Annotated in this window: 54 protein-coding genes (2 of these 54 only partly in view); 33 read left to right on the forward strand and 21 right to left on the reverse strand. The window is 61.9% G+C overall.

Annotated elements, in window-relative coordinates; all coding sequences use genetic code 11:
• On the forward strand, nt 1–2,112 hold the 3' portion of the coding sequence (gene ileS / locus HMPREF2807_RS09935; RefSeq protein WP_070512466.1) for an isoleucine--tRNA ligase. 1,086 nt of this gene lie to the left of the window's left edge; only the last 2,112 of its 3,198 coding nucleotides appear in the window; the start codon falls outside the window, past its left edge; it ends in the stop codon at nt 2,110–2,112.
• A gap of 112 nt (nt 2,113–2,224) precedes the next feature.
• Here the strand turns inward: ileS and HMPREF2807_RS09940 are convergent, their stop codons facing one another.
• From HMPREF2807_RS09940 to HMPREF2807_RS09965, 6 genes are all read right to left on the reverse strand, one after another.
• A complete protein-coding gene (locus HMPREF2807_RS09940; RefSeq protein WP_232745221.1) occupies nt 2,225–3,409 on the reverse strand; it encodes an MFS transporter in 1,185 nt (394 codons plus the stop codon).
• 170 nt (nt 3,410–3,579) lie between these two features.
• Nucleotides 3,580–4,221: a GntR family transcriptional regulator gene (locus HMPREF2807_RS09945; protein WP_070512472.1), complete on the reverse strand. Its 642-nt coding sequence runs from the start codon at nt 4,219–4,221 to the stop codon at nt 3,580–3,582.
• A gap of 127 nt (nt 4,222–4,348) precedes the next feature.
• Nucleotides 4,349–4,954, reverse strand: a complete 606-nt coding sequence (locus HMPREF2807_RS09950) for a metallophosphoesterase family protein (protein ID WP_083303797.1) — start codon at nt 4,952–4,954, stop codon at nt 4,349–4,351.
• Nucleotides 4,947–6,608 carry an ABC transporter permease gene (locus HMPREF2807_RS09955; protein ID WP_070512477.1) on the reverse strand — a complete coding sequence of 554 codons (1,662 nt, stop codon included), beginning with the start codon at nt 6,606–6,608 and terminating at the stop codon, nt 4,947–4,949. Before HMPREF2807_RS09955 ends, HMPREF2807_RS09950 begins: the two co-directional genes overlap by 8 nt.
• A gap of 34 nt (nt 6,609–6,642) precedes the next feature.
• Nucleotides 6,643–7,719, reverse strand: coding sequence for an ABC transporter substrate-binding protein (locus HMPREF2807_RS09960; RefSeq protein WP_070512480.1), 1,077 nt, complete (start codon nt 7,717–7,719; stop codon nt 6,643–6,645).
• A 31-nt stretch (nt 7,720–7,750) separates the two neighbouring features.
• On the reverse strand, nt 7,751–8,743 hold the full coding sequence (locus tag HMPREF2807_RS09965) for an ABC transporter ATP-binding protein (RefSeq protein ID WP_070512703.1): 993 nt from the start codon (nt 8,741–8,743) through the stop codon (nt 7,751–7,753).
• A gap of 111 nt (nt 8,744–8,854) precedes the next feature.
• On the opposite strand from HMPREF2807_RS09965, the gene HMPREF2807_RS09970 reads away from it, so the two are divergent.
• Nucleotides 8,855–10,327 (forward strand): DNA polymerase IV, encoded by a 1,473-nt coding sequence (locus HMPREF2807_RS09970; protein WP_070512707.1) that lies wholly within the window; start codon nt 8,855–8,857, stop codon nt 10,325–10,327.
• Here the strand turns inward: HMPREF2807_RS09970 and HMPREF2807_RS09975 are convergent.
• Nucleotides 10,324–11,259 (reverse strand): asparaginase, encoded by a 936-nt coding sequence (locus HMPREF2807_RS09975; protein WP_070512484.1) that lies wholly within the window; start codon nt 11,257–11,259, stop codon nt 10,324–10,326. The genes HMPREF2807_RS09970 and HMPREF2807_RS09975 overlap by 4 nt on opposite strands.
• Before the next feature lie 106 nt (nt 11,260–11,365).
• Between HMPREF2807_RS09975 and HMPREF2807_RS09980 the strand changes: the two genes are divergently transcribed.
• Nucleotides 11,366–11,968, forward strand: coding sequence for a WKL family lipoprotein (locus HMPREF2807_RS09980; protein WP_070512487.1), 603 nt, complete (start codon nt 11,366–11,368; stop codon nt 11,966–11,968).
• 128 nt (nt 11,969–12,096) lie between these two features.
• On the opposite strand, the gene HMPREF2807_RS09985 is transcribed toward HMPREF2807_RS09980, so the two are convergent.
• The gene (locus HMPREF2807_RS09985) at nt 12,097–13,044 is read right to left on the reverse strand and encodes a DUF6263 family protein (RefSeq protein ID WP_070512489.1); all 948 of its coding nucleotides are present in this window, start codon (nt 13,042–13,044) and stop codon (nt 12,097–12,099) included.
• 32 nt (nt 13,045–13,076) lie between these two features.
• On the opposite strand from HMPREF2807_RS09985, the gene lspA reads away from it, so the two are divergent.
• From lspA to HMPREF2807_RS10005, 4 genes are read left to right on the forward strand one after another with little or no spacing between them, the layout of a single operon-like run.
• Complete coding sequence (lspA, locus tag HMPREF2807_RS09990) at nt 13,077–13,592, forward strand: signal peptidase II (RefSeq protein WP_070512491.1); 516 nt, start codon at nt 13,077–13,079, stop codon at nt 13,590–13,592.
• Nucleotides 13,592–14,515 (forward strand): RluA family pseudouridine synthase, encoded by a 924-nt coding sequence (locus tag HMPREF2807_RS09995; protein WP_070512496.1) that lies wholly within the window; start codon nt 13,592–13,594, stop codon nt 14,513–14,515. The genes lspA and HMPREF2807_RS09995 overlap by 1 nt, the downstream gene beginning before the upstream one ends.
• Nucleotides 14,512–15,111 (forward strand): hypothetical protein, encoded by a 600-nt coding sequence (locus tag HMPREF2807_RS10000; protein ID WP_070512499.1) that lies wholly within the window; start codon nt 14,512–14,514, stop codon nt 15,109–15,111. The genes HMPREF2807_RS09995 and HMPREF2807_RS10000 overlap by 4 nt, the downstream gene beginning before the upstream one ends.
• 18 nt (nt 15,112–15,129) lie before the next feature.
• Nucleotides 15,130–15,399 carry a type II secretion system protein gene (locus tag HMPREF2807_RS10005; RefSeq protein WP_070512502.1) on the forward strand — a complete coding sequence of 90 codons (270 nt, stop codon included), beginning with the start codon at nt 15,130–15,132 and terminating at the stop codon, nt 15,397–15,399.
• Here HMPREF2807_RS10005 and rarD read toward each other — a convergent pair.
• Entirely contained in the window at nt 15,396–16,298 is a 903-nt protein-coding gene (gene rarD / locus HMPREF2807_RS10010) for an EamA family transporter RarD (RefSeq protein WP_049155295.1), read from the reverse strand. The two genes, HMPREF2807_RS10005 and rarD, sit on opposite strands and share 4 nt — an antisense overlap.
• A gap of 65 nt (nt 16,299–16,363) precedes the next feature.
• Here rarD and dnaE point away from each other — a divergent pair, with 65 nt between their 5' ends.
• Together dnaE and HMPREF2807_RS10020 are read left to right on the forward strand one after the other, a co-directional pair.
• Complete coding sequence (dnaE, locus tag HMPREF2807_RS10015) at nt 16,364–19,939, forward strand: DNA polymerase III subunit alpha (protein ID WP_070512710.1); 3,576 nt, start codon at nt 16,364–16,366, stop codon at nt 19,937–19,939.
• A 111-nt stretch (nt 19,940–20,050) separates the two neighbouring features.
• Nucleotides 20,051–21,247, forward strand: coding sequence for a cobalamin-independent methionine synthase II family protein (locus tag HMPREF2807_RS10020; protein ID WP_070512506.1), 1,197 nt, complete (start codon nt 20,051–20,053; stop codon nt 21,245–21,247).
• Between the two features lie 114 nt (nt 21,248–21,361).
• Here HMPREF2807_RS10020 and HMPREF2807_RS10025 read toward each other — a convergent pair whose 3' ends face one another.
• A complete protein-coding gene (locus tag HMPREF2807_RS10025; protein WP_070512509.1) occupies nt 21,362–21,976 on the reverse strand; it encodes a hypothetical protein in 615 nt (204 codons plus the stop codon).
• 110 nt (nt 21,977–22,086) lie between these two features.
• Nucleotides 22,087–24,048, reverse strand: coding sequence for a choice-of-anchor I family protein (locus HMPREF2807_RS10030; RefSeq protein WP_070512513.1), 1,962 nt, complete (start codon nt 24,046–24,048; stop codon nt 22,087–22,089).
• A gap of 176 nt (nt 24,049–24,224) precedes the next feature.
• On the opposite strand from HMPREF2807_RS10030, the gene ilvA reads away from it, so the two are divergent.
• From ilvA to HMPREF2807_RS10050, 4 genes are read left to right on the forward strand one after another with little or no spacing between them, the layout of a single operon-like run.
• Nucleotides 24,225–25,508 (forward strand): threonine ammonia-lyase IlvA, encoded by a 1,284-nt coding sequence (gene ilvA / locus HMPREF2807_RS10035; RefSeq protein ID WP_070512516.1) that lies wholly within the window; start codon nt 24,225–24,227, stop codon nt 25,506–25,508.
• Nucleotides 25,508–26,155 carry a YigZ family protein gene (locus tag HMPREF2807_RS10040; protein WP_046647993.1) on the forward strand — a complete coding sequence of 216 codons (648 nt, stop codon included), beginning with the start codon at nt 25,508–25,510 and terminating at the stop codon, nt 26,153–26,155. The genes ilvA and HMPREF2807_RS10040 overlap by 1 nt, the downstream gene beginning before the upstream one ends.
• Nucleotides 26,156–26,180: 25 nt before the next feature.
• On the forward strand, nt 26,181–26,417 hold the full coding sequence (locus HMPREF2807_RS10045; protein WP_046647994.1) for a hypothetical protein: 237 nt from the start codon (nt 26,181–26,183) through the stop codon (nt 26,415–26,417).
• 6 nt (nt 26,418–26,423) lie between these two features.
• Nucleotides 26,424–26,810, forward strand: a complete 387-nt coding sequence (locus HMPREF2807_RS10050) for an RNA-binding S4 domain-containing protein (RefSeq protein ID WP_010190494.1) — start codon at nt 26,424–26,426, stop codon at nt 26,808–26,810.
• Here the strand turns inward: HMPREF2807_RS10050 and HMPREF2807_RS10055 are convergent.
• From HMPREF2807_RS10055 to HMPREF2807_RS10075, 5 genes are all read right to left on the reverse strand, one after another.
• Nucleotides 26,807–27,811: a GTP pyrophosphokinase gene (locus HMPREF2807_RS10055; RefSeq protein ID WP_070512519.1), complete on the reverse strand. Its 1,005-nt coding sequence runs from the start codon at nt 27,809–27,811 to the stop codon at nt 26,807–26,809. The two genes, HMPREF2807_RS10050 and HMPREF2807_RS10055, sit on opposite strands and share 4 nt — an antisense overlap.
• A 51-nt stretch (nt 27,812–27,862) precedes the next feature.
• Nucleotides 27,863–28,471 (reverse strand): hypothetical protein, encoded by a 609-nt coding sequence (locus HMPREF2807_RS10060; RefSeq protein ID WP_070512523.1) that lies wholly within the window; start codon nt 28,469–28,471, stop codon nt 27,863–27,865.
• 145 nt (nt 28,472–28,616) lie between these two features.
• Nucleotides 28,617–30,002: a 3'-5' exonuclease gene (locus HMPREF2807_RS10065; RefSeq protein ID WP_070512527.1), complete on the reverse strand. Its 1,386-nt coding sequence runs from the start codon at nt 30,000–30,002 to the stop codon at nt 28,617–28,619.
• 49 nt (nt 30,003–30,051) lie between these two features.
• On the reverse strand, nt 30,052–32,262 hold the full coding sequence (gene glgX, locus HMPREF2807_RS10070; RefSeq protein WP_070512529.1) for a glycogen debranching protein GlgX: 2,211 nt from the start codon (nt 32,260–32,262) through the stop codon (nt 30,052–30,054).
• 38 nt (nt 32,263–32,300) lie between these two features.
• Entirely contained in the window at nt 32,301–32,849 is a 549-nt protein-coding gene (locus HMPREF2807_RS10075) for a TetR family transcriptional regulator (protein WP_049155313.1), read from the reverse strand.
• 176 nt (nt 32,850–33,025) lie between these two features.
• On the opposite strand from HMPREF2807_RS10075, the gene HMPREF2807_RS10080 reads away from it, so the two are divergent.
• Together HMPREF2807_RS10080 and HMPREF2807_RS10085 are read left to right on the forward strand one after the other, a co-directional pair.
• Complete coding sequence (locus HMPREF2807_RS10080; protein ID WP_049155315.1) at nt 33,026–33,781, forward strand: hypothetical protein; 756 nt, start codon at nt 33,026–33,028, stop codon at nt 33,779–33,781.
• Nucleotides 33,782–33,789: 8 nt separating this feature from the next.
• Nucleotides 33,790–34,332, forward strand: a complete 543-nt coding sequence (locus HMPREF2807_RS10085; RefSeq protein ID WP_232751663.1) for a hypothetical protein — start codon at nt 33,790–33,792, stop codon at nt 34,330–34,332.
• Here the strand turns inward: HMPREF2807_RS10085 and HMPREF2807_RS10090 are convergent.
• The gene (locus tag HMPREF2807_RS10090) at nt 34,329–35,252 is read right to left on the reverse strand and encodes a YbjN domain-containing protein (RefSeq protein ID WP_070512533.1); all 924 of its coding nucleotides are present in this window, start codon (nt 35,250–35,252) and stop codon (nt 34,329–34,331) included. The genes HMPREF2807_RS10085 and HMPREF2807_RS10090 overlap by 4 nt on opposite strands.
• A 166-nt stretch (nt 35,253–35,418) precedes the next feature.
• Between HMPREF2807_RS10090 and hisD the strand changes: the two genes are divergently transcribed.
• The 14 genes from hisD (at nt 35,419) to pyk (ending at nt 47,893) form a co-directional block, all read left to right on the forward strand.
• Nucleotides 35,419–36,768, forward strand: a complete 1,350-nt coding sequence (gene hisD, locus HMPREF2807_RS10095; protein WP_070512537.1) for a histidinol dehydrogenase — start codon at nt 35,419–35,421, stop codon at nt 36,766–36,768.
• Between the two features lie 3 nt (nt 36,769–36,771).
• Nucleotides 36,772–37,875 carry a histidinol-phosphate transaminase gene (locus HMPREF2807_RS10100; protein WP_049155319.1) on the forward strand — a complete coding sequence of 368 codons (1,104 nt, stop codon included), beginning with the start codon at nt 36,772–36,774 and terminating at the stop codon, nt 37,873–37,875.
• 43 nt (nt 37,876–37,918) lie between these two features.
• Nucleotides 37,919–38,551 (forward strand): imidazoleglycerol-phosphate dehydratase HisB, encoded by a 633-nt coding sequence (gene hisB, locus HMPREF2807_RS10105; protein WP_049155321.1) that lies wholly within the window; start codon nt 37,919–37,921, stop codon nt 38,549–38,551.
• 6 nt (nt 38,552–38,557) lie between these two features.
• A complete protein-coding gene (locus tag HMPREF2807_RS10110) occupies nt 38,558–38,740 on the forward strand; it encodes a hypothetical protein (protein WP_049155322.1) in 183 nt (60 codons plus the stop codon).
• A gap of 50 nt (nt 38,741–38,790) precedes the next feature.
• Nucleotides 38,791–40,011: an MFS transporter gene (locus tag HMPREF2807_RS10115; RefSeq protein ID WP_049155324.1), complete on the forward strand. Its 1,221-nt coding sequence runs from the start codon at nt 38,791–38,793 to the stop codon at nt 40,009–40,011.
• Nucleotides 40,008–40,643 (forward strand): imidazole glycerol phosphate synthase subunit HisH, encoded by a 636-nt coding sequence (gene hisH / locus HMPREF2807_RS10120; protein WP_070512539.1) that lies wholly within the window; start codon nt 40,008–40,010, stop codon nt 40,641–40,643. Before HMPREF2807_RS10115 ends, hisH begins: the two co-directional genes overlap by 4 nt.
• A 30-nt stretch (nt 40,644–40,673) precedes the next feature.
• Nucleotides 40,674–41,456 (forward strand): bifunctional 1-(5-phosphoribosyl)-5-((5-phosphoribosylamino)methylideneamino)imidazole-4-carboxamide isomerase/phosphoribosylanthranilate isomerase PriA, encoded by a 783-nt coding sequence (gene priA / locus HMPREF2807_RS10125; protein WP_049155328.1) that lies wholly within the window; start codon nt 40,674–40,676, stop codon nt 41,454–41,456.
• 4 nt (nt 41,457–41,460) lie between these two features.
• On the forward strand, nt 41,461–42,264 hold the full coding sequence (locus HMPREF2807_RS10130) for an inositol monophosphatase family protein (RefSeq protein ID WP_070512542.1): 804 nt from the start codon (nt 41,461–41,463) through the stop codon (nt 42,262–42,264).
• 161 nt (nt 42,265–42,425) lie between these two features.
• Entirely contained in the window at nt 42,426–43,190 is a 765-nt protein-coding gene (hisF, locus tag HMPREF2807_RS10135; RefSeq protein WP_070512547.1) for an imidazole glycerol phosphate synthase subunit HisF, read from the forward strand.
• Nucleotides 43,187–43,585 carry a phosphoribosyl-AMP cyclohydrolase gene (gene hisI, locus HMPREF2807_RS10140; RefSeq protein WP_070512551.1) on the forward strand — a complete coding sequence of 133 codons (399 nt, stop codon included), beginning with the start codon at nt 43,187–43,189 and terminating at the stop codon, nt 43,583–43,585. Before hisF ends, hisI begins: the two co-directional genes overlap by 4 nt.
• Nucleotides 43,578–44,207 (forward strand): TIGR02234 family membrane protein, encoded by a 630-nt coding sequence (locus HMPREF2807_RS10145; protein ID WP_070512554.1) that lies wholly within the window; start codon nt 43,578–43,580, stop codon nt 44,205–44,207. Before hisI ends, HMPREF2807_RS10145 begins: the two co-directional genes overlap by 8 nt.
• A gap of 174 nt (nt 44,208–44,381) precedes the next feature.
• Complete coding sequence (locus tag HMPREF2807_RS10150; protein WP_070512557.1) at nt 44,382–45,209, forward strand: indole-3-glycerol phosphate synthase TrpC; 828 nt, start codon at nt 44,382–44,384, stop codon at nt 45,207–45,209.
• A gap of 41 nt (nt 45,210–45,250) precedes the next feature.
• On the forward strand, nt 45,251–46,171 hold the full coding sequence (lgt, locus tag HMPREF2807_RS10155; protein WP_070512560.1) for a prolipoprotein diacylglyceryl transferase: 921 nt from the start codon (nt 45,251–45,253) through the stop codon (nt 46,169–46,171).
• Between the two features lie 300 nt (nt 46,172–46,471).
• Complete coding sequence (gene pyk / locus HMPREF2807_RS10160; protein ID WP_070512713.1) at nt 46,472–47,893, forward strand: pyruvate kinase; 1,422 nt, start codon at nt 46,472–46,474, stop codon at nt 47,891–47,893.
• Between the two features lie 154 nt (nt 47,894–48,047).
• Here the strand turns inward: pyk and HMPREF2807_RS10165 are convergent, their stop codons facing one another.
• Both HMPREF2807_RS10165 and HMPREF2807_RS10170 read right to left on the reverse strand, forming a co-directional pair.
• Nucleotides 48,048–50,438: a glycogen/starch/alpha-glucan phosphorylase gene (locus HMPREF2807_RS10165; protein WP_070512562.1), complete on the reverse strand. Its 2,391-nt coding sequence runs from the start codon at nt 50,436–50,438 to the stop codon at nt 48,048–48,050.
• A 99-nt stretch (nt 50,439–50,537) separates the two neighbouring features.
• Nucleotides 50,538–51,746, reverse strand: a complete 1,209-nt coding sequence (locus HMPREF2807_RS10170) for an amidohydrolase (protein ID WP_070512564.1) — start codon at nt 51,744–51,746, stop codon at nt 50,538–50,540.
• 36 nt (nt 51,747–51,782) lie between these two features.
• Between HMPREF2807_RS10170 and HMPREF2807_RS10175 the strand changes: the two genes are divergently transcribed.
• Nucleotides 51,783–52,181, forward strand: coding sequence for a hypothetical protein (locus HMPREF2807_RS10175; RefSeq protein ID WP_046648013.1), 399 nt, complete (start codon nt 51,783–51,785; stop codon nt 52,179–52,181).
• 14 nt (nt 52,182–52,195) lie between these two features.
• Here the strand turns inward: HMPREF2807_RS10175 and HMPREF2807_RS10180 are convergent, their stop codons facing one another.
• The gene (locus tag HMPREF2807_RS10180; RefSeq protein ID WP_046648133.1) at nt 52,196–53,314 is read right to left on the reverse strand and encodes a glycerate kinase; all 1,119 of its coding nucleotides are present in this window, start codon (nt 53,312–53,314) and stop codon (nt 52,196–52,198) included.
• A gap of 171 nt (nt 53,315–53,485) precedes the next feature.
• Here HMPREF2807_RS10180 and gdhA point away from each other — a divergent pair, with 171 nt between their 5' ends.
• Both gdhA and HMPREF2807_RS10190 read left to right on the forward strand, forming a co-directional pair.
• Nucleotides 53,486–54,832 (forward strand): NADP-specific glutamate dehydrogenase, encoded by a 1,347-nt coding sequence (gene gdhA / locus HMPREF2807_RS10185; protein WP_070512568.1) that lies wholly within the window; start codon nt 53,486–53,488, stop codon nt 54,830–54,832.
• Between the two features lie 115 nt (nt 54,833–54,947).
• Nucleotides 54,948–55,694 carry a DivIVA domain-containing protein gene (locus tag HMPREF2807_RS10190; protein WP_046648014.1) on the forward strand — a complete coding sequence of 249 codons (747 nt, stop codon included), beginning with the start codon at nt 54,948–54,950 and terminating at the stop codon, nt 55,692–55,694.
• Here HMPREF2807_RS10190 and HMPREF2807_RS10195 read toward each other — a convergent pair.
• Entirely contained in the window at nt 55,633–56,274 is a 642-nt protein-coding gene (locus HMPREF2807_RS10195) for a hypothetical protein (RefSeq protein ID WP_230308876.1), read from the reverse strand. The genes HMPREF2807_RS10190 and HMPREF2807_RS10195 overlap by 62 nt on opposite strands.
• A gap of 133 nt (nt 56,275–56,407) precedes the next feature.
• Between HMPREF2807_RS10195 and HMPREF2807_RS10200 the strand changes: the two genes are divergently transcribed.
• A protein-coding gene (locus HMPREF2807_RS10200; RefSeq protein ID WP_046648015.1) for a YceD family protein crosses the window boundary here: on the forward strand, nt 56,408–56,473 show its beginning. It continues 474 nt past the right edge of the window; 66 of the gene's 540 nt are visible here — the first part of the coding sequence; it begins with the start codon at nt 56,408–56,410; its stop codon lies beyond the right edge, outside the window.

Raw genomic sequence — 56,473 nt, forward strand, 5'->3', positions numbered from 1 at the left:
GACGATATGCTCACCTGCCAGAAGTACGGTGTGGGCCTGGTCATTCCGGTGGATGAGGATGGCAAGTTCACCTCGCAGGTGCCACCTTACGAGGGCCAGCTGGTCTTCGACGCTAACAAGGGCATCATCAAGGACCTGAAGGAAGCTGGCCGCGTGGTGCGCCACGTGACCATCGAGCACTCCTACCCGCACTCCTGGCGCTCCGGCGAACCGCTCATCTACATGGCGCTGCCTGCATGGTTCGTCAAGGTGACCGAGTTCCGCGACCGCATGGTGGAGCTCAACCACAACGAGATCGAGTGGCTGCCGGAGCACATCCGTGACGGCCAGTTCGGCAAGTGGCTGGAGGGCGCTCGCGATTGGAACATCTCTCGTACCCGCTACTGGGGCGCTCCGATCCCGGCGTGGATCTCCGATGACCCGGAGTACCCGCGCGTGGATGTCTACGGCTCCCTGGATGAGCTGGAGCGTGACTTTGGCGTGCGCCCGACCAGCCTGCACCGCCCGCACATCGATGAACTGACTCGCCCGAACCCGGATGATCCGACGGGCAAGTCCACGATGCGCCGCGTGCCGGACGTGTTGGACTGCTGGTTTGAGTCCGGCTCGATGCCGTTTGCGCAGAAGCATTACCCGTTTGAGAACAAGGAGTGGTTTGAGACCCACTCGCCGTCTGATTTCATCGTGGAGTACTCCGGTCAGACCCGCGGCTGGTTCTACGTCATGCATGCGCTGTCCACCGCGCTCTTTGACCGCCCGGCCTACAAGAAGGTTGTGGCCCACGGCATCGTTCTGGGCAATGACGGACTGAAGATGTCCAAGTCCAAGGGCAATTACCCGAACGTCAACGAGGTCTTCGACCGCGATGGCTCGGATGCGATGCGCTGGTTCCTCATGTCCTCGCCGATCTTGCGCGGTGGCAACCTCATCGTCACCGAACAGGGCATCCGTGAGGGCGTGCGCCAGGCCATCCTGCCGATCTGGAATGCCTACACCTTCCTGCAGCTCTACGCTTCCCAGGACGCGACGTTCGATGTCAGCTCCACCAACGTTCTGGACCGCTACATCTTGGCCAAGACGCATGACTTGGTAAAGAACACGAATGATGCGCTGGCGAATACCGATATTGCTACGGCAACCGAGGAGGTCCGCCTCTTCGCGGACGCGCTGACCAACTGGTACGTGCGCCGCTCCCGTGACCGTTTCTGGGAGGGCGAGGAAGCCCATCCGGAGGCCTTCAACACGCTCTACACGGTCCTGGAGACGGTCTCCCGCGTGGTCGCGCCGCTGCTGCCGCACGTGGCTGAGGTCATCTACCGTGGCCTGACCGGTGAGCGCTCCGTGCATTTGGCTTCCTACCCGAAGGCCGAGGATTACCCGGCTGACGATGCCCTCGTGGCCGCCATGGATGCCACCCGCGCGGTGGCCTCCGCGGCGTCCTCGGTGCGTAAGTCCAACAAGCTGCGCAACCGCCTGCCGCTGCCGAAGCTGACGGTGGCGATGAAGGATTCGGCGCGCCTGGCGGATTTCAAGGACATCATCCGGGATGAGGTCAACGTTAAGGACGTTGAGCTTACCGACGATGTCGACGCGGTGGGCACCTTCGAGGTCGTGTGCAACGCCAAGGTAGCCGGTCCGCGCTTGGGCAAGGATGTTCAGCGAGCTATCAAGAACCTCAAGGCGGGCAACTACGTGCGCGAGGGCGAGGACGTTGTGGTCGACGGCGATATCCGCCTATCCCCGGACGAGTACACCGAGCGCCTCAAGGCGGCGAATGCGAAGTCGACGGCTCGCGTGGAAGGGCTCGATGGCCTTGTCGCCGTGGATACCGAGGTGACAGAGGAGCTCGAGGCAGAGGGCTGGGCTGCGGACGTCATCCGCGGTTTGCAGGATGCGCGTAAGGCCGAGGATTTCGTGGTGACTGACCGCATCACCGTGGTTCTCTCCGTTCCCGCGGAGAAGGAAGAGTGGGCTCATCACCACCGCGAACACATCGCGGCGGAGGTGCTTGCTGTCGACTTCACTGTGACGACCCAGGCTCTCGAGCCAAGCGATGGACAGAACATCCATGATGTCCTCAAGGGCGTGACGGCTACCGTGGCCAAGGCCTAAATCCGCAGCGAAAAGCTCCGCTTCCCTCGAGTGGGGAGGCGGAGCTTTGAGCATCTGTGCACTGGTGGCGCAGGGGCGGCCCGGAGGGGGCCGCGATGACGGGGTGTGTGCGCTAGCGGCGGGTTCCGGGCAGGTGTGCGCGCCACGCAAGGATGACGTTGATGAGGCACACCAGCGCCAAGAAGCTGCCGATGCTGAACAACGCCGTGAAGCCGATATAGGGCGCAAGCGCGCTAAAGGCCATCGGGATGAAGAAGCCAGTGTAAGAAATGGAGTAGTACACGGCGGTCAAGCCGGCGAGCTCTCGCTCGCCCGCGATGCGCTGGACCTCGGACAATCCAGCGACCAGCGCCAAACCGTATCCCGCGCCCATTGTGGCGGCGGCTGCGATGCCGAGCGGCAGGGACAGCGAGTGAGCAGCAAACGCCCCGAGGATTGCGCCGACGGTGATGACGAACATCGACAGGGCCGAGGCTCGCGCGGACTTGTGGGTATCAACCAGGCGGCCCAGCATCTGGACGGCCACGCCGCAGCCCAGGGTGATGACGGTCATCAGGCCGGAGAAAGCGATGGGGGCGTTTCCAGCGGATTCGGATAGCAGCTGTGGAAGGAGCGCATAGGCCGCTCCCGCGCAGCCAAAGACCCAGGGGGCCACGGGCACGACGACACGCAGGAAACGCTTGTGCGCAGCGGCGGGGATGTGGAGCATCTCCAGCATGTCACGCACCCTGAGCTCCAGGATGGTGGTCTTGACATCGCCTCGGCTGGGCTGGCGGGTCTCAGGCGTATGCAGGATCCACGCGGCAGTCAACAGCGTGAGCAGCATGTGGAGGATATAGGCCGTGTGAGTCGGCCATGGCCCCCACTGGGCCAGCACCGAAGCGATACCCGCGCCGACGAGGAAGCCGGCGGTCAAACACAACGAAGCCTTACGAGCGCCGGACGCTGGGTCGCCGCCGGCGCTCGTGATGAGCTCCGTAATCCACGTTGAACCCACCGCCATGACTAGGCCTAATGCCATACCGCACAAGACGCGTCCCAACGCGATGATGAGTGGTTCGTTGGGGGCGATGGACAGCAAGAAAGAGCCTGCCAAGGACAGTGGTGCTGCGGGGAGCAACAGTGGGCGGCGGCCAAGCAGATCGGACAGCGGGCCGCCGATGAGCAGTGCGGGGATGATGCCAACCACGTAGGCGGCTAAGAGCCCGTTGACCGTCACCTGGGAAAAATTCGAGGTCTCGCGGTACATCACCAGCAGCGGGGTGAATTCATTTCCGCCCCAAGCAACCGCGATCATGGCACCGGCGACGGGGAACCACGCGCGCTTAGGCAGCGGCGCTTCGGCGGAGCGGCTGGGCGAGCCTGGGGAGGCAGCGCTTTCAGTGCTTTCGGTGGTGTCGGCGTCTGTGGGGGCGTCGGGTTGGGGAGTAGGCGCCTCGACAAGCGGGTTCGAATGCGCAGAGACAGTCACAGTTGCTTCCTTGAGGAGTTGAGGTGGGAATGGAGTTCGGTCAGGTAGGTGTCGATGTCGCCGGTGCGGAGGGCGTCGGCAAGCAAGGCGTGCTGGGCCACGAAGCCGCGTGCCTTCTCGACGCTGCGGCCGATGGCAGTTGCGGTAAATCGCTGTTGGCGCTCGCGCAAGGTGTGGCCGAGGTGGGCGAGGAGGCGGTTGCCGCCGTTGTCCATGATGGTTTGGTGGAACTTCGCATCCAGTTGGGTATAGGAGCCCAGATCGCCAGCGTCGAGGGCGGCCTTTTGCTCATCGATGGTGGCGACGAGGACATCGGCGATGAGACCGCGCTCCTCTGCGGACAGTCCGCAAATATGGCGGGCAGAGTTCTCATCCACGAGGAGGCGCGCCTCGTAGACCTCACGGATTTCGCGGGGGCTAATCGGTACGACCAGCGCACCGCGCTTGGGATAGAGCTTCAAGAAGCCCTCCACCTCCAAACGGAGGAAAGCCTCGCGCACCGGGGTTCTACTCATTCCCAGCTCGGCGGCAAGGGCGGCTTCGGAGAGCATCTCCGAGTCATCGATGTCGTCATCGATGATGCGGCGCTTGAGGTGATCGTAGGCCCGTTCCGCGGCGGGTACCTTGTCTTTTTGCATGTATACATGATGCATGCATGCGGTGCTCTCGGTCTAGCGCAAACGCCAATTCGTGAGACATTGATCACGCGGTGGGCAAGTGAGAGCTAGTTCTCTGAGCGGCGCGTGTGGTCAGGTAGGAGATGTGTTAGAGGCGAGTGAGGGAGGAAGTGGGGACGTCGTAAAGCACTGCCTCTCCCATACCGACCCAACCGATAAAGGGATTGTCCTGAAGCACTTGTGGAGTGTGGACGTGGCCAAGAATCCATGCGTCGAAGCCACAGGCCTGTAGCTGTTCGGGTGTCGTGGGCAAGCATATGCCTTTAGAGAATTCACCGGTCACTGATGAGTGCAGTAATCCCAGATGCGGCTCGTTGCTCTGGCGCGTTGGAAAGGTGAGTGTGCGGGGATCGGGATCGGCAGCTACCGCGGCGGTGACAACGGTAGCGCCGGCGCAGTGAAAGGAGTGAACGTCGGCGGAATGAACCGTTACAGGCGAAGAGAGACTGAGTTCGTGGTGGACGTCGTGATTCCCGGAGATGAAATGGACGTCGCTGAAAAGCTCGCATGCGCGAGCCATGACTTTCTGTGCTTGGGGTACGTAGGTGGCTGCGTCGGCTTTGCGGTCAATGATGTCACCGAGGCAGATACATGCATCCGCAGTCGTGACCTCCAGTACGTTTAGCACCCACTCCATGCCTGGCGCGTCGGGGCGGCCAAGGTGAAGGTCCGCGAAAATGAGGATACTAGCCACGCGCCCTCCTTCCTTGCCACCAAGTGATTAGGACTAGCACGACAGTGGAGGTTCCTACACCGATGAGCGTCATAGCCATGGCTTCAGCGCGGTGGCCCTGGTCAAATTGGTTCATGATCCACGGCGCAAGGAGATTGAGCTGGCTCGGGCGGATCAGGGAGGACATGACGAGCTCGCGGAAGCCCACAAAGAACGCCAGCAGCCAACCGGCAAAGATACCCGGGGCAAGCAGCGGCAAGGTGATGCTGCGCAACGTGTGGGAGGCGGAGGCACCGGACACGGCGGCTGCCTCGTAGACCGAAGGGGAAACCGCGCCAGCGGAGGTCTTGATGTTCTGCACCGCCATCGGCAGGAAGAGAACAGTAAAAGCCATGACGAGGATGATCATGGAGCCATAAGGTGTCCATGGCAGCCAGGGAGCGTTCCATAGGAGAATGAAGCCAATGGCGAGAACGATTCCGGGGACGGTATCCGGTGCTACAGCAAGGAAGTCGACAACACGGGCGCTGATCTGCCTGGTTCGCTGGGTGAGCAAGGTGACCGCGATGCCGAGGATGACCGCCGTTGTGGCGCCAATTGCACCGAGGGCGATGGAACGCAGCAAAGCTTCTTGAGCGGAAGGCATCTGCAGGACGATGGCGAAATAGTCGAAGGTGAGGTTTTGAGGCGTTGGGGGCGCGGATCGCAGAATGGTCATGGCTGCCAGGGTGATGGAAATATACGGGATGAGCACCGAGCAGGCGATGATGAGGAAAGCAACTAAGCTGCCAAGGACCTTGCCTGCGGTGCCGATGCGGAGCGAGACTTGGCGGGATACTCGTCCACCACCGGTAAGGTCGCGCCGCGAGACCCATTGCTGGAATGCCCATGCGCCCACACCAAGTGCAAACAACACCGATGAGGAGGCTGCTGCATCGGAGAAACTCAACGGGTCGATGGTGACGTCTTGGTAGATGGAGGAGACGAGGACCGTGAAACCGATGGCGTTTCCCAAGGTAACTGGGGTGCCGAACTCGCCGGCAGCCTTGATGAAAATGATCAGTGCGCCCAGTGAATAGGGGCCCACGACGGTGGGGAGGATGATGCGACTAATCTGTTGCCACCGGCTGGCGCCTGCGACTTGAGCCATTTCCAGAGAGGATGCAGGAATTGAGGTCAGACAGTTGCGCAGGATGAGATAGAGGAAGGGGAAGAGCTCGCACGCCATGATGAAAGCCATGCCAGGAACCGAGTAAATGGCGTCATGCGCGAGCTTGCCGACGGTATGCCCGAAGAGCAATTCGGAGACTCCACCGCGGCGGGTGAAATCCATCCACGCCATTGCTGCGGCAAAAGGCGGGGTCATGAAAGGAATCATGATGGCGATTTCTATCCAGTTCGCCTTAGAAAAAGACGTCCACGCGCGCAGGAAAGCTAGCGGGGCGGCGAACAGAGTAGAAAAGACCACCACGAGGAGGGAGAGGACGACCGTATTGAGTAGCACCTCTCCCATGCCCGGCTCCACAATCTTGTGGAGAGAAGAAGGCTCATCGCGGTACCCCACCACAGCGCTGATGAGCACCGATGCCAACGGCGCAGCGACAAGCACGAGCAGCACGAAGAGTACTGCATAAATGCCGAGAGTGCGCTGAGGGCTGCGGGTGGTGGTGCTCATAAGGTGGGGTTGCTCCGTGGTGAGATAGTAGAGGCTACTTCAGGTAGCGCTCAGCGAACTTTTCCTTGATGTCCTTGGAGGAGGAGGCGATGCCATCGAGATCCTCGTTGAGGGTTTCAATCTCCTCCAGCTTCGGGCCGTTCTTCGGGGTGAGCTCGGTGTTGGCCGGGATCATGTTCTTGGAAGCAGAAATCTCCTGTGCTTCATCGGAGAACATGAAGTCGACAAAAGCTTCGGCAGCGTCCTTGTTGTCGGTGGTCTTGAGGATCATGACCGGTCGCGGGGTGACGGTAGTGCCGGAGGAGGGGATAACAACCTCAAGCGGCTCTCCCTTGGCCTGAGCGGAGTATGCGGAGTAGTCCACACCACCCATGACGATGCCTCGAGAACCGGAGGTGACCTGGTCCAGGGCCGGACCGTTAGCGCCCTGGACAATCATGCCGTTGTCGAAGAGTTTGTCAAAGAGCTCCCAGGTCTTGTCCTCGCCCCACTGATCCACCATGGCGGCAATGAGGTCAGCGGCGGTGCCGGACTCGCGCGGATCCGGCATAATGACCTGATCCTTGTATTTTTCGTCAGCGAGGTCCTCCCAGTCCTGAGGAGCGGAGTCCACCACGTTGGTGTTGGTCACCAGTGCCAAGGCGGAGCCATCGCGGCCGGTGAATGTGCCGTTCTTGGATACCCAGCTGGAAGTGATCTTGTCAGCACCTTCCGGGGTGTACTCCGCCAGAGCGCCGGCCTTGTCCTGCTTGGAAGCAGCGGACCAAGAAGCCAAGTAGACCACGTCTGCCTGCGGGTTAGCCTCTTCCGCCTTGAGCTTGGCGGTGATCTTGCCGGTGGTGTCGGCGAAGACGTTGACCTTGACATCGGTCTTTTCCTCGAAGGCTTCGACGAGGGCGTCGGTAAGGCCCTGCGGGTTCGCGGAGTAGTAGTCCAGCTCGCCGGACAGTCCCTCCGGGGCTTCCCAGGCCTCGGCGCTGGTTTCAGCACCGGTGTTGTCGGCGGAGGATGCGTCGGTGGAGTCAGCGGAATCAACAGAACCGCAGCCAGTCAGAGCCAGGGCAGAAGCAGCGGCGGCAGCGAGGGCGAGAGAAAGTTTCTTATACAGCATGGAGAATCCTTAAAGTAGAAAACGGATGTGACTAGTACGCAAGACGTACCGTCGAACCACGATCGACTCGAGAGCGGCTGTAAGCCACCCAAGGCTCGTCAGCGCCTTCGACATCGCAGTGCAGCTCGTAGCGTCCGCCGATGTACTGAGCGGTGCGGACGATTCCGTCCACGTGGTGCGGGAAAGACCCGATGTCTTCCTCCGCGTCAAGGACGGTGAGGTTTTCCGGGCGGACGTCGGGAAGCCCAGCGCGGCGGTTCATAGTACCCACGAAGCCACCGACGAAGGGGGTGGCAGGGGAGTCGTAGAGGGTGACAGGATCGGCGAACTGTTCGATGACGCCGTCCTTCATGACGACGACGCGGTCCGACATGGACAGAGCCTCGGATTGATCGTGGGTGACGTAGATGACCGTGAGTCCTAAGTCGTGGACCAAGGCAGTGAGCTCGGCACGTATCTGAACACGCAGGGCAGCATCGAGCGCAGAGAGTGGCTCATCCATTAGGAGCAACTGCGGGTTGGACACAAGCGCGCGGGCGATGGCTACGCGCTGCTGCTGGCCACCGGAGAGTTGATTAGGGCGAGCTTGTGCCTTCGGGGTAACTCCGACCATGTCCATGCACGCGCGCACACGTTCTGTGCGTTCCACAGAAGACAACTTGTTACCCGCGGTGGTGAGGGGAAACTCGATGTTCTTCTCCACAGTCATGTGCGGCCACAGCGCCAGATCTTGAAACACCATGGACAGGTTGCGCTTATTAACGGGAACGTTCGTGTGTGGGCCGAACACTTCTTTATCGGAGAAGGTGATGGTGCCAGCATCGGGGGTTTCGAGGCCTGCGATGCAGCGCAGAAGCGTGGACTTACCGCAACCGGAGGGGCCGAGAATGGAGATGAACTCGCCGGTGTTAATGGCGAGGTCAGTGGCATGGAGACCAGTGTTGTCCGCGAACTCGCGCTTAATGCCGGTAACGACCACGTGGGCCTGGGAGGCAGGTGGTTGGGGCGAGAGTTGAGAAGTCACGGCGGAAAAGGTTAGGGCGATAAAGTAAGCGGATGGGGGCGTTGAAGTTACGAAGGTGGTAAAGAAACATGAATAATGGGTGACGGACATGCGGTGTTTAAACTGGAGCACATGCAGCGCTGGGTTCTTCACATCGACATGGACGCGTTCTTTGCGTCGGTGGAGCAGCTCACCCGCCCTACCTTGCGCGGCCGGCCTGTGTTGGTGGGTGGAACGAGCGGACGCGGCGTCGTCGCCGGTGCCTCTTATGAAGCCCGCGCATATGGAGCTCATTCCGCAATGCCCATGTTCCGCGCGCAGCAGCTCGTGGGCTATAAAGCCGTGGTGGTGCAGCCGCGCCGGGCGGTGTATGTGGCGGCCTCGCGCCGGGTATTTGGAATTATTGCGCAGCATGCGGGGGTCATCGAACAGCTCTCCATCGACGAGGCCTTCATGGAACCGGCCGCACTCGCCGGAGCCACGCCCGCCGAAGTCCGTGAGTGGTCGGAGAATCTGCGCCGAGTGATTCGAGCTGAGACGGGCCTTCCCAGCTCCATCGGCGCCGGTGCAGGCAAGCAAAGCGCGAAGATTGCGTCAGGGGAGGCCAAACCGGACGGGACTTTCATCGTGCCCCAGGAGCGCTTCGATGAGCTCATCCACCCGCTGCCGGTGGGCAAGCTCTGGGGAGCGGGCCCAGTCACCCAGCAGAAGCTAGCAGCCATTGGCGTGGAGACTATCGGACAGCTGGCGGCGATGAGCCGCAAGGAAGTCGAGATCTCACTGGGCAACGTGGTGGGCGTGCAGCTGTGGAAGCTCGCCCAAGGGATTGATGAGCGTCCGGTCGCCCCGCGCGCGATTGCTAAACAAATCTCCACCGAGTTCACCTACCCCACGGACCTGCGCACGGCGGCGGAGGTGGATGCGGCACTAATCCGCGCGGCGCAGGGCGCGCATTCCCGCCTGCTCAAGGACGGCCGCGGCGCGCGCACGGTGACGGTGAAGTTGCGGATGGCGGATTTCCACATCGAATCCCGCTCGGCCACGCTGCCCTATGCCACGGATGACCTGAAGGTCCTCGAGGCTAAGGCCTTGAGCTTGGCGCGCTACCCGGAGGAGCTCGGGCCCATCAGGCTGGTCGGGGTGAGCTACTCGGGTTTGGAGGAGGCCCGCCAAGACGTGCTATTTCCTGAGCTCGACCGCGAGGTCGTGCGTCCAGCTCCGGATACGGATTACGAGACTGGCGTCAGCGACCACCTGCCCGGCGCGCCGGAAACGGAGACGGAGCCCAGAGCAGAGTCGGAAACGCTGGGAGAAGCGGGATCGGATTCGATGCGCCGCTGGCACGCTACGCAGGACGTCCACCACCCCGAGTTTGGACACGGCTGGATTCAAGGCGCCGGCCATGGGGTGGTCAGCGTGCGCTTTGAAACTCGCGCTACGGGCCCGGGGTTTGTGCGCTCTTTTGCGGCTGAGGATGAAGATCTCCACCCGGCCGATCCATTGGACTCACTGGCCTGGGAGGGGGCGCTGCCAGGCGACGCCACCGAGGCCGATGGGCCCGAGATTGACACCGCTGGGGAGGAACCGCCACGCGAGGATAGCTAGCCCGCGGTATAAGCAGTGGCGGAGGGGGCAGTGCTAAACATCTCTGCCACCGGTGTGTCGGTAGCGAGTGCCGCGGCGAGCATAATGCGGGCTTGGCCGGCTCGGAATCCACCGGAGGCTACCGCACCCATCTCGCCCAAGGTGGCACCGCCACCTGCGCCGCCATAGGCCAGCTTGGTAGTTCCGTAGGGCGTGCGGGTGCTAATCACCACGGGCACGCCCGCTTGCAGCGCGCGGGCAACCCCAGCTCCCATCTCTTCACCCATGTTCCCCGAGCCCATGGCTTCGATGACGAGGCCATGGGTGTGGTTGAGGGAGGCGTCGACAAGCGCGGCGCCGGCACCCGGGTAGGCGGCGATGATCTCAACGGGGTGTTGCGCCATGGGGGAGAGCGGCAACGGCGCCAGAGCGGAGTCACCCACCGGTAGCTCCTCAAAGCCGTTGAGCTGCGAAGTATGCCACTTGCGCGCGCCGCGTCCGGGAATGGTCTTGCCGCCGAATTGCACCCACACGCCGGCCTTTCCGGAACACAGGAGCTCATAGGAATCGCGCAGGTTGCGCGGGCCATCACCAGCCGGGTGGTCGAAGGCGCGCTGCGCGCCAGTGAGCACGATGGGCCCCTCACCGAGGTCGAAGAGGGATAACGCCAGCGCGGTTTCCTCCATGGAATCGGTGCCGTGCGTGATGAGGACGCCATCAATCTCTGGGCGCGCAAGGTGCTGGCGCGCACACAGCAGTAGCTCATCGAGGTCTGCCAAAGTAATCGAGCTGGAATCCAGCGCGCGGAATTCCACCACCTCAATGTCGTGTGTTCCGACTTCAGCGTCGAGGAATTGGGCTAGCTGTTGCCCACTGACGGTGGGGACCAGGGATCCGTCACGGACCGTCGTGCAGGCGATGGTGCCACCGGTGGCGATGAGTGCAAAAGTCATGCCAGCAGGCTACTACAGGCGCGCACCTGCGCGGGAACCCCAGGGCGGCGGTCGTGGACGCTAAAGTAAAAGGGATAAACCACGATCCCCTACGTGAGGAGTATTTGTGAAATCCTTCAAGCTGAGCGCCGCCGTTGTGGCCCTGGGCGCCGCGACTGCCCTGGCTGCCTGCTCGTCTTCCGAGGATGCAGACACCGAGAACAGCACCGCCGCTAAGCCTTCGGGCGAAACCTCCGCATCGCAGGTGGCCTCCACCGAGATGCCTACCGTGGAGCAGCTCAATGAGATCCTGACCAAGGCCGCAGACCCGAACCTTCCGCAGGAAGAGAAGGTCCAGCTGGTCCAGGGCAGCGAGACGGCGCCGGAGCTTTTCGACGTCATGTCGCAGTCCCAGGCCGAATCCGGTGCCACCTTCGAGGTCGTGGCCCCGGTCATCCCTGGCCTCGTGCCGGATTCCGCGCTCGCTACCGTCCACATCAATACCCCTGATGGCCAGCAGCAGACCGCTGACCAGGTGGAGTTCATCAACGAGGGTGGTACATGGAAGCTGTCTAAGACTTGGGCTTGTGTCTTGGTCACCAACATCGTCCCTCCGGAAGAGGTTCCGGAGATGTGTGCGGACTCCGTGCCGGAAGGCGCTGGCGCCGAGGAAGGCGCTGAGGCGCCTGCCGACGCCCCCGCAGAAGGTGCTGAGGCTCCCGCCCAGTAAACCCGGGTTTTCATAACTTAAGCGCCCGCCACTCGCTGGATCTCATGCCAGCCAGGTGGTGGGCGCTGCCTTGTGCGGAGGCTGTCTGGCGGTGCTCGCGCGCAGGAGAAGGTGTGGCGCGAAGCAGGCTACTCGGTGGTGAACTCCATCTCGGTGGCGCTGGTCTGCACCACGCGAAGATCAGAGCCTTCCGCACCATAAGAAATCGCGGTGGTCACGGAGACATCGCCGGCGGTGGGAAGCGGCTTGGTCAGATCAACGGTAACGGAGCCCTCCGAGGTCGATGTGTGGTCCGTAACCTTCAGCTCCTTGCCACGTAGCTCTTCGGGGGCGTCGGCGCCGTCGAAGGACAGTGCGCCCAGGGAAGGCCGCTGCTCAATCTTCACGCTGAGCTCAGCGATATCCCCGTCCAGCTTGTCCAAGGTATAGGTCGTGGTTTGCAACAGCGTGGATTCGCCAGTGACGCGCGATTCCACCACCCACGTCGCACCCGGGCCGATTTCCTCATCAGGGAAGACGATGGGCAGTGAGGTCAGGCTGGTGATGGCGCGCTCGACGGTGCTGCGGGCCTGATCGGTCGCCGCCTGCGGGGCGGCCAGGCGCAGCGAGTTCATCTGGCCCGTATCCGTGCCGCGCCATCCAAACTGGAAGCCCTCGGCGGAGGAGACATCCGCGCCGTCAGCCTCCGGCTTTCCGACGGTGACGAACGCGTTGCGGCTGGCTGGAAGTTGGCCTTCGACATTCTCGGTGGCAGCCTCCACCGAGGCCTGGAGCGGAAGAGTGACCTTGTCCTGAGCTTCCGGTGAAGGGGCGGCGCTGCCGTCCTTGCGTAGCTGCTGGTCGAAGCCCGTGGCGACCTCATAGGTGAGTTCCTGCGTGGCATCGAGGTCCTTAAAAGCCAGGACCTGACCGGCGCCGTCACCTGGTTCTAGGAGGGTCACGCGCGGGGCATCGAGGGCCAGCCCCACTGGCTCCTCGACGGGCTTGGCCGGCTGGGAATAGGAACAGCCGGCGAGCGCGCCGGCGACTCCCAGGACGGTGGCGGACAGGACTGCTAGGGCTCTCACACGAAACACGCATTCCAAATTACCGGATGAGCCTGTTTAGAATGGAACGGGTGAAAGCAAGGAGTTATATCGGAGTGATGGTCGCGGTGGTGCTCGGTGTGGCTGCCGTCGACCAAGCCGTGAAGGCGCTGATGCTGTCCATCCTCACTGAAGGTGAAGCCCTACCGGTCTTTGGTGATTGGTTCCGCTTCTACCTTCTGTTTAACCCCGGCGCTGCCTTCTCTATGGGCGGGGAGGGCTCGACGTGGCTGTTTACCACGATCCAATTGGTCTTCATCATTGGTGTGGCCATCGCCGCCCCGCGCATTCACGATAAGTGGCAGGCGATAGGCCTGGCCATGATCGCCGGAGGTGCCCTGGGCAACTTCATCGACCGCCTCGTGCGTGAGCCGGGGTTTTGGTTTGGGCACGTGGTGGATTACATCTCCGTGGGCAGCTTCGCTGTTTTCAATATTGCAGATGCGGCCATTACCTGTGGCGTCGTGGTCTTTATCAGCGCGATGTTCTGGGCAGAGATGAAAGAAAAGCCACAAGAGCAGGAAGCGGGGGAAGCTTGATGCGCGAAAGTCGTAGGTTGCCGGTGCCCGAGGGCCTCGATGGCATGCGCGCGGATGCCGCCCTGGCCAAGCTCTTGGGTATTTCGCGGGCCCGGGTGGCCCAGTTGTGCGCGGCGGGAGACGTGGAAATCGATGGTGCCGCCGTGGGCAAGTCCGAGCGCTTAAGTGCTGGCGGCTGGATCGATGTCATGATGCCAGCGCCGGAGGAACCGCTCATCCCCAAAGAAGAGCTGGTGGAGGGCATGGATGTTCTCTACGCGGACGAGGACATCATCTGCGTGTGCAAGCCCGTGGGTGTGGCTGCGCACCCCACGTTGGGTTGGGATGGGCCCACCGTCATCGGCGGGCTGCGGGCAGCAGGCTATGCGCTTGCCGACGCCGGCCCGACCGAACGCAAGGGTATTGTCCACCGTCTCGACGTGGGGACCTCGGGCGTCATGGTGGTGGCCGCCAGCGAGCGCGCCTACTCCCAACTCAAGAACGCCTTCCGCGAGCGCACCGTGCAGAAGACCTATCACGCCGTGGTCCAAGGCCTGCCGGATCCCATCGTGGGGACCATTGATGCGCCCATTGGCCGCCATCCTTCGGCGGGCTGGAAATTTGGGGTCGTCGATGATGGCAAACCGGCGGTGACACATTACAAGCTGCTGGAGGCCTTCCGCGAGGCCAGCCTCCTCGAAGTCCATTTGGAGACCGGCCGCACCCACCAGATCCGTGTCCACATGTCCGCCACCGGGCATCCCTGCGTAGGCGATCCGATGTATGGCTGTGACCCGAACCTGGCCAAGCGTGTGGGGCTTAACCGCCAGTGGCTGCACGCGGTCGAACTCGGCTTTACCCACCCGGGAACCGGCAAGTGGTTCGAGTGCACTGCACCCTACCCGGACGATCTCAAGCACGCCGTGGAGGTTTTGCGCGGATGAGCCCGCAGCGAAGCACCAGCCAACGCATTTACCGGCGCCGCCGTGCCGCGGCGCTGGTGCTGTTGGCCGTGCTCGCCTTGGCCGTGGTGGTCGCCTTCGGGCTTTTCGGAACGCAGCCCAGCACGGCGGTGCAGGGAGACCAGCTTGGCCCTGATGGCTCGGAGAGCGCGGCCGATTATCGGGAGCGCGCGGAGACCTCATTAGCGCACGCAACCGATCCGGCCTACGCGCTGGTGGGCTTTCGCGAGCCGCTGAGTCCGCAGGACGTGAGCGACGCCCTGCAGCCCGTCGAGCGCATGGATGCCATCGTGATCGGGCTGGCCGCGCCCATCGCGGTCCCCGAGCCTGTCGCCGGCGCCACGCGCGCCGACGTTATCGATACCGTCTTGGCCCGCGTGGCCGACCATGCCCGTGACATGGCGGAGGATGCACCAGCGAAGGTCGATGCCGTCGTGGTCTATTCCGGGGGGAGTCAACTGCGCGCCCTCGCTAACGATCCGCGGGTCGATACCGTGGAGGTCGCGCCCGCTGACGCCGCGTGGGGCTCCTTCGGCGTGCGCCCGCCCGCCAACGTCGGACAGAATGAGAACCGCTAGAACAGCCGAGGAGAAGACATGCGCCTGTTTCCCAACACATCCGAGTGGCCGCCGAACTACCGCTTTGCCTACCTCTTGATGTGGGCGGGCGCGTTCATCGCCTCTGGGGCCGCCATCGCGCAAGGAATCTGGGGAGCGGACAAGCTCACCTTCGGCATTCTCATCGTGGTGGCCATCTACTGCATCGCCATGGCCATCCTCATGCCGCGGTGGGCGCTTAATGCACGCGAGGAATCCGCCCGGCGCGCCGAGGCTAAGCAGGCGCGCGAGGAGCTGAAGCGCCGTTAGCCCTCTGCGGTGGGTGACGCGTCGGCGGGGTGGAGGCGGGCGCGGCGTCGAGAAGCGCGGCCCATGCGCACCAAGTCTGCAAGGTAGATGATCACCGCAACCCAGATGATGGCAAAGCCAATCCAGCGTTCGGTGGACATGTGCTCCTGGGTCACGAACAGCGCCCACAGCATCTGCATGATGGGGGTCATGTACTGCAGCATGCCGAGCGTAGACAGGCGCAGGTGCTTAGCGCCCTGGGCGAAACACAACAGCGGCAGAGCGGTGACGAGGCCGGAGGTAATCAGCAGTGCGATGTGCCCGGGGCCTTCGGTAGTGAAGGTGGATTCTCCCTGTGCCTGGAGGTAGCCCAGGTAGACCAGCGCGAAGGGGAGCATGACCAAGGTTTCCGCGGCCACTGAGCCCATCGAGGAGACCGTGATGCGTTTCTTCAGCAGGCCATAGATTCCGAAGCTGAAGGCCAAGGCCAGCGAATAATAGGGGGCCTGGCCCGTCATAAAGGTCAGCCACAACACCGCGATGAAGGCGATGCTGACCGACGCCACCTGCGCCTTCGTCAGCTTCTCCTTGAGGAAGATAATGCCGAGGGCCACGGAGACGAGCGGGTTAATGAAATAGCCCAGTGCGGCATCGGCCACGTGATCGCTGTTGATGGCGATGACATAGGTACCCCAGTTGATGGTGATGGCCACGCCGCAGGCGAACATCCACCCCCAGGTGCGCAAGCTGAATGCGCGGAGCTCGCGCCAGCCACCAGTCACCAGCAGCATTGCGGTGACGAGAACCGCAGTCCACACGATGCGGTGGGCCAAGATCTCAAACGGGCTGGCGGGGCGCAGCAGCGGGAAGAACGCTGGGAAGAAGCCCCACATGAGATAGGCGGCAATAGTGTAGAACATTTAAGAAAATGTACCTTAACGAGGACCTACGGGCGAAGTTTGACGGCCCCGCTAAGATGAGCCGCATGGCCAAAAACTCCTCCTTCGTCCATCTGCACAACCACACCGAATTCTCCATGCTGGATGGCATGGCCAAGGTGGACATGTTGGCGGATGAGGTTCTCCGCCAAGGCATGCCGGCAGTCGGTATGACCGACCACGGCAACATGTATGGATCCAATGCCTTCTATCAAAGGATGACCAGCGCCGGCATTAAACCAATCATCGGCATCGAGGCCTACCTGGCTCCTGAGTCACGTTTCAACAAGAAGCGCGTGCTGTGGGGAACCCCGGACCAGAAGCGCGATGACGTCTCTGCCTCCGGTGCTTACCTGCACCAGACCATGTTGGCGGAGAATGAAACCGGCCTGCGCAACCTGTTCAAGCTTTCCTCCTTGGCTTCTTACGAGGGCCAGTTGGGCAAGTGGCCGCGCATGGACGCGGAGCTTATTGCCGAGCACGCCGAAGGCATCATCGCGACCACCGGTTGCCCCTCGGGTGATGTGCAGACCCGCCTGCGCTTAGGCCAGTTCAACGAGGCTCTCGAGGCTGCCGCGATGTGGCAGGACATCTACGGCAAGGACAACTTCTTCCTGGAGCTTATGGACCATGGGCTGGACATCGAGAAGCGCACGCGCGACGGCCTGCTGGAGATCGGCCGCAAGCTGGACTTGCCGCCGTTGGTGACCAATGACTGCCACTACGTGCTGGAGTCCCAAGCCCCGGCGCACGAGGCCATGTTGTGCGTGCAGACCGGTAAGACGTTCATGGACCCGGATCGCTTCAAGTTCGACGGCACCGGCTACTACATCAAGTCCGCCGCGCAGATGCGTGAGCTGTGGGATCACATGGTGCCGGAGGCCTGCGATAACACCCTGTGGATTGCGGAGCGCGTGCAGGACTACGGTGCGATTTGGGAGGAGCACACCCACGATCGCATGCCGATTGCCGACGTCCCCGAGGGCCACACCCCAACCTCCTGGCTGACCCACGAGGTCATGGAGGGACTGAAGGATCGCTTCAACGGTGGGGATGTGCCGCAGGAGTACATCGACCGCGCTGAGTACGAGATCAGCGTCATCGACATGAAGGGCTACCCCTCTTACTTCCTCATCGTGGCCGAGCTCATCAAGCACGCGCGGTCCATCGGAATTCGCGTCGGTCCGGGTCGTGGTTCGGCGGCCGGTGCACTCGTGGCCTACGCGCTGACCATTACCAACATTGACCCCATCGAGCACGGACTGCTCTTCGAGCGATTCTTGAACCCGGAGCGTCCGTCTGCACCGGATATCGATATCGACTTCGATGATCGCCGCCGCGGCGAGATGATTACCTACGCCGCCGATAGGTGGGGCGAGGACAAGGTTGCCCAGGTGATCACCTTCGGCACCGTGAAGACCAAGCAGGCAATTAAGGACTCCGCCAAGGTGCACTTTGGCCAGCCGGGCTTCCAGATGGCGGACCGCATTAATGGTGCGCTGCCGCCTGCCATCATGGCCAAGGACATCCCGCTCGCCGGCATCATGGACCCAGAGCACGAGCGCTATTCGGAGGCGACCGAGGTCCGGCAGATGATTGAGACCGACCCGGACGTGAAGAAGATTTATGAGACCGCACGCGGCCTCGAGGGTGTGGTCCGCCAGGCCGGCGTGCACGCCTGTGCGGTGATTATGGCCTCGGTCCGCCTCATGGACCACATCCCGATGTGGAAGCGCCCCGCCGACGGCGCCTACATCACCGGCTGGGACTACCCGGCCTGTGAGGCCATCGGCCTGCTGAAGATGGACTTCTTGGGTCTGCGCAACCTCACCGTGATCGGTGACTGCCTGGAAAACATCAAGAAAAACCGCGGCGAGGAAGTCCACCTAGAGGACCTCCACGCCGACGACCCGAATGCCTCGAAGGTCTATGACCTGCTCTCGCGCGGCGATACTCTGGGCGTGTTCCAGCTCGACTCGGGCGGCATGCAGGAGCTGCTCAAGCGTATGAAGCCGACGGGCTTTAAGGATATTGTGGCGTCGCTGGCGCTCTACCGTCCGGGCCCGATGGGTGTGAACGCCCACTGGGATTACGCGGACCGCAAGAACGGCCGCAAGGAGATTACCCCGATCCACCCCGAGCTGGAGGAGCCGCTTAAGGAGATCCTCGATGAGACCTACGGTCTTATCGTGTACCAGGAGCAGATCATGCGTATCTCGCAGAAGGTGGCGAACTACACCGCCGGCGAGGCAGATGGCTTCCGTAAGGCCATGGGTAAGAAGAAGCCGGAAGTCCTGGCCCAGCAGTATGACAAATTCTGGGGCGGCATGAAGGACAATGGCTACTCCAAGGAAGCCATGGACGCTCTGTGGGGCACCATTGAGCCCTTCGCCTCCTACGCGTTTAACAAGTCCCACGCCGCCGGTTACGGGTTGGTGTCCTTCTGGACGGCTTACCTGAAGGCCTATTACGCGCCGGAGTACATGGCCGCGCTGCTGACCTCGGTGGGTGACAAGAAGGATAAGTCCGCTATCTACCTGGCCGACTGTCGCCACCTGGGCATCCGCGTGCTCTCCCCGGACGTCAATGAGTCCCAAGAAACCTTCCAGGCCGTGGGCGAGGATATCCGCTTCGGCATGGGCGCTATCCGCAACGTCGGTGGGGAAGTGGTGGATTCCATCGTGAAGACCCGCCGGGAGAAAGGCGCTTTCACGTCCTTCTCCGATTACCTGGAGAAGATCGAGCTGGCTGCCTGTTCGAAGCGCGTGACCGAATCCCTCATCAAGGCCGGCGCCTTCGATTCCCTGGAACACCCGCGCAAGGGCCTCATGCTCATCCACGAGGATGCCGTGGATTCGGTGCAGACTACCAAAAAAGCAGCCGACAAGGGCCAATTTGACCTCTTCGCTGGCTTTGGCGGTGGTGATGAACAGGGCGACTCTGTCTCCGCCTTCGCCATCGATATCCCAGATGAGAACTGGGATCGAAAGCACGAGCTGGCCTTGGAGAGGGAGATGCTCGGCCTGTACGTGTCCGGCCACCCGCTCGATGGCTTCGAGGAAGCCCTCAACGCGCAGACCGACACCCCGATTACCAAGATCCTCAACGGTGAAGTCGGCAACGGGCAGGAGCTGGTGATCGGCGGCATTATCTCGGGCGTCGACAGGCGCTTTTCCAAGCGCGATGGCTCGCCCTGGGCCATCGTCAGCATCGAGGACCATAACGGCGCCCAGGTGGATATCCTCGTGTTCAACCAGGTGTACTCGCTGGTGGCCCCGCAGATTGCGGAAGACAATATCATCCTGGCCAAGGTTCAGGTGAAGATTCGCGATGAGCGCATGTCCTTGTTCTGCTCCGATATCCGCGTTCCCGATTTGGGGCCGGGCAACGGTGCTGGCCTGCCGCTGCGACTGACCATGCGCACGGATCAGTGCACGATGGACAACATTGCGCGGCTCAAGCAGGTCTTGGTCAACAACAAGGGTGAGTCCGACGTGTACCTCACGCTTGTCGACGGCGAAGAGTCCACCATGATGGTCCTCGGCGAACATCTGCGTGTGGAGCGCTCCAGCAACCTCATGGGTGATCTCAAGGCGACGATGGGCGCCGGCATCCTTGGGTGAGCCCACGTGTTGGGGCCGCGTGCTGAATAAAAGTACAGAATGAAGCGGGCCGTGCTTCGTACGTGGGTTACGCTAGACAGCACAGTCTAGTTGAAAGGGAATGTACCTCCTATGGTCAATAAGATCCGCACCACCCACGTCGGCTCACTGCCACGCACCAAGGAGCTGCTGGAGGCTAACCTCGAGCGTTCTGCCGGCACCATCTCCGATGAGAAGTTCCACGAGATTCTTCAGCGCTCGGTCGCTGACGTGGTCAAGCGCCAGGTTGATCTCGGCATCGACATCATCAACGAGGGCGAGTACGGCCACATCACCTCCGGCGCTGTGGACTATGGCGCTTGGTGGAACTACTCCTTTACCCGCCTGGGTGGTTTGACCATGACGGACAAGGACCGCTGGGAAATCGGTGACAAGATCCGCTCCGAGCCGGGCAAGATTCGCCTTTCCTCGATGAAGGATCGCCGCGACCGCGCACTGTTCGCCGAGGCTTACAACGATCCGGATTCGGGTATCTTTACCGGCCGCAAGAAGGTAGCTAACCCGGAGTTCACCGGCCCGGTTACCTACATCGGCCAGGAGCAGGTCGAAGCAGACGTAAAGCTGCTTGCCGACGCCCTCCCCGAGGGCACCGAAGGCTTCGTCGCCGCCCTGTCTCCGGGTGCTGCGGCGCGTCTGCCCAACAAGTACTACGAGGATGAAACCGACCTTGTTCGCGCCTGCGGTGAGGCGCTCAAGGTGGAGTACAAGGCCATCACTGATGCCGGCCTGACCGTGCAGTTCGACGCCCCGGATCTGGCCGAAGCTTGGGATTCGGTGGTTCCGGAGCCGACCGTAGAGGACTTCCAGGCATTCCTGCGCGGGCGCATCGACATCCTCAATGAGTCCATCAAGGACATCCCGCGCGAGCAGACCCGTCTGCACATCTGCTGGGGTTCCTGGCACGGCCCGCACGTGACGGATATTCCGTTCGCGGACATCATTGAAGAGATCCTGCAGGCCAAGGTCGGCGGCTTCTCCTTCGAGGGCGCCTCGCCGCGCCACGCGCACGAGTGGCGTGTGTGGCAGGACCACAAGCTGCCGGAGGGCACCGTCATCTACCCGGGCGTGATTTCGCACTCCACGAACGCCGTGGAGCACCCGCGCCTGGTGGCGGATCGCATCATCCGCTTCGCAGAACTGGTAGGCCCCGAAAACGTCATCGCCTCGACGGATTGCGGCCTCGGCGGGCGCCTGCACCACCAGATCGCGTGGGCAAAGTTGGAGTCCCTCGTCGAAGGCGCACAGATCGCTACGGAGGAACTGTTCTAACCCGTCGCCCGGGCTGGGGCGCGCAAATGCTCTAGTGCGCGGTCCCGTCCGAGGGCGAAATAAATAGGCGCGAACCAAGTGTGGTTCGCGCCTTCGAGATCGTGCGGTAGGGAATTATTCCTCAGCCGCGTCAGCCTCTTCCTTCTTCTTGGTGTTATCCCAGTAGAAGCCGTGGCTCTTGAGGAAGGCACGCAGGTCGTTGAGGACAGCCGGGTTGGACTGCGCGACCGCGGCCAGCAGGTTGATGCCGACGGAGAGTAACGCAGCCGCGCCACCGATCCACGCAAAGACCTCCTCGGCCGTGTCATTGGGGCGTGCAGACTGTACCCAGTCCGGCATCTCGTCCCATTCCTTCTCCAGCTCAGCGTCCTTTTCTTCCTGGACGCAGTCCGGCACTTCCGGCATACCGGAGGAACCATAACCGTTAAGGATGCCGAGTCCGAGCTCCTTCGGCCCCATGAAGGACGAGCCCGCAGTGTCATCGGCCACCGCGTTTTCGTGCTCCTCGCGCGCCTTGCGCACCGCCTCCGCGCACTCCTCGGAGAGGCCGGAGGTATTGGTGTGACCGATGTTCATCGAGCTTCCGCCAGTGGAGCTCTGACCGTTCTGTCCGCTCTGGCTCTGCGCGGCGGGCTGAGCGCTACCAGAAGCGTCGTCGGCTGCAGCCAGCGGAGTTACCAGGGCCATGGTCGTGGTGCACACAGCGATCAGGGAGGTTGAAAGGCGCATAATCAGAGGGTTCTCCTTGGGAAGGGATGCGAGGGGATGAGAAAAAAAGGGGGGTGGCTTGGTGCAAGCCCACTTCAATGTAGCAGCCCTCCCCGTGAGCGCGGTAGGGGTTAGAGGAACTTCTCCAGCTGCTCGCGCAGCGGTGCTGGGGCCAGGCTGAGAACCGTTTCACGGATACCCGGGGCACGCAGCAGACCTACGGCAGCGGCTAGGGCGGCGACGACACCGATGACAGAACCAGCGATGATGGCCGCGGTGGATGGGCGGGAGCTCTGGCCGTCCTTGTTCTGGTCGTCCTGGTCCTGCGAGTCATCGCCAGGGTTCTCATCCGGATTCTCGTCCGGCTTCTCCTCGTCGTCCTTGTCGCCAGCGAGGAGATCCTTCACGGAGTAGACGGTCGTGGTTCCGGATACCTCGTTGCCGACGATGAGCAGGTACTCGCCGTTGGGGGAGTCCGCCTTGTCGACGAAGGCAAAGCCCTCCGGGCCTAGGTCGCCGGCAGCAGCGGACTCGTCGGTGGAGAAGTCGCGGTTGTTGACGTAGGTAACGAAGGAAGAGTTAGCAGGGTCGGTGACATCGTAGACGAAGACGCCGCCGACGCGCTCCGCGCCGATGAAGGCGTATGTGCGATCTCCCACGGTGCCGATAGTGAGAGCCTCGGGCTCGGGGCCCTTGTTGTCGGAGCGGTCATCAAACTCGGCGCTCTCATTATCGGCGTTGTGGTGGAACACGCCCGGCTCGTTGAGCTCGGCGGTGATCTTTTCGAACTCGGCACCGGAGTCGAAGACAACGTTGCCCTCCGCGTCGTAGATGCTGAAGGAGCGGGAGCCGTAAGCATAAAGCTCGTCGAAGCAGCCCTTCTCTTCGTTCCAGCCAGAGGCGTTGCTCAGCTTCAGGTTGCCGGCTTCCTTCTTGTCGGCGAGCTTGTCCAGGTCGACGTCGCCAAGCGCGCCCTCGCACACCTTGCCATCCTCGACCACGTCCTTGAGCTCCACCTCATCGGTGTAAACGCCGGAACCGCCGTCCTTCTCCTCCACGCCCCATTCGCGGGCGTCGCCCTCGTTCGCGGTGGCGAAGTAGGTGTGGCCGCCAGCGGTGAAGGCACCGATGGAATCGGGCATGGACAGACCCTTAACCGGGATGGTGCGCAGCTCCGCCTTGTCATCCTTGTTCGAGGGGTCCAGCGGGACTGTCGAGTGATCCGCAATGTGTGCGGGCAGAATCTTTTCCACGGTGGCGGACTCGATGTCAATGACACCGATGGCGTTGGCCTCCTGCAGCGTTACAAAGGCCTTGCCGTCCTGGGAGGTGATGTACTCCGGCTCGAAGTCGATTGAGGGCTTGGAATCGTGGCCGGAGGGGCCGAAGACGCGCACGCCCTCCGGCAAAGGCTGACCGTCGAAGGCAGAGAAGTCGGCGATACGGGCGTCCGCTTGGGTTGGAGCCTCAACACCCTCCGGCAGCTTAATGACGGAGACGGAACCTTCCGGGTCCGTGACGTAATCGGTGCCCTCGGCGTTGAGCTCGTTCGAGGGCTCGCCCTCATTGGCGAGGAGAGCGTAGCCACCATCGGCGGTGATGTGGACGTTATCCGGCAACGCGCCCACCATCACGCGCCCTAATTCGGCGGTCGCCAGGTCCTCGGCCGCGGCGTTGAAGAACAGTGCTTCGCCCTCCTCGGTCTTGTCCGCTTGCTGGACGGCGGCCACAGCCAGGCCATCGGGGCGCACGGCCACGGAGTTGATTTCCTTGCCCTCGCCAGCAGAAATGGAACCGATGAGCGTGAGCTTGGTCGGATCCGAAGCATCGAGGACATCAATCTGGCCCGCATGCGCGTTGACGGTGAGAATGCGCTTGGAGGCCGGGTGGAAGGCCACGATCTCTGCGGCGGACTCTTCGTAGACCCCAGACTCATAGGTGCCAATCGGGGTGACCTTGAGGTTAGCGTCCGCAGCAGAGTGCTCGATGACGTTATCCACAATCGCGGCCGAGGAAGTCGGCACAGCCAGGCTAAGACACGTGGCGGTCGCAGCGCACAGGGTGAGGGAGCGGCGGGAGATAGAACGAGACATGCAGAAAGACTCCTTGTTGCGAGACGAAAAGATTCCGCACCACCGTACGTTTGCCCCTAGTGCTTTTGGGGAACAGTAAGTTGCGGCCAAGCGAGATCTGGGTAAACGTTCGGTGAACCGGTCGATTGCTAGGTAATGTGCGACGCGTGGAGGGCGGGGCGCTAAAATAAGCCACCATGACAACCATCCCGCAAGACTTCGAGCCTATCCACGCCTCTGATATCCAACTGGCCCAATCGCGAATTAGCTCGGAGATTGCCCCGACTCCGCTGCAGTACTGCCCGCGCCTGTCCCAAGAGACAGGTTATGAGGTGTACCTGAAGCGCGAAGATCTGCAGGATGTGCGCTCCTACAAGATCCGCGGGGCTATTTACGGCATGTCAAACCTCAGCGAAGAGCAGCGCACGCAGGGGATAGTTACCGCCTCGGCGGGAAATCACGCCCAGGGCGTCGCCTACGCCTGCCGCACCATGGGAATCCACGGCAAGATCTACGTGCCGGAACCGACCCCGAAGCAAAAACGCGACCGCATCCTGGTTCACGGTGGTGATTTCGTGGAGTTGGTGGTCACCGGCGCCAACTTCGACGAGGCGGCTGCGGCCGCGCACGCGGATGCCGCCGAGCGCGGCGCCTTCTTCATCGAGCCTTTCGACTCGCGCGATACCGTCACCGGTCAGGGAACTGTGGCCGCGGAAATCGTGTCCCAGCTGTCCTCAATGGGCAAGTCCTTGGATACCGTGGTGGTCCCCGTGGGCGGCGGCGGACTCATTTCCGGCATCACCTCTTACCTCGCCGATATGGCCCCGCGCACCGCGGTGGTGGGCATTGAGCCGGCCGGGGCGGCGTCGCTGAGCGCTGCGTTTGCGGCCGGTGAGCCGGTGACCCTGGAGACCGTCGATCCTTTCGTCGACGGTGCTGCCGTCAAGCGCATCGGTGAGCTGCCTTTCAAGATTTTGGAAGCCAACCAGGGCCGCCTGCACCATGACATCGTCTCGGAAGGCGCCGTGTGCACGGAGCAGCTCGCGCTCTACCAAAACGAGGGCATCATCGCCGAACCCGCCGGCGCGCTGAGCGTGACCGGCCTGCGCACGCTCAACCTACAGCCGGGCTCAACGGTGGTCTGCGTGATTTCCGGCGGCAATAATGACGTGCTTCGCTATGCCGAAATCATGGAGCGCTCCCTGGTGCACCGCGGACTCAAGCACTACTTCCTGGTGAACTTCCCGCAGGAGCCCGGCCAGTTGCGCCACTTCCTCCAGGATGTTCTTGGCCCAGAAGATGACATCACGCTGTTCGAGTACCTCAAGCGCAACAACCGTGAGACCGGCGCCGCGCTGGTAGGTATCGAGCTGGGGAGTGCCGCAGGCATTGACGGACTACTCGAGCGCATGGAGGCGTCGAAGCTCAATTGCCAGCAGCTTCAGCCCGGCACGCCTGAGTACGACTTCCTCGTCGCATAATGCTGGAGAGCTATCAGCGCCCCGCCGCCGGTGAGATTGTCGAGCACGAGATTGAGATCAAGCGCTCGCGGTTTATCACCCTCATCGGTCGCGCCACGACGGAAGAGGAAGCACGCACGCTTATCGACGGCGCCCGCGACCGCTTCCCTGACGCCCGCCACCACTGCTCGGCCTACATCTACCACGTTGACGGCTCGAATCCAGTGGAGCGCTCCTCCGATGATGGCGAGCCCTCCGGCACGGCGGGCAAGCCGATGCTCGATGTTCTGAAGGGCTCCGGACTGCTCGATATCTGCGCGGTCGTGGTGCGCTACTTCGGCGGTATCAAGCTGGGCGCGGGCGGGCTCGTGCACGCCTATGGAGGTGCCGTCAGCGAGACGATGGAGCAGGTTGAGCCCGTCACGCGTGCCTTGCGCGAGCTCTATACCGTCGAGGTTTCGCACGCGGAGGCCGGGCGGCTGGAGGCGGAGTTGCGCAACCGTGGCGTGGACATGGTGGATACCGCCTACGGCCAGGCGGTGACCTTCACCGTGTCTGTGGAGCCCGGCGGCAAGGAGGAACTCGCGGCGACGCTCGCGGCGCTGACCCAGGGCGAGGCAGAACCGAAGGAAGCTGGAACTGCCTGGGTCGAGCTTTCAGGCCGCTAGCTTCTGTCCATGTAGAATAAGCCCCATGACTATGCAGCGACGCCCCAACAACCCCATCGAGCAACGCAAGCAAGCCGTGCGCACCCACGCCCGCAATGGAGCTATCTGCGTCGTGGGCGGCGTCGCCGGCGGTGTCCTCTTGGGCTGGGCGCTCACCGCTTTCTGGACTTGGATGGCGATTGGCCTCGTCGTCGCCGTGGTCGGCGGCGTCTACAACTGGGTCAAGATCCAGAAGATCGTGAACGAGAACCACAACTTTTAAGAACCTATGGTGAATCAGCCCGACGGGCGGCCCGTGCGCATCGATGCCTGGGTCTGGTCCGTGCGCATGTTCAAGACGCGCTCGGAAGCCGCCACTGCCGTGCGCGCTGGGCACGTCAAACTCAACGGCAACGCCACCAAGCCCGCGCAGCAGGTTGTGCCCGGCGACCGCGTGCGCGTGTGGCGCAACCATCACGAGCATGACCTTGAGGTGCTTGCTACCGTGTCCAAGCGCGTCGGCGCCCCGATTGCGCGCACCTGTTACATCGACCATGCCCCGCCGCCACCGCCGAAGGAGTTCATGCCCTCCGTCCCGGTCCGCCCGCGCGGTGCCGGCCGCCCCACGAAGAAGGAGCGCCGGCAGATGGAGAAGTTCCGCGGCGGATTCCGCTAATTATTCCGGAAGTTCTTTAAGGCCTTCAGGCGCGCGTTCAAGCGGCGCTTGCGGTCCCTGCGGTCGCCGGCATCGGCGGTGGCCTCGATGTGCTGGGCGCCGAATTTGTTGAGCAGCAGGTCGTCGATAAGCCTGACCTGGCCCGGGCGGAAGCGGTAGCGCATGGCGTCGTGAACGTGGGCGATGTCGTCATCATCGAGTAGCTGCCTGAGCTGGCTCAAGTGTGTGATGCCGTTGTTTTCTAAAAGCTCCGCCAGGAAGCGGTAGTGCTCCGAGCGTGAACGCGGAAAGCGGTTACCCAGAATGATGGCGAGGACGCCGGGGAGGGTCTCTGCCGTGATTTCCACGTCATCGTCCGTCTCAGAGCTGGGAGCCTTGAGCGCGGCGATTTCATCGAATTGCTGATCCGCCAGCTCAATGAGGCCTGCGGCGAGCGTAAAGAGCCGATCGACCTGTGGGGAGGGAGGATTCGGACCCTGTTTGTAGCGGATATCGTGTTCGAACTCGGCCCACGCGTGCTGGAGTACGGTGCGAATCTGAATCTCGAAGGTCCAGCCGATATAAGGCTCAAGTTCCTCCAGCGTGGCGGCGCTATCCTCCGATACCGTCAGTACCAAGTGATGGGAGCCATAACCAAAGCCACCGGAAATTCGCGTCTCCGCTGCCTTATCCACTGAGCGAAGCACGGTAAAGGTCTCTCCTAAAACCTCCAGGGCCTCTGGGATAATCGTGGAGTGGAAGACAGTAATCCGCACGCCTAAGACATCGTGAATATCCTCCCACGGGCTCGGATACATGAGCTCGCCGTTCTCCCGACGCTTCTTCGCCTTGGCCTTGAGCGACGGCCATTGTTTTACGCGGGTGGCCACGCGGTCGAAGATAATTCCGGCGTCGTTCAACAAGTCCTCGATGGCGTCGCGGAAGTCTTGCGCCGCGGTGGGGTGCGCGCGTACCCAGGAGTGGTACTGGTTGCCCAGGCGGGACATGGATGATTCAGGCATTGTGAAGAACGTGACTCCTTTCGGCCACGGCAAGAATGACGTGAGGCGTATCTACACCTCGAGAGGGAAGCCGTTAGCCAATACTAGTGGTTGCAGGCTCAGAGGGGGACGATGGCGCGGGCGCAACTCGGCCGCGCGGCAGGCCAGTTCCGTCGCTCGCTGTGGGGAAACGTTCAGCAGCGCGTAGAGGGTGTGCGCATCAGGAACGAGGTAGGTAATACTCGTGGCTTGGCTCAAGCGTTTCAGATGATTATCCAGGATAACGAAGGCCTGCGGATGCGCCAACCACGACGATACGGTGCAGCGATGCACGCGCACCTCGAGGCTGCCTTCAGCGCCGCTGAGACTCTGCTCCGCTGGCCGGGTAAAGAAACGCAGTCCCTGCTGTGTTAACGCGCGGCGTTGAAGATTGAGCGCTGCGGTATCCCACGCTTGGCGCGTAGTCAGGCCCAGATCGTCCAACGCACGCTGGCTCACGCGCTTGGTTTCGGCACCCGTGCCGTGCACCATGGACATCGATAGGGTCCGCGAGAGCTGGATGCGCGCGGGCGAGTCGCCGAAGCCATCATCGCACAGCTTAATTCCGTTGAGCTCTTCGCTCGGGCAGAGCGAAGGGAGTAGGTGATCGACGTGAAGCGAGGTGGGCAGCGCGATGGTCATGTGTTCGTCTCCGTGAAAGGTAGGCTAGTGCGGATTCCTTGCCTTTATTGGACTGTGTCTTGCGCCCACAGGTTCCCACCGGAGAAGAGAAATTTCACCGCGCGCTAGAGCCTGGATGCCCTAGCGCCCTAGCGCCTTTTACTGCCTAGAACGGTGGGGCTTCGTCGAGCTGCAGTTCCTCTAAAAGCTTGTCGGACTGCCAGATGGCGATGTCCTGGCCGTTGCTTTGCAGCTCTTCGGCACGCTTTTCCTTCGACGTCTTGGTGGCCCACTGGCCCACGACGAGGATGGTGGTCTTCTTCGTGACGTTTTTGCCTACCTGGCCGCCGCGCTCAGCGATCTTGGACCACAACAAGCCCTTGTCGAAAGGCTCAAAGTCACCGGTGAGGGTGACATTCTGGCCAAACAACGTGCCTTCCGGGTCGGCATCGGGGTTCGGATCCGGGATGGTGTCCGGGGTGGACACGGACTGCCACGGGGCCGGCCCGCGGCGCTCCTGCGAGGAGGAGCGCTTCTTCTGAGCACCTGAGGTAGCACCCGCCATGCGGGTGTTGTCGCGGAAATCTGTTCCCGCGCCTAGGTCTGCTGCGGAAAGCGGCGCGGTGTTGGCGCGGAGGACAGGGATAACCGCCTCCTTGCTTAAGGTTCCCAGTGCAAACTCGCGGGTAGAGAACAATTCCTCGATGGAACCGGAGTGGCCAAAACGTTGAGCCAAGGCGCTGACAATTTCCCCAGCGGCGCGGGCATCCGCCGTGGCCTCGTGGTGCTGAAAATCTTCGGCGCCAATGTAGGAGGCAACGGTGGGAAGCTTATGGTTGGCCACGTCGATAACGCCGGCGCGGGAGGCGTCGCGAGCCAGCGCTAGCGAACATGCTAGGCGCACTTCTGGGACTGGAGCCGCCGCCTTCTGGAGGCCACTGCGCAAAGCGGTGGAATCGAATTGCGCGTTGTGGGCGACCAACGTGTCGGAACCGAGGAACTCGAAGAGCTCGGCAGCGGCGTCCGCGAAGGGGGAAGCGCCGGCGACGTCGTCTGCTGTGATGCCGTGGATACTGATGTTGACATCGTCGAAGTGCTCCAGACCCGGCGGGGGAGTACAAAGCCACGTGCGGGACTCAGTTTCTTCACCATCGCGGAAGCGGACCGCGCCGATTTGGCAGACCGAACCCCAGTTGTCGTTAGCGGTTTCCACATCGACAGCGGTGAAATTCAGTCCGTCGACTCGGCTGCTGGTCGCCGGCGCTTCGCCGCGGAGGGCGGCCTTGACCGCCTGAGCGAAGGCCTCCGCGTCCTGGCCTGGGGCGAAGCGGATGACCGTGTCCCCAGCATTCCCCGCAGCATCGACCGTGCCGCGCACCACGACCTGCCCGAAGCCCGTGGCCGTTGGCGCCGTGCACTCCACGCTCGTGGCATCGGCCATCGAGAGAGCCTCGTGGGCCGGTGCGCCGAGGGACGCAGCAAGCTGGGAGCGGCGGAACGTGAGGGCATCGGCGGTGACATCAATGACAGCGCCATGGGCGGTATAGGACACAGATTCCTTTCAGGACAGGGGAGCAGAGCGTAGGTGGTAAAGGAGCAGTCTAGTTCTCGTCTGCTCCGGCGGACTCATCGCTGTCATCGAAAACCGGCGGCTCGGTCTGGCGGAGGATGAGCGACGTGCGCGGTTGCACCACGATGGATCCCTCAGCCGCGATGAGCTTTTCTTCATCTGGGTAGCCACCGGAGTCAGACGTATCCACGATGAGGCGCCAGCTAGCACCCAAGTCCTTCTTCGGCAGAGTGAACTCGATCTCCTCGTGGTGAGCGTTGAAGATCATGATGAAGGAATCATCCGTGATGCGCTCACCCCGGGCAGTCGTCTCCGTAATCGCGTTGCCGTTGAGGTAGACCATAAGCGCCTTACCGAACTCAAAGTCCCAGTCTTCAGGGGTCATCAGCTTGCCGGAGGGAACCAGCCACGCAATATCTCGGTCTTTCACCTCAGAACCGAAGGGGCCGCCGGCCAAGAAACGCTGGCGACGGAACACCGGGTGGTTCTTGCGGATATTAATCAGGCGCTTGGTAAAGCCGTGCATGGCGATGTTCTTCTCTTGCTCCAACATCGACCAATCGATCCACGAAATCTCGTTGTCTTGGCAGTACACATTGTTGTTGCCACCCTGGGTGCGGCCCAGCTCATCGCCGTGGCATAGCATCGGGGTGCCCTGGGACAGCAGAAGGGTGGTGAGGAAGTTACGCACCTGGCGGCGGCGAAGCTTCTTAATCTCTTCGTCGTCAGTGGGGCCCTCCACACCGTGGTTCCAGGAGCGGTTGTGGGATTCACCGTCGCGGTTGTCTTCTCCGTTTTCGGCATTGTGTTTTTCGTTGTAGGAGACCAAATCACGCAGCGTGAAGCCATCGTGCGCGGTGATGAAATTGATGGACGCGGTGGGGCGGCGGCCGTTGTTGGCGTAGAGGTCGGAAGATCCGGTCAGGCGCGAGGCAAACTCGCCCATCGTCGACGGCTCGCCGCGCCAAAAGTCACGGACGGTGTCGCGGTACTTGCCGTTCCACTCGCTCCAAATGGGCGGGAAGTTACCAACCTGGTAGCCGTTATGGCCCACGTCCCAGGGCTCGGCGATGAGCTTGACCTTGGAAACCACCGGATCTTGCTGGACTAGATCGAAGAAGGTAGCCAGCTTGTCGACGTCATCAAGCTCGCGCGCCAAGGTGGAAGCCAGGTCGAAGCGGAAGCCGTCGACGCGCATTTCCGTTACCCAGTAGCGCAGCGAATCCATGATCAACTGGAGGGAGTGCGGGTGGCGGACATTAAGAGAGTTACCGGTGCCGGTGTAGTCCATGTAGTGCTCGGGGTTGTCATCAACCAACCGGTAATAGGCGTGGTTATCAATGCCGCGGAAAGCAATGGTCGGACCCATGTGGTTGCCCTCGGCGGTGTGGTTGTAGACAACGTCGAGGATGATTTCGATGCCGGCCTCGTGGTAGGCGCGAACCATGGCCTTGAACTCGGCGACCACCTCGCCGGGCTTCTTGGCGTAGGCATAGTCCGCATGGGGCGCGAAGAAGCCGAAGGTGTTATAGCCCCAGTAGTTGCGCAGCCCCAGCTGGCGCAGGCGATCATCCTGCAGGAACTGGTGGACTGGCAGCAGCTCGACGGCTGTCACACCCAGGTCCTTGAAGTAGTTGATGATGGCCGGGTGTGCCATGCCGGCATAGGTTCCGCGCAGCTCCTCCGGAACATCCGGGTGCGTCATCGTCATGCCCTTGACGTGGGCTTCGTAGATGATGGTCTCGTTATCTGGCGTGTGGGGGCGGTTGTCGCCGTGCCACTCGAAGAAGGGATTAATCACCACCGACAGCATTGTGTGGCCTAGGGAATCATCGTCGTTGCGTCCGGTGCCGGGCTCGTCCGCGAAGATATCGTAGGAGTACAGAGAGGCATCGCCATCAAAATCACCGTCGAAGGCGCGAGCATAAGGATCGACAAGAAGCTTTGAAGGATCGCAGCGCAGGCCATGTTCTGGTTCATAAGGGCCATGGATGCGGTAGCCATAGCGCTGCCCCGGGCTGACGTTGGGAAGGTAGGCATGCCAGACGTGGGCGGTGATCTCGGTCAGTTCAATGCGTTCTTCGTTGCCGTTGTGATCGATGAGGCAGAGCTCGACCTTCTCGGCGATCTCGGAAAAGATAGCAAAATTAGTACCGGCCCCATCGAAGGTGGAGCCGAGTGGGGAGGGGGAACCAGGCCACACCTGGCGAGATGGCGTTATATCAGCACGGGTCTCAGTCATGAGGCTTAGTTTAGTCAATTCCGCTGCATGCGATCGGTTCACAGCGTGCGTAAACCCGCGACCATGAGTTCTGCGGCGCGCACCAAGGTGTCAACGCCTGACACAGCATTCGACGCTGAGGGAGCTGCGCTTGGTGACGCCCCACTGAGCTGTTCTCGGGATTGCTCCATGAAGGTCGCTCCCAGGACGTAATGGATGAGAGCGCGGGCGGCGACGCCACTATCCTCCGGTGATGCCCCGGGGGCTTCCCGCTTCAACGCGGAGGTGAAAAGCTCCTCCAAGTCAGAACTTGCTGAGGATTCGGGGAAAGCGGCACCTGCTATGGCGACTTCGGCGCCGTCGCGCCAGCGTGTGAGTTCCCCATGAAGGGAGCTGACCAGCTCCGTTGTGGTCTCTCCTGTAACGGGGGAGAGGATCTCGGAGGTCATTGCGGCGATGAGCGATTGCTTATTGGCCACATGCCAGTACAGCGCGCCGGGAGCAACGCCGAGGTTGGTGGCAACACGGCGCATGGTGACATCGGCGAGCCCGTAGCGTGTCAAGAGCTCGAGGGCGGTGGAAACGATAGCGTCGCGAGAAAGGTGCACAACAACCCACTCTACGCGGCGCGGAAAAACACCAAGCGTGGCTCACAGGAAGCTTCAAGGTGAAGTGTAGGGTTTATACAATCATGCCTTGTTAGGGTTATGTGAAGTGTCCAAGAGCAACTGCCACGCCCAGCGTGGTTTTACTATCGCTCTCTATAGATATTAGGAGTTATCCCTTGTCTTTTCTGACACCTGCCAAGAAGTCCCTCGTCGCTGTTGCGCTCGTCGCGCCGCTCTCCTTGGCTGCTTGCGGTTCCGATGATGAGAACGCTACCGATACCGCTTCCTCCGCGGTGAAGACCACCACCACGACGGAGTCCAAGGACAAGACCTCCGAGGGGCAGTCGAAGGAGAAGGATTCTGAAAAGAAGGAGGGAGACGAAAAGAAGGAAGGCGAAGAGAATAAGGACGGCGAGAACGCCGATCCGAAGCCGGAAGGGGAGAACCCCGAGGGCGGCGAAAACCAGGCCATGGCTAACCCCTTCGAGAACGGTGTGGATCCGTTCCAGAGCATGCCGAAGGTTGAGCCGGTCCAGGGTGAGGCTGCAAGCCAGGAAGACATTGACGGCATCAATGGTCTGGTCCGTGGCATGTACGAGCAGCAGACCATGCGTTCCTTCGTGAAGTACCTCCCGGAGCACACCTGCGCTGAAGTGCGCAACGACCCGAACTCCGGCCTTGACCAGGTGGACTACAACCAGGTTCCGGATGTTCCGATGGACCAGCTCAAGGACATGATGGCGGCAGCTGGCCAGGACACCTCGCAGATGGAAGGCTTTGACTGGTCCAAGACCGGTGTTGAGTCCATCAACGATGTCGTGGTCAACGGTGACGATGCATCCGCAACCGTGAACGTCAACACCAGCAAGGGCATGGACAGCTCCACCATGCGCTTCAAGCGTGAGAACGGCAACTGGACCTTCTGCGGCTAGAACATATCGTGCCTGCACTGCGTGCACCTAGCTTTCGCATACCCCGCGCCATCGGATTTGGTGCGGGGTTGCTCGCGTTAGCGCTCCTCGGGTTTTCTGTGGCCGGCGCCGCGTGGGGGCTGTGGCGTCCTGCCCTGAAGGGGCACCGGGTTGATGATGGCGGCTACGCCCTGCGCAACGTCGCTAACGTTCAGTTTGATTCCTACATTACTTTTGTACTCATTACCGGTGCCCTGGGTATGGCGTTGGGGCTTATTGCCTATCGGCGCGGCGAGCGCTACCGCGGCGTCGGGGTATTGCTGTGGGTAGCCCTGGCTTCCTTGGCTGGCGCGGCGTCGTTCTACGTCTTTGGTGGAGCTACCGCAACGAGTATCCCGGACGATCCCGGGGAAATTGTGGAGTTCGTGCCGAAATTCTCGCCCGGCATCGCCTGGCTCGTGGGGCCGTTCATGGCCATGTTTACGTACTGGTCCGCAGTATTTGTCAATCCTCCTCGTGCCGTGGACGACGAAGAAGCGGAGGCAATGGTGGCTGAGGCAGAGGCTCCTTAGGGCCAAGCGACGGGGGAGGAGCCCACAGCATCGCGTGAAATGTCATCGATGCCGTGGAGGACGTGTTTGATGCCGCGGCCTAGGGCGGTGATCAGTTGGGCGTCGGAAAGCCCAGCGCCCGTCATGACGGCGTAGTCAATGCGCACCTGCAAGCCATCGACGTTGGAGTGGCAGAAGGCAGAAGCCGAGTGGTTGGTGCGGTTCCAGTCATTGCAGATGAGGAAAATTTTGGAGAATTCGCTGCCTGGGAGGTTGGGATCCCAATGGCCTTTAATGATGAGGCTCGGCCCAGAGTCGATGGCGAAGGCAAAGAGGACATCGTTAATCCACGCGTAGACGGCCTCTTCCGCATCTGCTTGGAAACGCGTAATACCGAGGGCGGGTAACAGCTCCCCGAGACGAGCGGTGTCGACTGTGCCGACGGGGCCGTCGAGCTCTATCTGTTCTTCCGGAGCCGCCGGGCGGGGAAGCGTCAGAACGGGGAAATAATCCGCTAATTCCTCAAGGCAGGCCGACGCGTTGTGCAGCGCAGGAACGACAGAGGCGGAGAGCTGGGCCGCCGTGGGTTTCTGGTGCACGACGAGGAAGGAATGGCCCCACACCTCGACCTCGGTCGGGGAGGAATAATTGAGCACGAGCTGCGGCGAAAGACAATCGTGGTTCCAGTCGTTGACGAACTCGCTGAGTGCGGGGATATCGCCGAAGCCCAAGACACCGTGGTGGGTGGTGCAGAAGCGCAAAATAGGCTCGCCCTCGGTATCCATAAAGGCACGGGTCTCCCCGAGCGGCGGATGGGGGAAGAGGAGTTCGTGCGCGCTGACCCGGATGCAGTGGAGGCTTTCGCGGTGCGCGAGGTGCTCCACACGGGCAAGCAGATCCGAGGTGGAGTGGCTGTCATTACCTTCGGCGCCGTTGCTCATCTCGCCGCCTCCCTTCGCCGAGTCGGGGTGCCGGAACGTGTTAGTAGTGACACATTCTATAACCTGCACCTGCCAGCTCGCTGGCTTTTTGGCACGGGTATAGTAATGGGAAGGTATAGAAACCGCTGCATATTATGCGGCTGTATATTATGAAAAGGGCTTGAGCATGCTACGAACCATTGACCTGCGCGGAGAGACTCTCACCACCTCCCGCCTGCGCCGAGTATTGCCGCGAGGCGGAACCGATGTTTCCTCAGTCATGGACATTGTTATCCCCATGGTGAACAAGGTGCGAGAAGGTGGTGTTGCGGCGGCCCTCGACTTTGGTGAGAAATTCGATGGCATCCGCCCCGCCACGGTGCGGGTCCCGCATGAGGAGCTCGAGAAGGCGGCCCAAGAACTGGCCCCTCAGGTCCGGGCAGCTATCGAAGAATCTATCGCCCGCGTGCGCGCCGTTCACGCGGACCAGAAGCCGGCCCCACACACGACAACGCTGGCGCCAGGTGCAACGGTTACCGAGGTTTTTCAACCCATTGAGCGGGTAGGACTGTATGTGCCAGGAGGCAAGGCGGTGTACCCATCCTCCGTCATTATGAATGCCGTCCCGGCCCAAGAAGCAGGCGCTGAAGCGATGGTCGTGGCTTCTCCGCCGCAGAAGGAATTCGGCGGCCTGCCGCACCCGACGGTGCTGGCTACGTGCCACATGCTCGGCGTGGACGATGTCTGGGCAGTCGGTGGTGGACAAGCCATCGCCTTGCTGGCCTACGGCGACGATGAACCCGCCACGGGGGAGGATGCTCTTGAGCCCGTGGACATCATCACCGGCCCCGGCAATGTCTTTGTTGCTGCTGCCAAGCGCGCGGTACACGGCGTGGTGGGTATCGATGCGGAAGCCGGCCCCACCGAGATCGTTATCCTGGCCGACGAGACCGCCAACCCGGTCTACGTGGCCTATGACCTCATTTCTCAGGCGGAGCATGATCCGATGGCTGCCTCCGTGCTCATCACCGACTCGGAGGAGCTTGCTGCCGCCGTGAATGCGGAAGTAGCTCAGCGCTACACCGCCACCGCGAACGCCGAGCGCGCAGCTGAGGCTTTGCGCGGCGAACAGTCCGGCATCGTGTTGGTCGATGACCTCGAAGCGGGCATTGCTGTCGCGGACGCCTATGCCGCTGAGCACTTGGAGGTTCACACGAAGAATGCCCGGGCAGTAGCGGAGCGTATCCGCCACGCCGGTGCCATTTTCGTGGGTGATTATTCGCCGGTGCCGCTCGGTGATTACTCCGCTGGCTCCAACCACGTCTTGCCCACCTCGGGAACCGCGCGGTTTAGCGCTGGGCTGTCGACGCACACCTTCCTGCGCCCGGTCAACCTCATCGAGTATGACCGCGCAGCACTCGGGGAGGTGGCGGAGAATGTGATTGCCTTTGCCACCGCGGAGGCACTGCCTGCCCACGGTGAAGCAATTGCTGCACGATTCGCCGATGCCCCAGATACCCAGAAAGTAGAGGCTTAAGTAATGGCTGAGTTGAAGGATCTTCCCCTGCGCGAAGAATTGCGCGGCTCCAGTGCCTATGGAGCCCCGCAGCTGACGGTGACCAACCAGCTCAACACCAACGAGAACCCCTACCCGCCGTCGGAGGCGCTGGTCAAGGACATCGTGGCGGCCGTCGAAAAGCACGCCCGAGAGCTCAACCGCTATCCAGAGCGCGACGCCGTCGAACTGCGCACAGCGCTGGCGGGGTATGTCAGTGAGCAGACCGGCGTGAATGTCAGCGTGGACAACGTGTGGGCGGCCAATGGTTCCAACGAGGTGCTGCAGCAGCTGCTCCAAGCCTTCGGAGGGCCGGGGCGCAGCGCGCTGGGATTTACCCCGAGCTATTCCATGCACCCCATCCTGTGCGCGGGCACCCAAACCGAATTCATCTCCTGCCCGCGGAACGAGGATTTCCGCATTGCGGAAAAGGAGGCGCTGGAGGCCGTCGCCAAGCACCGCCCCGACGTTGTCTTTATTACCACCCCGAACAATCCCACCGGTGACGTCACCCCGATCGACCTAGTGGAGAAGATCGTGCAGGCCGCGCCGGGCATCGTCATCGTGGACGAGGCCTACATGGAGTTCTCGCCTTCACCTTCTGCCACCACGCTGCTGGCGAAATATCCGACCAAGCTCGTGGTCTCACGCACGATGTCCAAGGCCTTCGATTTCGCCGGCGGACGCTTGGGCTACTTCGTGGCCGATCCGGCTTTCGTGGAAGCCGTGATGCTCGTCCGCCTGCCCTATCACCTCTCTGTCCTCTCCCAGATCGCGGCCACCGTGGCTCTGACACACAAGGAGGAGACTTTGGGCACCGTGGCGAAGCTGTCGGCGGAGCGGGACCGGGTTGTCGCACGGCTCCAGGAGCTCGGGTACTACGTGGTGCCGAGCGAATCCAACTTCGTGTCCTTCGGACGCTTTGCCGATCAGCACGCGGTGTGGCAGGGGTTCCTGGACCGCGATGTCTTGATCCGAGATAACGGCGTACCGGGACTCCTGCGCGCCACGATTGGCCTGCCTGAAGAGAATGATGCCTTCCTTTCGGCCGCAGAGGACTTGGCAGATACAGTAGAGATGATTAACTGAGCCCCTCCTATGGGGCACGATTTGAAGGAGGAGAGTGGGGACGATGAGCGCTGATGAAGCTGCACGCCGCGATGGCGGCGACCGCATTGGCCGCGCCGAGCGCGTTACTGGGGAGACAAAAATCTCTGTAGAAATCAACCTCGATGGCACCGGCCAAGCGGATATTTCGACGGGGCTGCCGTTCTTTGATCACATGCTGAATGCTGTGTGCACCCACGGCTCCTTCGACCTTCGCGTCCACGCCGACGGCGATATCGACATCGATGCCCACCACACCGTCGAAGACACCGCGATTGTTCTCGGCCGTGCCTTCCTGGAAGCATTGGGGGACAAGTCCGGTATCCGCCGTTTCGGGTCCCAGCTGCTGCCCATGGATGAGGCACTGGTGGAGGCCGTCGTCGACATTTCTGGGCGCCCCTACTTCGTGATGAATGGCGAACCGGAAAACATGGAGTGGCAGGTCATCGGCGGGCACTACGCCACGGTGATCAACCGTCACTTCTTCGAAACCTTTGCCACGCACTCGGCGACGACTCTGCATGTCAACGTGCGGTACGGCCGCGATCCGCACCACATCACGGAGGCTGAGTACAAGGCGGTGGCCCGCGCCCTGCGCCAGGCTACTGAGCGGGATCCGCGCGTGACCGGAGTTCCTTCGACGAAGGGAGCCCTCTAAGCCGTTATGAACTTGTTGGTTCTCATTCTCTTTCTGGTCACCGGTTTGCTCGTCGGCGGCGCGTGGGCGGCGTATCAGAATGGCTCGGTGCTGATGACCGTGGTCGCGGGTGCGCTCGCGGCGGTCTCCGCGATCGCGGCGCTGGCCTGGATGCTTGACATCTTCTCAGCGGGGGTGGCAGCGAAGTGACGGAAAAGACCCCTCAGAGCGTATGGAAGGTCGCCGGCTTTAAGGAAACCATGATCGCGGTGGTTTCCGCCTTCGGTGCCTGGTCGGTCCTGCTTCCAGTGGTGCCCCTGGCCGTGCTGGACTCCGGTGGCTCCGCCACGTTGGCTGGCGCCACCACCGGCGTGTTCATGTTGGCCACGGTGCTTACCCAGATGGCGACTCCGATGCTGCTGCGCATCTTTGGGTACCGTCCGATCATGGCGGCCTCGGCACTGTTGCTGGGGCTGCCGGCATTGGGGCACATGCTGGGCGATGCCGCCCCGATCGCCCTGGGATTCTCCGCCCTGCGCGGCATCGGTTTTGGCGCTCTCACAGTGGCGGAGAACGCTCTCATCGCAGAAATTACGCCGCGGCGTTTGCTGGGCAAGGCCACCGGTATCTTCGGTTTGTTCATCGGTGCAGCCCAGATGGCGTTCTTGCCTTTGGGTCTCGCAGTGGCTTCAGCCTTTAACTACAACACGGTGTATCTCCTAGCCGCTGGCCTTGGCCTGCTGGGATTCTTTACCTGCATTTTGGTACCGCAAATCAAGGCAGCTCCAGTGGGGTTGCCGGACCCAACGGATACCACTCCGCGGGCACCAATGTGGAAGCTTGTGCTCGTCCCAGCGCTCGCTCTGACCAGTTTCTCCGTGAGCTACGGCGTCGCCTCCAATTTCATTTCCCCGGCGGTGCGCGAGCTGGATCCTGAGCGTGGCGCTGTCCTGGGTGGCCTCATGCTGTCCGTGATCGGTGGCGCGGCCATGATTTCACGCTATGTCGCCGGTGTCGTGGCGGACCGCGTGGGCCAGCCAGGCACGTTGATGATTCCAGCCCAGGCTTTCTCAGTCTTTGGTGTGGGTCTAATCGCCGCCGTGCTGTGGCAAGAATGGTCAGTATGGCTGCTCGTCTTCGGCACGGTCATCTATGGTGCGGGTTTCGGCATCGTCCAGAACGAGGCCTTGTTGTCGATGTTCGACCGTCTCCCTCGCGAGCGCCTGTCCGAAGGTTCTGCGGTGTGGAATATCTTCTACGACGGTGGAACTGGACTTGGTTCGACGGTTCTCGGCGCCGTCGTGGCTATGTCCGGATACGATGGCGCCTTCGCGGCTGGTGCCGCCATCATTGCGGTTGGCCTGCTCATGTCCGTGGCTGACCGCGCTTTGGGCAAGACCCGTGTGAGCGAGCTGAATGATATTCAGACTCGCCTGCGCATGATTAGAAGGCCGAGGAGGCCCGGAAAGGAGCCACGATGAGCTCATACGACGTAGTAGTCCTGGATTATGGTGCTGGCAATGTCCGGTCGGCAGTGCGCGCGCTGGAGCGGGTCGGCGCTACCGTGACGGTCACCGCGGACCCCAAGACCGCCGTGGAGGCCGATGGCCTCCTAGTCCCCGGCGTGGGCGCCTTCGCTGCCTGCATGGAGGGGCTGCGCGCCGCGCAGGGACCACGGATTATCGGCCAACGCTTGGCTGGCGGGCGCCCCGTCCTGGGAATCTGTGTGGGTATGCAGATTCTTTTTGAGTCAGGCACTGAACACGGCGTGCACACCGAAGGTTGCGGCGAGTGGCCCGGGGAGGTCACCCGCTTGCAGGCTCCCGTCCTCCCCCACATGGGATGGAACACCGTGGAGCTTCCCAGCGGTAGCTGCATGTTTGAAGGCGTGAGCGCGGATGACCGCTTCTATTTCGTGCACTCCTATGCCGCGCGCAGCTGGGAGCTCGAGACCGAGATTACTGAGCCACCGAAGGTGGCGTGGTCTGAGTATGGCGGTGACCGCTTTGTCGCCGCGGTAGAAAACGGTGCGTTGTGGGCCACTCAGTTCCATCCGGAGAAATCGGGTGATGTGGGCTCGCAGCTGCTAAAGAACTGGATTGGAACGCTTTAAAGAGCCCGCGTGAAAGGTAGACTACCCACCATGAGCTTTACACTGTTGCCCGCGGTTGACGTCGTTGATGGTCAGGCAGTACGCCTCGACCAAGGAGAAGCAGGAACCGAAAAGTCCTATGGATCGCCGCGGGAGGCCGCCCTCAAATGGCAGGCCCAAGGCGCGCAGTGGTTGCACGCGGTGGATTTGGACGCCGCCTTCGGTCGTGGCTCCAATCACGAGCTGCTCGCTGAAATTACGACGAGCGTGGACCTAGACGTGGAATTGACCGGAGGCATCCGGGACGACGATTCCTTGGCGCGCGCACTGGCCACTGGTGCCCGCCGCGTCAATATTGGAACCGCGGCGCTGGAAAACCCAGAATGGATTGCCAAGGTCCTCGCAGAGCATGGCGACCGCATTGCAGTGGACCTCGCCGTCCGGATGGTGGATGGTGAGTGGCGCACACGCGGTCACGGCTGGGTATCCGATGGCGGGGACCTCTGGGAGGTGCTCGAGCGCCTTGACGCAGCTGGCTGCACCCGTTTCGTGGTGACGGATGTGTCGAAGGATGGCACGCTCCAGGGGCCCAATATCGAGCTGCTGCGTGAGGTGGCGGCCGCCACGGACGCCAAGGTGACTGCTTCCGGCGGCATTTCCACTCTCGACGATCTGCGCGAGTTGGCTCTTTACGAGAACGAGGGGATCGATTCCGCCATCATCGGTAAAGCACTCTACGAAGAGCGCTTCACCTTGGAGGAGGCTCTTGCAGCCGTTGCGGAGGTTACCCCGCTGCCGGGAGAGGAATACATCGACCCGATCGAGGAGAAGTAGGCCTATGGCCCCGATGACAGGAACTTCAGCGTCGGATCCGCGCGAACTTGTTGCCTTTGCGGAAGCCGCGGTGGACCAGGTTGATGATCTCTTCCGCAGGGGCCTCGGCGCGGCACCCGCGCGTTTCAAAGGCGAAGGAGACTTTGCTACCGAGGTGGATCTGCTCATCGAACAGCAGTTGCGCCAGACATTGGGCCAGCTCACCGGCATTCCGGTGTTCGGTGAAGAGTCCGGTGGCAACTTGGAGGAGACGGTGTGGGTTGTGGATCCGGTAGACGGAACCGCGAACTACTCGGCTGGGAATCCGTGCTGCGGCATTCTTGTTTCGCTCCTGCACGATGCAAAGCCGGTCGTCGCCGTCGCCGACTTTCCATTGTTGAACCGCCGTGTTGTTGCGGCGCAAGGGATGCCGCTGCGTACGACCGGCGGCCCGGCGACCGGGTTCGGGGGAGGAGAGGAGGCTCTCGGATTCGACGAAGCGCGCGGACACGTGGGCTGCTCCTCGCACCTGCCCACGAGCCTATTCAACGACCTACGGGAGACCGGGTTGCGGCCCCGCATGACTGGGTCGGTGGGGCTGGACAACGCTTTTGTCGCTCAGGGCGTGTTCGACGGTGCAGTGAATTTCTCGCCGCACCCGTGGGATAACGCGGCGGGCGCGCTCATCATTAAGGCTGCCGGTGGCCGTGTGAGCGACCCCGAGGGCAATGAGTGGACTGCACACTCGAAGGGTTTCGTGGGCGGGACCCCGCAGGTGCATGCCACGATTTTGGAGGCCATTGCTCGAAATCCGCGTGGGGACCGCTAAATAGGCCCCGTCCCGGGGCTGAAACCGGTGCTCAGCACTGGCGCTGAATCCCGGACTTATTCTTTAACGTTTTACCGTTTTCCTACTATGTTCATCACCGTTCGGTGGTCCCGAGTGGACTGCTGTTTATCTCACCTTTAGCTATGAGGAGGATTGTCACCATGGCGCTTGCCGTGCGCGTGATCCCGTGTCTGGACGTTGATAATGGCCGCGTGGTCAAAGGCGTCAACTTTGAAAACCTGCGTGATGCCGGCGACCCAGTGGAGCTGGCCGCTCGCTATGGTCAGCTGGGCGCTGATGAGCTGACATTCTTGGATGTCTCCGCGTCCAAGGACGGCCGCGGCACCATGCTCGACGTCGTTCGCCGCACGGCGGATCAGGTGTTCATCCCACTAACCGTCGGCGGCGGCGTGCGGTCGGTGGAGGACGTTCGTGAGCTATTGCGGGCTGGTGCCGATAAGGTGTCCGTTAATTCTTCCGCCATTGCGCGCCCCGAGTTGTTGCGAGAGCTCGCGGATGTGTTTGGTTCTCAGTGCATCGTGTTGTCCGTCGATGCTCGCCGTGCGGCGGGCTTTCCCAGCAGATTTGAGGTCACCACGCATGGCGGCACACGCTCCGCGGGGATCGACGCTGTGGAATGGGCCAAGCGCGGCGAGGAATTGGGGGTCGGCGAGATTCTGCTGAACTCCATGGATGGTGACGGAACCAAGGCAGGCTTCGACCTCGAATTGATTGAGGCCGTGCGTGCAGCGGTTTCGGTGCCGATCATCGCCTCGGGTGGGGCCGGGAAGGCCGAGCACTTTCCACCGGCTATCGACGCTGGAGCGGATGCCGTGCTCGCGGCTAGTATCTTCCACTTCGGCGAGGTGGAGATTTCCGAGGTCAAGCAGGCATTAGCTGCTGCAGGAAAGGAGGTCCGTCAATGACAGAGGACAGCACTAACTCCGCCAGCACCACGAACGTCGGGGACTATGAGCTGAGCGACGACATTGCCCTGCAGCTCAAGCGCAATGAGGCGGGCCTAGTCCCGGCTATCGTGCAGTCGGAACGAGGTGAGGTACTCATGCTGGCGTGGATGGATGACCACGCGCTGGCTTACACGCTGGCGACGCGCCGCGGGACCTACTACTCACGCTCGCGTCAAGAGTATTGGATTAAAGGGCTGACGTCCGGCAATACCCAAGAGGTAGTGGGTGCGCGCCTAGATTGCGATGGTGACACCATTTTGCTCACCGTGCGTCAGCGCGGCGGGGCATGCCATACCGGCGACCGCACCTGTTTCGACGCTCGAAACCTCCTTGGGGAGGAAGATCATGGCTAAGCGCGGCGGACCCATACTGATGTTGGTCGGCGCCATCTTGTTGTGGCTATCCTCCCGCATGACGTGGGTGAAAGCGGCGGTCGAAGACGATAAGGCCGGATCGAGCGTGGTGGAGCTATCCGGCTCCTTATGGTCCCTTGAGCTCATCGCGCTGAGCGTGGTGGTCCTGGCCGGTGGCGTGGCTGCCTTCGCTCTCGGGCGGACTGGCCGGCGCATCGTCTCCGTCATCACCGCCCTCGCCGCTGCGGCTGCGGGATGGCGTCCGGTGGCGCTGTTGACCGCCGGCCCCGAGGCGGAGCGTGCCCAGGAGCTTCTGCAAGGCGGGACCAACGATACCTCTGTGGATACGACGACTATTTCCGATTGGGCCGTCGTCCTCACCGCGGACGCGTCGACTGCGGGCCCAGTTCTCGCTCTCGTCGGCGCCGCCCTGGCGCTCTTTGGGGCGGTGCTGGTGGCGAGCAACCCGGGTGCCGATAAACCCCGCACAGCCAAATACGAAACCCCGGCGGTACGGCAGGAGCGCCTGCAGGAAGAACTCGAAACCTCCCAAGATTCCGGCCGCGTGATGTGGGACGCGCTGGATGCTGATATTGATCCCACAGATCCCCGCTCCTCCTAAACACACGCGCCGCGACGGCGAGCATAGTGACGGAGAGCCTGGTGAGAAAGGCCCTGTTGCGGGGAACGGGTGCCCCGGATTTCTAGTTAGAGGTGAGGGCGCGCTAGCCTAAATGTGATCTCGAACGCCCCTGTTTCTTTCTTTGAGTCTCCTTCGGGGAAGGGAGGTGGAATCATGCCTACCCCGATCGCCGTCGATCATCTCGTGGCCGGAGTGCTGGCTGATGTAGCCGCGCGGGAGGCCCGTGTCCCGTTCAAGGAAATTAAAGCAAGGTCCCGCGACATGGACGCTCCGCGCGATGCCGCGAAAGCTCTGCTGCGCCCGGGATGCTCTATCATCACCGAAATCAAGCGCGCCGTGCCCTATGGCGGTGAAATTGCCCACTTGGATAGCCCGAAGTCGGTGGCAGAACTGGCACATAGCCTGGAGGAAGCAGGGGTTCATGTGATGGCCTGTCAGACAGATCGTCGCCGCTTCCACGGGTCACTCGAGGACATGCGGGTCGCCCGCGCGGCCGTCGACTTACCGATGCTGTGCCGCGACACCATCGTTGATCCCTATCAGATTCATGAGGCGCGTTGTTATGGGGCAGACGCGATTCCCTTGCAGGTGGAGCTGCTCAGCCAAGCTCGCCTCGAGTCACTTCTCGACCGCGTGGAAACCCTCGGGATGACCGCCATCCTGGAAGTCCGCACCTGTGCCGAGGTGGATCGCGTTATCAAGGCAGGGGGAACTGTCGTGGCGATCAACGCGTGGTCATTGGCCTCCGATGCTATTAATCGGGAGGCCTTTTCTGCTATTTCGCCCGGTCTTCCTGAGAGCATCACTCGCATCGCGGTGGGCGGTGTTAATAACCCGCGCAACGTGCTGTCTTATGCCTCGCAAGGTGCTGATGCCATCCTCGTCGGTGAGTCCATCATGGCTGCCCAGGACCCGATGACCTTGGCCCGTTCTTTGGTGGCCGCAGGCCAACATCCTGCGTGCCCTTCGCGTAGAAGCTAAGCGCGTTGTCGCGGCCGTCATTTTCAGGCACACTGTTTCCCGTGCAGATTTACAACCTCGCCAATATTCCTTCCCCGCCACAAGGCGTGTGGCATCTCGGCCCGGTCCCGATTCGTGCTTATGCCATGTGCATCATCGTCGGCATTCTCGTTGCGATGTGGATGACGCTGCGCCGCTATACCGCCCGTGGTGGCAACCCTGACGTGGTGTGGGATGCTGCCCTGGTGGTAATCCCGGCCGGCATCATTGGCGGGCGCCTCTATCACGTGATTACGGATTACGATAAGTACTTTTGCTCCACGTGTGATCCCATCGATGCAGTGAAAATCACCAACGGGGGGCTCGGTATCTGGGGAGCAGTCGCGCTGGGCGCGGTGGCACTGTGGATCATGTTCAAGATTAAGGGTATTCCGTTGGGGCCCTTTGCTGATGCCGTCGCCCCAGGGCTTATCCTGGCCCAGGCCATCGGCCGCTTGGGCAATTGGTTTAACCAGGAACTGTATGGCCGTGAGACCACTGTCCCGTGGGCCCTCGACATCTACTACCGAGTTAATGAAAGCGGTGAGTATGCGCCCATCAGCGGCCGCTCGACTGGGGAAGTAGTGGCCTCTGTGCATCCGACCTTTCTCTATGAGCTTGTGTGGAACGTGGCGGTATGCGTGTTCCTGCTTTGGGCGCACAAGGCGTTCAAGCTTGGCCATGGTCGTGTCTTCGCGCTGTATGTTGCCGGGTACACCGCGGGCCGCTTCGTCGTGGAAAACATGCGTGCGGACGATGCCACGCACATCTTCGGCCTCCGGGTCAACGTCATCGTTTCCGTGGTCTGCTTTGTCGTGGCGCTTATCGTGTACTTACGGTTGCCGCGCGGGCAGGAGTCGCCGGAGGAAGTCGATCCCACCCGCGCCACGGAGACTGCGGTGGGCAGCGCTGCCGAGGGTAGCGCCGGTGAGTCTAAAGGGTGACGATGCGGGTAGTGCCCACCGGATATAGGCCCTGAGATTCTGTGGAGTAGCCGGGATCACACGTGGCTTTTGCGGTGCCTAACACGGCAACCTAAAGACCGGTGCGGCGGAACTGAAATGCCCGGATGTGCCCGGTTATTCCCGTTTGTAGCTGCAATACGGGCGTTGCGTTTTCCGCTTGGAATACCGGCGTTACGGGTCGAAAACCCGGCATGAGCTTCGTTCGTGGTGGCCGAGACCAGTAAACGGGGGTAGTTTAGGAACCGTTAGAAACTCCCGATGTGAATAAGGCACTCCATGTTGGATAGAAGAACCAAAATCGTTTGTACGTTGGGTCCTGCAGTCGCAAGCAAGGAAGGAATTCTTGGGCTTGTTGAAGCAGGCATGAACGTGGCGCGTCTGAACATGTCCCACGGCGAGCATGCGGACCACGAGGCGAACTACCGCTGGGTCCGCGAGGCCACCGATGAGACCGGCCACGCAGTCGGCGTCTTGGCGGACCTGCAAGGCCCGAAGATTCGCCTAGGCCGTTTCGTCAACGGTGAAGAGATGTGGAAGGACGGCGAAATCGTCCGCATCACCGTTGATGACGTCGAAGGCACACACGACCGCGTGTCCACCACCTACAAGAACCTGGCACAGGACGCGAAGCCGGGTGACCGCCTGCTGATCGACGATGGCAAGGTCGCCGTCGTGTGCAAGGAAGTCGACGGCAACGACGTTGTCTGCGAGGTTACCGAGGGCGGACCGGTCTCGAATAACAAGGGCGTGTCCCTGCCGGGAATGGACATTTCTGTTCCGGCGCTGTCGGAAAAGGACATCGCAGATCTTCGCTTCGCCTTGAAGCTCGGCGTAGACATGGTCGCCTTGTCCTTCGTGCGCTCCCCGGCTGACGTGGACAAGGTCCACGAGATCATGGATGAGGAAGGCCGCCGCGTTCCGGTCATCGCCAAGCTCGAGAAGCCGGAGGCAGTCGACGCCCTCGAGTCCATCGTCCTAGCCTTCGATGCGATCATGATCGCCCGCGGTGACCTCGGCGTCGAGGTTCCGCTGGAACAGGTTCCGCTGTTCCAGAAGCGCGCTATCCAGATCGCTCGTGAGAATGCCAAGCCGGTGATCGTGGCAACGCAGATGCTCGATTCCATGATCTCCAACCTGCGCCCGACTCGTGCGGAGGCCTCCGACGTTGCCAACGCAGTGCTCGATGGCGCCGATGCGGTCATGCTCTCCGGTGAGACCTCCGTCGGCATCGACCCCCACAATGTTGTGCGCACGATGTCCCGGATCGTGATGAATGCTGAGCAGGGCGGCCAGGTTCCTCCGCTGACGCACGTCCCGCGCACCAAGCGTGGTGTTGTGTCTTACTCCGCACGCGATATTGCTGAGCGCCTTAACGCGAAGGCTATCGTGGCCTTTACGACGTCCGGTGATACCGCTAAGCGTGTGGCTCGACTGCACTCCCCGTTGCCGCTCTTGGCCTTTACCCCGCACCCGGCGGTGCGCTCGCAGCTGGCCTTGACGTGGGGCGCGGAGACCTTCTTGAGTGACGCGGTTGAGTCCACCGATGACATGATGGCCGCCATCGATGGGGCGCTGCTGGGAATGGATAAGTACAAGGAGGGCGATATGATCATCGTCATCGCCGGTACCCCTCCTGGAATCTCCGGTAACACGAATATGATTCAGGTCCACGAACTGGGTCAGACCCTGCGCGATAAGTAATACTGTCGCAGATAAGCAGACAGCGCCGCCTCACCCCGGTTGCTTCCTTACCCACTAAGTGGGAAGGAGGAACGGTGGTGAGGCGGCGCTTTGTCTGTGAGGAAAGCCCGTCGAGGGTTAATAGGCAACAGTGCGTCTATTACCCCCTGTCTATCTAGACGTTGGAAATGGGGGTCGGAGCCAGCTTCCACACCTCGTTGGCATAGTCAGCGATGGTGCGGTCGGAAGAGAAGCGGCCAGAGTAGCAGATGTTGAGCCAAGCCTTCTTGGCCCATGCCATCTCGTCAGCGTCATAGTCGGCAGCCATGCGGTCACGGGTCTCGCGGTAGTCTGCGAAATCTCCGAGGACGTAGTAGGTGTCCTGAGCGTGCTCACCAAAGCCATCGAGCAGTGAGGAGCGCAGATCCCCAAACATCCCGGCATTTTCAGAGCCCAACGTGCCATCGGTAAAGGCATCGAGGACGCGGGACAGGCCCGGAACAGTGTTGTAGAGCTCGCCCGGGTTGTACTCGGCGCGAAGCTGCGGGATCTCCTCGTTGCGGGCGCCGAAGATGTAGGCATTCTCTTCGCCCACTGCCTCGACGATCTCGACGTTGGCGCCATCCATCGTGCCCAGGGTCAGTGCACCGTTCATCATGAACTTCATGTTGGAGGTGCCGGAGGCTTCCTTGCCGGCCACGGAGATCTGCTCGGAGACATCGGCGGCAGGGATGATGTGCTCGGCAGGGGAGACGTTGTAGTTCTCCACAAAGACCACGTTGAGCACGTCCTTAGTGGCCGGGTCGTTGTTGACCAAGTCACCGATGGTGTTGATGAGCTTGATGATGGCCTTTGCGCGAACGTAGCCCGGGGCGGCCTTCGCGCCGAAAATGAAGGTGCGCTTCGGAACGGTTTCGCCGTCGACCTTGATACGGAAGTACAGGTCCAGAATGTACAGAGCGTTCATCAGCTGGCGCTTGTACTCGTGCAGGCGCTTGATCTGGACGTCGAAGATCGAATCCGGATCCACCGTGGCGCCTTGGTGTGCTTCGATCCATGCGGCAAAGTCCTGCTTGTTAGCGCGCTTGATGTTGATGAGCTGGCGCAGCACCTTCTCGTCCTCGGCCAAGGAATCCAGTTTGGCCAGCTCAGTCAGATCGGTGACCCAGGCATCGGAACCAGCCTGCTCAGTGAGCAGGTCGGACAGGCGCGGGTTGCACATGCGCAGCCAGCGGCGCGGGGTGACGCCGTTGGTCTTGTTGTTGAACTTCTCCGGCCACAGTTCGTACCACTCAGACAGCGTGTCTGCCTTGATGATCTCGGTGTGCAGCGCCGCCACGCCGTTGATGGAATAAGCGGCGTAGCAAGCAATCCACGCCATGTGGACGTGACCGTCGGACACCGGGGCCATGTAATCGATGCGACCCTGGTCGAGGCCGCGCTGGGCCATGTCCTCGCGGAAACGGCGGTCAATCTCTTCCACGAGCTCCCAGATGCGCCAGAAGAGCTTCTGGAAGATGGAGATCTCCCAGCTTTCCAGGGCCTCTGCCAGCACCGTGTGGTTGGTGTAGGCAAAGGTCTCGGTGACGACCTTCCATGCCTCGTCCCAGCCCATTCCGTGTTCGTCGAGAAGCAGGCGGAGCAGCTCTGGAATGGCCAGCACGGGGTGGGTGTCATTGAGCTGGATGCAGTTGTACTCGGCGAAGCCGGTGAGATCCTCGCCGTGGTGTTCGATGTAGTTGTCGATCATCTGCTGCAGCGAGGCGGACACGAAGAAGTACTGCTGGCGAACGCGAAGGACCTTGCCTTCGTAGGTGGTGTCGTTGGGGTAGAGGACACGGCAGATATCCATGACTCGCTCGCGCTCCACGATGGCCTCGGTGAAGCGCTGCGAGTTGAAGGCGTCGTAATCGAACTCATCGATGGGCTCGGACTTCCACAAGCGCAGCGTGCCCACGTTGTCGGTTCCATAGCCGGTAATCGGCATGTCATAGGGGATAGCGCGGACATCCATGTCATCGAAATGGACCAGGCGCTGCTCGGAGGCGCGGCGAATGATGAAGTCATAGCCATTCTCCATCCACGCATCCGGCTCTTCGCGCTGGAAGCCGTTGTCAAAGGACTGACGGAACAGGCCGTAGCGGTAGAGCAGACCGTAGCCGGTGACGGGGAAGTCTTGGGTGACAGCGGAGTCGAGGAAGCAGGCAGCCAGGCGGCCCAAACCGCCGTTTCCTAGCGCGGCATCGTGCTCGGCCTCGAGGACATCGACCAATTCGTGGCCGGTGGCCTGGGTGGCGGCGCGGGCCTCGTCGACGAGGCCGATGTTGGTGAGGTTGTTGAGCAGGGCTCGACCCTGCAGGAATTCAGCCGAGAAGTAGTGCTGCTGGCGGGTGGCGGCGTAGGCGCTGCGGGTGGCTTCCCAGTTGTCCGCAATCTGCTCCATTACCGAGGAGGACAGGCCGGACCAGAACTTGCGGTTGGTGGCAGCGGTGGGGGAGACGCCGGCGGCGGCGCGGACGTGTCCGGGAACTGCGGTCTGAAAATCGGAGTGCTGGGGTTGACTCATGAGAATCCTTCACCTTAGGCATAAAAAATGCGGAAAAATACCAACTCCCAAGCTTAACCAGTTCCGTACTCACTCGCAGACCGCGTTGAGTACGGAAAACTAGTGCCCAAGGAAAGACAGCACGGAGGCAGCCCCAGCGCGGGTAGCTGAGCGCATGGTGGGCTCATAGTCCGGGAGGAACGTGGACTGATGGTTGACCGGCGGGTTGCCTAGGAGGTCCTCCGGCGTGGAACCGATGAACCAGAAGTAGTACGGCACGCCCCAGGCCTGCGGGAGGTAGCAGAAATCCTCGGACACGGTGGAGGGCGTGGCAGTGACGGAGAGATCACCGAAGACCGCGTCGAAGGCCGAGCGAACGGTTTCGTGTGCGGCGGCGTCGTTGTCGGTGACTTCGCCGTGGGCGAAATACTCGAAGGTAGGTTCAGCGGGGCATCCGCTTGCTTCACATTCAGCGCGCACCATGCGCTCGAGGGAGGCGTAGACTCGCTTGGCCAACTCCGGCTTGTAGTAACGGGTGTTGAGCACCAGCTCGGCGCTGCCCGGAATGATGTTGTTCTTATCGCCCGAGTGCAGCTCGCCTACCGAGATGACGAAGAAGTCATGGGGAGGTACTTCGCGGCCGACGATGGCTTGCAGGCGGGTTACCACCATGGCGGCCACGTAGGACGGATCGATGGCCTCATGCGGCATGGAGGCGTGCGCGGAGCGCCCCGTGATGCGGATGCGGAGGGAGTCGCAACCGGCCAGGATGGGGCCGGCGGTGGACTGCACTTGGCCGGCGGGGCCGGGCATGACGTGTTGTCCTAGGCAGACATCCGGGGTGGGGACTCGGTCGGTGAGTCCGTCAGCAATCATGTACTTGGCGCCCATGGATGATTCCTCCGCCGGCTGGAATAGTGCTAGGAAGGTGCCGCGCCAGGCCGCACGGTGGGCGTCGAGAATCGCGCACGCACCGAGCAGTGCGGTGGCGTGTACGTCGTGCCCGCACGCGTGCATTGCCCCGTTGGTGGCGGCGAAGGGCACGCCGGTTTCCTCGGCCACGGGGAGGGCATCAAAGTCTGCGCGCATCAGGGCGGTGGGGCCGTCGCCATTGCGGAAGATAGCGACGATGCCGTGGCCGCCGATTCCGGTGACGAGCTCGCAGTCGTAGTTCTCTAGTTGTTCGAGGATGCGCCCGGCGGTGCGTTCCTCTTCGTGGGACAGCTCCGGGTGGGCATGCAGATCTTCGTAAAAGGCGCGTTGCCAGCTGAGATCAACGGCGTCCTCCGAAAGGAGTCCAGTCAGCGTGGAAAGTGTGGGATCTGCCATAGTTACCGTCCTTGAAGTTTGGGTAGGGTTACCTACATGCCAATGATTCACTTTGATGTTCTGGTGCCGGATGCCCAAGCGGAGCGTGTGGCCGAAATCTTTAGCACTGCCACCCGTAAGTTGGTGGAAAACAACTCGCTGGCCTCTGCAGAGGTTACTCGTGTGCCTGAGCCTGTATTCCCAGAGGGGTTGGAAGAACAGCTGCGCCAGACTTACCGTGAGGAACACGAAGAGCGGGACCTGGAGGGGGCAAACGTGTATCGCTACGCCATCGCCGTCGATGGCGTGACGGGGTCCGTTAACCAGCTGACGATGGTCCTCGCGCGCCTGCTGACCCCGCATGCGGTGCTACCGAAGGATCATGTGTTGCTGGAAGATGAGCTCGCCCACGAGCGCCCGGCTATCTTCCCGTGGGCGGTGCAGGTAGCCCCTTAGTCCCACAGAAAGCTCTAATTCTGCAGGAAGTTCAGCACAAGACGCTCGGCCGCGGCGCTCAGTTGCTCGGCCACGCTAGCGTGCGCGTCGCCGTCGAGCTCTTCGAGTAGCGCGCCCTGCGGTGCCGGGGCGGTAGCGGAGCCGGCGATGATGCCGAGAGTGGGCGGTCCAGTGAGCTCGGCCAGCGTGCCTACCACCTTTCCGGTGAGTGATTGTTCGTCGAAGCGGCCTTCGCCGGTCAGGACGAGGTCCGCCTCGGCGATGCGGGCGGGAAGATCGAGGGCCTCAGCTACATAGCGGCCGCCCGGCACGATGCGGCAGTGCTCCGAGGTGCCCCAGAGTGTGCGCGAAAGCCAGCTCAGGGCGATGGGGATACCGCCGGCGGCACCAAAGAACTCGGCCTCCGGATCGGTGTCCGTGACCTCGCACAATCGCAGCATCGCGCCGGCCAGGAGCGCGACCTGGTCGCCCTTGGCCCCCTTCTGCGGCCCATACATTGTTGCGGCCTGGATGGGCACGGCGCGGGTATCGGTGACCAAAGTGTAGTCCAACATGGCCGCCTTCATGTTTAGTTGCGCCGTGTCGATGTGGTCGAGGTTGACCAGCGGAGCACCCCCTTTGGGGAGGGCATAGCCGCGGGCATCGTGTGCGGCGGCGCCGAGTGCGGCGAGGATGCCGAGCCCGCCGTCGATGCTGGCGCTACCGCCGAGGCCGAGAACGATGTGCTTGGCGCCGCGCGATTCGGCATCGGCCACCAACACGCCCGTGCCATAGGAGTCCGCATGCAGCGGGTCGAGGGCATCGGAGACAGCAGGCAGCCCAGTGGCGGCGGCGACGTCGATGAAGGCTGTATCGCCGACGAGCTGATAGCTGGCCTCGGTGAGGCGTCCAACAGCATCGGTAGTTGGCAGCGTAATGGTCTGGCCCGCAGTGCCGTGGCGAGCCACGGCGGCACTAGCGAGAACCTCCGCGGTTCCCTCGCCACCATCGGCCGTGGGAAGGGCATGTACCTTCGCCGTGTCGGCATACGGGGAGGAGCTCAGCGCGCGGCGCGCGCCGAGTGCAATGGCAGCAGCGGCTTCGGCGGCGGTGGCGGTGCCTTTAAAGGAATCGGGGGCAACAAGAATGCGCATGTTCACGAGTATATGGCAGAGATGTGAGAAAAAATTTTCGCGCTCTGACCAGCCTTTAAGGCGCGCCGCAGTACGGACGTCTTGCAATTTAGGTCAATTGATAGAAAACTATCGTTTGTTCAATGGATGACGCACCGACCGCGAGGCACGGTGTCGAATGAAAGGATAGCCATGTCCATCGACCAGCAAATCTCCGACTATTACAGCAAGCTCCTCAAGCGTAATGCGGGCGAACCGGAATTCCACCAGGCGCTCGCTGAGGTGCTTGACTCCCTGAAGATCGTCCTCAACAAGGACCCGCACTATGCTGATTACGGCCTGGTCGAGCGTCTATGCGAACCCGAGCGCCAGCTCATCTTCCGCGTTCCATGGGTAGATGACAGCGGCCAGATTCAGGTTAACCGTGGCTTCCGCGTGCAGTTTAACTCCGCCCTCGGCCCCTACAAGGGCGGCCTGCGCTTCCACCCGAGTGTGAACTTGGGCATCATCAAGTTCCTCGGCTTCGAGCAGATTTTTAAGAACTCCCTGACCGGCCTGCCTATCGGTGGTGGCAAGGGCGGTTCCGACTTCGACCCGAAGGGTAAGTCCGATGCCGAGGTCATGCGCTTCTGCCAGTCCTTCATGACGGAGCTACACAACCACATCGGCGAATACCGCGATGTCCCGGCCGGCGATATCGGCGTGGGCGGCCGCGAAATCGGTTTCCTGTTCGGGCAGTACCGCCGGCTGGAAGGCAAGCATGAGTCTGGCGTTCTTACCGGCAAGGGTCTGTCCTGGGGTGGCTCCCTCGTGCGTACCGAGGCTACCGGTTACGGCCTGGTGTATCTGACCTCGGAAATGATGAAGACCCATGGTGAGTCCTTCGACGGTGCCAAGGTTATTGTCTCCGGCTCCGGCAACGTCGCCATCTACGCTGCTGAAAAGGTGCAACAGCTCGGCGGTACCGTCGTCGCGATGTCTGACTCCTCCGGCTACATCACCACCCCGAACGGTGTGGACCTGGAGCTGCTCAAGGAGATTAAAGAAGTCCGCCGCGAGCGCATTTCCACCTACGCCGGCGAAGCGGGTGCGGGCGTGGAGTACCACGAAGGCGGCAACGTATGGGAGGTGAGCGCCGACGTTGCCCTGCCGTGCGCTACCCAAAACGAACTTGACGGTGACGATGCCAAGCTTCTGGTGAAGAATCAGGTCCGCTATGTTGCCGAAGGCGCGAACATGCCCTGTACCCCGGAGGCAGCGCACTACTTTGTGGAAAGCGGCATCGCCTTCGCGCCGGGTAAGGCCGCGAATGCGGGCGGCGTGGCGACCTCCGCGCTAGAGATGCAGCAGAATGCGTCCCGTGACTCCTGGTCCTTCGAATACACCGACCAGCGCCTGCACGAGATCATGTCCAACATCTTCCGCAACATTGACAAGACCTCCAAGGAATATGGCTTGGAGGGCGACTACGTTGCCGGCGCCAACATCGCAGGCTTCAAGAAGGTGGCCGACGCCATGCTGGCACAGGGCGTTATCTAGCCCCGCTCCTGTCCTCTATTGCCAGGTTGAGCCTCCCCGCCTAGCGGGGAGGTTTTCGCCGTTTTGCCCGCGTGGGATACGTGGTGGTGCGCTCTTGCTTGGATAGTCTGGTGCCATGTACCGCGTATTTGAGTCCCTCGATGAACTTGTTCGCAACCTGGAACAGGCCTATGCCGTTCCCATGACCTCCAATTGCATGGTTCCGCGCCACGAGATGCTGGCGCTTCTCGACGATCTCCGCAACGCCCTCCCCGTTGAAATGGATGATGCCCAAGATGTTCTGGACAAGCAGGATGAGATCCTGCAGGGTGCCGAGGAACGCGCGAACCAAATCATCTCCGATGCCAACGCAGAAGCCGATGACACCGTTACCCGTGCGCGCGAGGACTCCGACGCCATGCTGGCTGACGCCCAGCACCGCGCCACCACCATGGTGGCCCAGGCAGAAGATGAGGCCACCAACCTCGTAGAAAACGCGCGCTCTGATGCCGAGCGCACCCGCGCCCAGGCAGATGAGGAGTACCAGCGCACCGTTGCTGCGGGCCAAGCTGAGCAGGACCGTTTGGTCTCTGAATCCGAAGTTGTGCGCCGCGCCGACGACGAAGCGCACCGCATCGTGGAATCCGCCCACTCCGAATCCAACCGACTGCGCACCGAGTGCGATGAATTCGTCGACGCCAAGCTGGCGGAATTCGAAACCACCTTGTCGGATCTCCTGCGCACCGTCAACAACGATCGCTCTGCCCTGCGGCGAGGCGCCGGTGTGCGCTCCCGCGGGGAGTCCCGCGGCGAGGGGCGCACTAGTGCGCGCGAACACCGCGAGCCGGGGCGCCGTGCACCCCGCGCGCCGCGCGACTACTAACGTGAACTAACGCGCGTGCCTCCTCCGCGCGGCGGATACGGGCGGCTTCCTTAGCTGACATGGTGCTCAGTGCTGCGGCAAGTCCGGCGGAGATGAGGCCTGGGAGTGCATAGAGCAGCCACATGATGCCGAAATTCGTGTCTACGGCGTGGGGTTCTGAGAGAGGGCCCCAGGCGGCGTCGGCAAGCATCAGCAACACATCCACCGCCCCGACGGTGAGCATCATCAATCCAATCCCCATGCTGGCGGCCGAAAAGGACTCCCGCGCGCCCCAGGCGATGAGCGCAGCAAAAAGCGAGAACAGCGCTGAAGAAATAATGACAATTGGCCCAAAGTGCAGGGGGAGAAGAGACACGGCGCCGACGATCACACCTGCGAGGGCACTGGCGAGAGCCACGCGGTGCAAGGAAAGGCCGGCATCGCCAAAGATGCTGGGGCGGTGTCGAGTGATGACGTGGCGGCATGCCACCCCGGCAACGGCCAGTGCTACGGCGGGGACAAGGCACTGCAGCGGAAAGCTGAGTGCGAGGTCGCGTGCCGTGGCGGCCAGAGGCGCCGTGCCCGTAGCGGTGTAGCTCATGGGCCTTTAGGCTAAAAGCCTGAAGCGGAAGAATCGAGGCTTTTGTGCAAGTGCTTAAGTGGCTATGACCCTGCGTTCAGGTCCTTGCCAGTCTAGGGCGCAGGGGGCAGCACAGGGTAAGCTGGTGGGCGCTATGAAATCACCATTGAAGTTCGACGTGACGGAATTGCTCCGCAGCCAAGGAACCGAGGCGCTGCCT

Source organism: Corynebacterium sp. HMSC074A09 (assembly GCF_001811545.1).
GTDB lineage: Bacteria > Actinomycetota > Actinomycetes > Mycobacteriales > Mycobacteriaceae > Corynebacterium > Corynebacterium hiratae.

Bases quoted from the DNA above. Each gene is read 5' to 3' on its own strand.
- glgX (WP_070512529.1), bottom strand. From the start codon at position 32,262: ATGACTGAGACCCGTGCTGATATAACGCCATCTCGCCAGGTGTGGCCT.
- HMPREF2807_RS10165 (WP_070512562.1), bottom strand. From the start codon at position 50,438: ATGAGTCAACCCCAGCACTCCGATTTTCAGACCGCAGTTCCCGGACAC.
- HMPREF2807_RS10130 (WP_070512542.1), top strand. From the start codon at position 41,461: ATGGCCCCGATGACAGGAACTTCAGCGTCGGATCCGCGCGAACTTGTT.
- hisD (WP_070512537.1), top strand. From the start codon at position 35,419: ATGCTACGAACCATTGACCTGCGCGGAGAGACTCTCACCACCTCCCGC.
- hisF (WP_070512547.1), top strand. From the start codon at position 42,426: ATGGCGCTTGCCGTGCGCGTGATCCCGTGTCTGGACGTTGATAATGGC.
- HMPREF2807_RS10005 (WP_070512502.1), top strand. From the start codon at position 15,130: ATGCGCCTGTTTCCCAACACATCCGAGTGGCCGCCGAACTACCGCTTT.
- HMPREF2807_RS10110 (WP_049155322.1), top strand. From the start codon at position 38,558: ATGAACTTGTTGGTTCTCATTCTCTTTCTGGTCACCGGTTTGCTCGTC.
- priA (WP_049155328.1), top strand. From the start codon at position 40,674: ATGAGCTTTACACTGTTGCCCGCGGTTGACGTCGTTGATGGTCAGGCA.
- HMPREF2807_RS10190 (WP_046648014.1), top strand. From the start codon at position 54,948: ATGTACCGCGTATTTGAGTCCCTCGATGAACTTGTTCGCAACCTGGAA.
- HMPREF2807_RS10180 (WP_046648133.1), bottom strand. From the start codon at position 53,314: ATGCGCATTCTTGTTGCCCCCGATTCCTTTAAAGGCACCGCCACCGCC.
- HMPREF2807_RS10090 (WP_070512533.1), bottom strand. From the start codon at position 35,252: ATGAGCAACGGCGCCGAAGGTAATGACAGCCACTCCACCTCGGATCTG.
- HMPREF2807_RS10175 (WP_046648013.1), top strand. From the start codon at position 51,783: ATGCCAATGATTCACTTTGATGTTCTGGTGCCGGATGCCCAAGCGGAG.
- HMPREF2807_RS09975 (WP_070512484.1), bottom strand. From the start codon at position 11,259: ATGACTTTTGCACTCATCGCCACCGGTGGCACCATCGCCTGCACGACG.
- HMPREF2807_RS10115 (WP_049155324.1), top strand. From the start codon at position 38,791: ATGATCGCGGTGGTTTCCGCCTTCGGTGCCTGGTCGGTCCTGCTTCCA.
- HMPREF2807_RS10055 (WP_070512519.1), bottom strand. From the start codon at position 27,811: ATGCCTGAATCATCCATGTCCCGCCTGGGCAACCAGTACCACTCCTGG.
- lspA (WP_070512491.1), top strand. From the start codon at position 13,077: ATGGAACGGGTGAAAGCAAGGAGTTATATCGGAGTGATGGTCGCGGTG.
- ilvA (WP_070512516.1), top strand. From the start codon at position 24,225: ATGACAACCATCCCGCAAGACTTCGAGCCTATCCACGCCTCTGATATC.
- rarD (WP_049155295.1), bottom strand. From the start codon at position 16,298: ATGTTCTACACTATTGCCGCCTATCTCATGTGGGGCTTCTTCCCAGCG.
- HMPREF2807_RS10145 (WP_070512554.1), top strand. From the start codon at position 43,578: ATGGCTAAGCGCGGCGGACCCATACTGATGTTGGTCGGCGCCATCTTG.
- HMPREF2807_RS09955 (WP_070512477.1), bottom strand. From the start codon at position 6,608: ATGAGCACCACCACCCGCAGCCCTCAGCGCACTCTCGGCATTTATGCA.
- hisI (WP_070512551.1), top strand. From the start codon at position 43,187: ATGACAGAGGACAGCACTAACTCCGCCAGCACCACGAACGTCGGGGAC.
- HMPREF2807_RS09940 (WP_232745221.1), bottom strand. From the start codon at position 3,409: ATGATCGCGGTTGCTTGGGGCGGAAATGAATTCACCCCGCTGCTGGTG.
- hisH (WP_070512539.1), top strand. From the start codon at position 40,008: ATGAGCTCATACGACGTAGTAGTCCTGGATTATGGTGCTGGCAATGTC.
- hisB (WP_049155321.1), top strand. From the start codon at position 37,919: ATGAGCGCTGATGAAGCTGCACGCCGCGATGGCGGCGACCGCATTGGC.
- dnaE (WP_070512710.1), top strand. From the start codon at position 16,364: ATGGCCAAAAACTCCTCCTTCGTCCATCTGCACAACCACACCGAATTC.
- HMPREF2807_RS10040 (WP_046647993.1), top strand. From the start codon at position 25,508: ATGCTGGAGAGCTATCAGCGCCCCGCCGCCGGTGAGATTGTCGAGCAC.
- HMPREF2807_RS09945 (WP_070512472.1), bottom strand. From the start codon at position 4,221: ATGCAAAAAGACAAGGTACCCGCCGCGGAACGGGCCTACGATCACCTC.
- HMPREF2807_RS09960 (WP_070512480.1), bottom strand. From the start codon at position 7,719: ATGCTGTATAAGAAACTTTCTCTCGCCCTCGCTGCCGCCGCTGCTTCT.
- HMPREF2807_RS10000 (WP_070512499.1), top strand. From the start codon at position 14,512: ATGAGCCCGCAGCGAAGCACCAGCCAACGCATTTACCGGCGCCGCCGT.
- HMPREF2807_RS10020 (WP_070512506.1), top strand. From the start codon at position 20,051: ATGGTCAATAAGATCCGCACCACCCACGTCGGCTCACTGCCACGCACC.
- HMPREF2807_RS10025 (WP_070512509.1), bottom strand. From the start codon at position 21,976: ATGCGCCTTTCAACCTCCCTGATCGCTGTGTGCACCACGACCATGGCC.
- HMPREF2807_RS10050 (WP_010190494.1), top strand. From the start codon at position 26,424: ATGGTGAATCAGCCCGACGGGCGGCCCGTGCGCATCGATGCCTGGGTC.
- HMPREF2807_RS10195 (WP_230308876.1), bottom strand. From the start codon at position 56,274: ATGAGCTACACCGCTACGGGCACGGCGCCTCTGGCCGCCACGGCACGC.
- HMPREF2807_RS09970 (WP_070512707.1), top strand. From the start codon at position 8,855: ATGCAGCGCTGGGTTCTTCACATCGACATGGACGCGTTCTTTGCGTCG.
- HMPREF2807_RS10150 (WP_070512557.1), top strand. From the start codon at position 44,382: ATGCCTACCCCGATCGCCGTCGATCATCTCGTGGCCGGAGTGCTGGCT.
- HMPREF2807_RS10045 (WP_046647994.1), top strand. From the start codon at position 26,181: ATGACTATGCAGCGACGCCCCAACAACCCCATCGAGCAACGCAAGCAA.
- HMPREF2807_RS09995 (WP_070512496.1), top strand. From the start codon at position 13,592: ATGCGCGAAAGTCGTAGGTTGCCGGTGCCCGAGGGCCTCGATGGCATG.
- HMPREF2807_RS10030 (WP_070512513.1), bottom strand. From the start codon at position 24,048: ATGTCTCGTTCTATCTCCCGCCGCTCCCTCACCCTGTGCGCTGCGACC.
- HMPREF2807_RS10100 (WP_049155319.1), top strand. From the start codon at position 36,772: ATGGCTGAGTTGAAGGATCTTCCCCTGCGCGAAGAATTGCGCGGCTCC.
- HMPREF2807_RS10170 (WP_070512564.1), bottom strand. From the start codon at position 51,746: ATGGCAGATCCCACACTTTCCACGCTGACTGGACTCCTTTCGGAGGAC.
- gdhA (WP_070512568.1), top strand. From the start codon at position 53,486: ATGTCCATCGACCAGCAAATCTCCGACTATTACAGCAAGCTCCTCAAG.
- HMPREF2807_RS10060 (WP_070512523.1), bottom strand. From the start codon at position 28,471: ATGACCATCGCGCTGCCCACCTCGCTTCACGTCGATCACCTACTCCCT.